This window comes from Methylobacillus draconifructus (assembly GCF_045984355.1).
Lineage (GTDB): Bacteria > Pseudomonadota > Gammaproteobacteria > Burkholderiales > Methylophilaceae > Methylobacillus > Methylobacillus flagellatus_A.
In genome coordinates this window covers 57672-114401 of record NZ_JBJQII010000006.1, presented here as the reverse complement: position 1 = coordinate 114401, position 56730 = coordinate 57672, and the positions used below count along the sequence as shown (strand labels likewise).

Sequence of the window (56730 nt, the reverse complement as noted above, 5' to 3'; positions counted from 1 at the left end):
TCGTGAAAACGCAAGGCATGCACGAGCTGCAGCCAGACGTCATCCGGCACCGCAGCCACCCACGTCTCGTCTCCGCCCTTCGGGAATATCTGCCCGAACAAGTCCTTGAGATAGGCCGGGTTGATGGCGTCCGGGAGTATCTTGTGCCCGATGCGCCGCGACAATTCGGTAAAGAAACCGCTGTTAGGCTGGATGCCGGAATCCACGTACAGCGATATGGGCTTCCGTCCCACCAGCAGGCTCACGATGGCATCCCTCAGCACCTGCGCCTTCCCAGGGTCGCTGTTCAATACATGGCAAAGCGCCTGCACTGCGTGGGCCGCATGGCCGGTATCGCTGTTCTGCCGCGGTCGGATTTCCGCCACCAGGTCGGCAAGCAAGCGGGCGGCATTGGTATTGTGTCGTGCGTAATCGCGCAGGATATGTTCCATCAGCATATTTCTATCGGTAATGTTTTTATGGTCTGGTTGAAGATGCTTTTCTTATCGTAAAGCGTTCTGCTAGAGATATTGTCTACTATAACGCCGCGCCCAGCGTCACGCGCAGTCGCTTCTCGGCGTTGACCCGGCGCAATACCAACTCCACCTCCTGCCCGGCATGACGGTGCGTCGCTTGCTGCAGCACCTGGGCGGAAGAAAGCGCTTCTCCCCCCAGGCTGAGCAATACGTCGCCGACCGCCACCCCCGCCTGCGCTGCGGGAGAGCCGGTAATCACCGCCAGGACGGTCACGCCAGGCCCGGGATCATCCTTGCTGCGCTGCATCACGTGCACGCCCAGCGCAGGCGGCGCCAGCTTGGCCCAGTAGGTTGCAAAATAACTGTAGAACTCCCCGCTGCCGCCTGCGCTTGCCTGCGTCTTCGCCTGCTCCTTGATTTTCTGCATCCTCATGGCGGCCGTCGGCGCCGCAATCAGTTTCGTATACACCACCACGGCATCCGCCTGCACCTTGGAGGCATGGGCCACCGCGCGCGAAGGCGGCACGTCGCCGGCCTCGAAGCTCGAGTAGCCGAGCATTTCATAACCGTCATTCAGCATGCGCTGGTAATCGTCGGTCTCCCTCACGCCCTTGTAGATAGTGGGTTCGGCCGCGCCGGGGCTGAGCTTGACGCCGTGCAGCTGACGCGCCACATAGTGCTGGGCATAAAGGTTTTCCTCTTGCGGCACCTCCACCACAGGCTCAGGCGCCACCGGCTTTTCCGGCACGGTCTCCTTGACCACCGGCTTGCTACAGGCCGCCAGCACGGCAAGCAACAGCACGATCAAATATGGTCGTAAATATGGGCGCATATTCCCTCCACTCGTTTTTCCTGGTGACAATGGTATGATGAAACCACGTTTTTTTCATTCCCGGCGCGCAATTGTGCCGGGATCATTATGACTTAAATCCCCAGAAGCATAACCATGGCAACAGACACTATCCGTATCGGGCTGGTTTCCATCAGCGACCGTGCCTTCACCGGCGTATACGAAGACAAGGGCATCCCTTCCCTGCAGGAATGGCTTGGCCGCGCGCTCACCACCCCTTGGGAAAGCGCGTTGCGCGTGATTCCTGACGAGCAGGAGGAAATTGAATCCACCCTGTGCGACCTGGTCGACTTCGAAGGCTGTAACCTGGTGCTGACCACGGGCGGCACCGGCCCTGCCGTACGCGACGTGACGCCGGAAGCCACACTGGCGGTGGCGGACAAGGTCATGCCTGGCTTTGGCGAGCAAATGCGCCAGATCAGCCTGCAATTCGTGCCGACCGCGATCCTTTCGCGCCAGGTCGCCGTGATCCGCAAGCGCTGCCTGATCATCAACCTTCCGGGCCAGCCCAAGGCCATCGCCCAGACGCTGGAAGGGTTGAAGGACGAAAGCGGCAACACCGTGGTGCACGGTATTTTCGCCGCCGTGCCCTACTGCCTGGACCTGATCGAAGCGCCCTATATCGAAACCAATCCCGATATTGTGCAAGCCTTCCGTCCAAAGTCGGCCCAAAAGCCGGCCTGAGCCATGGCATCGGAATTCGACCTGATACGGCGCTATTTCCAGCGCCCCCATCCGTCGGCCGTGCTTGGGGTAGGCGACGATGCTGCATTGATCAAGGTATCCCCCGGCATGGAACTCGCCATATCGACCGACATGCTGGTAGCAAACACTCACTTTTACCCCGATATAAATCCATGGCTAATCGGTTGGAAGTCGTTGGCCGTAAATGTGTCCGACATGGCTGCCATGGGTGCGCAGCCGCGCTGGGCCACGCTGGCGATTGCATTGCCCAAAGCCGATGAAGAATGGGTCGCCAAGTTTGCCGAAGGCCTCTTTGCCTGTGCCGGGCAGTTCGACATCGCCCTGATAGGCGGCGACACCACGCGCGGGCCGTTGACCATCAATGTGCAAATCATGGGCGAAGCGCCGCCGGGAACTGCCTTGTTGCGCAGCCAGGCACGACCTGGCGACGACATCTGGGTCTCGGGCCACTTGGGCGACGCCGCCCTGGCCTTGGCCGCCATCCAGGGCCGTTATCCGCTCAGCGATGCAGAACTCGGTGCCTGCAGCAAAGCCCTGTACCAGCCCGAGCCCAGGGTTGCATTGGGATTGGCATTGAGAGGGCTGGCACATAGCGCGCTGGATATTTCCGATGGGCTGCTGGCAGACCTCGGGCATATCCTGGAGAACTCGCATGTGGGAGCGGAGGTGTGGCTAAAGACGATTCCCACATCAGAAATTGTAAGCGCATACTCTCACGAAGAAGCAATACAGAAAATGATATTGGCCGGCGGCGATGATTATGAGTTATGTTTTACCGCCCCGACGGAGAACAGGCAGAAGATTGCCGGCATCGGCCGGCAATTGGGCCTGGACATGGCCGTGATTGGCCGCATCACCGATACGCGGCAACTCGTCGTCCAAGGCCTGGACGATACGCCTCTCGCCATCAAGGAGCACGGTTTTGACCATTTTGCCTGACCGACATTTCCTGCTGCGCCACCCCGCGCACTTTCTCGCCCTGGGTTTTGGCAGCGGCCTGGCGCGCAAAGGTCCGGGCACCTGCGGCACATTGGCCGCCCTGCCCTTGTTCGGCTTGCTGATGCTATTGCCCGAGGCGAGCCACCTTCCCATCCTGGCGCTGCTGTTCCTGGTCGGCATCCCGCTCTGCGGCATCACCGGGCGCAACCTGGGCGTCGACGACCATGGCGGCATCGTCTGGGACGAGATCGTGGCCTTCATGCTGGTCCTGGAATTCACGCCCAAGGCATGGGAGTGGTGGCTGTACGCCTTCTTGTTGTTCCGCCTGTTCGACATCTGGAAACCATTCCCGATCCGCGCCCTGGACCGCCAAGTGCACGGCGGTTTCGGCGTCATGCTGGACGACCTGCTGGCTGCGATCTATGCAATTGCCGTATTGAAAGGAACACAATGGTGGATGATGCAGAGCTTTTAAGCCTTTCGCATACGCTGGGCGAAACCCTGATCAAGCAGGGCTTCAGACTCGCCCTGGCCGAATCCTGCACCGGCGGCTGGGCCGCGCAATGCGTGACGGCCGTCCCGGGCAGTTCTTCCTGCTTCGACCGCGGCTTCGTCACCTACAGCAATGAAGCCAAGCAGCAAATGCTCGGGGTGGGCGGCGAAACCTTGAGGCAGCACGGGGCGGTCAGCGAGGAAACCGCCAAGGAGATGGCCCTGGGCGCGCTCGCCTACAGCACGGCCGACATCAGCGCGTCGATTACCGGGATCGCCGGGCCGGACGGCGGAAGCGAGCAAAAGCCGGTCGGCACCGTATGCTTCGGCTGGGCCCACCGCGACGGCCGCATCGTCACCCGCACCCACCACTTTTCCGGCGACAGGGAAGCCGTGCGCAGGCAGTCTGTCAAAACCGCATTAACAGGCTTGTTGCAACTTACCTTAGCCACTGATTTATGAAATAATTGCAGGCTTTAGCAGGCAACTCGAAAAGGTATTCACTGATGGATGAAAATAGAAGCAAAGCGCTGGCCGCCGCCCTCTCGCAAATCGAGAAACAATTTGGCAAAGGCTCCATCATGCGCATGGGCGACACCGACGTCGCCGCTGACATCCAGGCAGTCTCTACCGGCTCCCTGGGCCTAGACATCGCCCTGGGCATCGGCGGCTTGCCGCGCGGCCGTATCGTCGAAATCTACGGGCCTGAATCCTCCGGCAAGACCACGCTCACCCTTTCCGTGATCGCGCAAATGCAGAAGCTGGGCGGCACGGCGGCCTTCATCGACGCGGAACATGCGCTCGACCCGCAATATGCGCAAAAGCTCGGCGTGAATGTCTCTGAATTGCTGATCTCCCAGCCCGACACCGGCGAACAGGCGCTCGAAATCGCCGACATGCTGGTGCGCTCAGGCTCCGTCGACATCGTCGTGGTCGACTCCGTTGCCGCGCTGACCCCAAAAGCCGAAATCGAAGGCGAAATGGGCGACTCGCACATGGGCCTGCAAGCCCGCCTGATGTCCCAGGCGCTGCGCAAGCTCACCGCCAACATCAAACGCACCAACACATTGGTCATCTTCATCAACCAGATCCGCATGAAGATCGGCGTGATGTTCGGCAACCCCGAAACCACCACCGGCGGCAACGCGCTCAAGTTCTACGCTTCCGTGCGCCTGGATATCCGCCGCACCGGCGCGATCAAGAAGGGCGACGAGATCACCGGCTCCGAAACCCGCGTCAAGGTGGTGAAGAACAAGGTTTCCCCGCCGTTCAAGCAGGCCGAATTCGACATCCTTTACGGCGAAGGCATCTCGCGCGAAGGCGAAATCATCGAGCTCGGCGTCAACCTCAAGCTGGTCGAGAAGGCCGGCGCATGGTACAGCTACAAGGGCGAGAAGATCGGTCAGGGCAAGGACAATGCGCGCGAATTCCTCCGGGAACACCCGGAAATCGCCAACGAGATCGACGCCAAGATTCGCGAGCATTCCAATCTGGCCAATGCCGCGATGACCACGGCGCCGGATGAAGAAGACGACGAATAAACCTGCCACCAGCCTGCGAGAGCGGGCTTTGGCATATCTGGCACGGCGAGAATATTCCTATCAGGAGTTGCTGCACAAGCTGAGTTCCCATGCGGGAGAGGAAGACGACCTCCCCGCCCTGCTGGAGGACTTCAAGAAACGCGGCTGGCTATCCGATACACGTTATACCGAGCAGATCGTGCATGCCCGCAAGGGCCGTTACGGCAGCCTGCGCGTGGCGCATGAGCTCAGGCAGCACGGCGTCAGCGACGAACTGATCGGCAAGGCCGTGGCCGAGATGGCCCCGGACGAACTGGAAGCCGCTACGGCGGTTTACCGCAAGAAGTTTTCCCAGCCGCCGCAATCGCGGGAGGAATGGGCGAAGCAAGCGCGCTTCCTGCAAGGGCGCGGCTTCGGTTTTGAAGTGATACGCAAGGTGCTGCGCGGCAGCCCGGAAGATATCGAGTGATGCGGCGGCGGCATGCCGCGCAATTGGATTTTGACATTAACGTTTTGAGCAAGAACACACATCAATGAAGAGCAACCAGATTCGCCAGGCCTTCCTGGACTATTTCGCCTCCAAGGGCCACCAGATCGTCAGTTCCAGCTCGCTGGTCCCGGCAGGTGACCCCACCCTGCTCTTCACCAACGCCGGGATGAACCAGTTCAAGGACGTGTTCCTCGGCTTCGACAAGCGCCCCTATACCCGCGCCACCTCGTCGCAGAAGTGTGTGCGGGCGGGCGGCAAGCACAACGACCTCGAGAACGTCGGCTACACCGCGCGCCACCACACCTTCTTCGAGATGCTCGGCAATTTCAGCTTCGGCGACTACTTCAAGCGCGACGCCATCAGCTATGCCTGGGAACTGCTCACCGAAGTATTCAAGCTGCCCAAGGACAAGCTCACCGTCACCGTCTATGCCGAGGATGACGAAGCCTACGACATCTGGACCAAGGAAATCGGCGTGCCCGCCGAGCGCGTGATCCGCATCGGCGACAACAAGGGCGCACGCTACGCCTCCGACAATTTCTGGATGATGGGCGACACCGGCCCCTGCGGCCCCTGTACCGAGATTTTCTACGACCACGGCGAGCACATCTGGGGCGGCCCTCCCGGCAGCCCGGAGGAAGACGGCGACCGCTTCATCGAAATCTGGAACAACGTCTTCATGCAGTTCAATCGCGACGAGCAAGGCGTGATGCACCCTCTGCCCAAGCCCTCCGTCGATACCGGCATGGGCCTGGAGCGCATTGCCGCCGTGTTGCAGGGCGTGCACAGCAATTACGAGATCGACCTGTTCCAGCACCTGATCCAGGCCGCCGCGCGCGTCACCAGCACCGCGGACCTCGACAGCCCGTCGCTCAAGGTGCTGGCCGACCACATCCGCGCCTGCAGCTTCCTGATCGCCGACGGCGTCATCCCCGGCAACGAGGGCCGCGGTTACGTGCTGCGCCGCATCATTCGCCGCGCGATCCGCCACGGCTACAAGCTGGGCGCGCGTGCCGCGTTCTTCTACAAGCTGGTGGTAGACCTCGTAGCCGAGATGGGCGATGCCTATCCCGAGCTCAAGAGCGGCGAGCAGCGCATCACCGACATCCTGCGCCTGGAGGAAGACCGCTTCTTCGAGACCATCGAGCACGGCATGGCGATCCTCGAAGCCGAGCTTGAGGAAATGGCCAAGACCGGCAACAAGGTATTCAACGGCGAAACCGCCTTTAAGCTGCACGACACCTTCGGCTTCCCGCTCGACTTGACTGCAGACGTCTGTCGCGAGCGCGAGGTCAGCGTGGATTCCGCCGCATTCGACGCCGCCATGGCGCGGCAGAAGGAACAGGCCCGCGCCGCAGGCAAATTCAAGATGGCGACCAACCTGGAATACACGGGCGCCTCGACCACTTTCCATGGCTACGACACGCTCGAAGCCCAAGGCAAGGTATTGGCACTGTACAAGGACGGCAGCGCGGTCGACGCCCTCAACGAAGGCGAACTGGGCGTGGTCGTGCTCGACAACACCCCTTTCTATGCCGAATCCGGCGGCCAGGTCGGCGACCAGGGCATCTTGAAGGGCGCGGAAGGCATCTTCCAAGTGGAAGACACCCTGAAAATCCAGGCCAGCGTATTCGGCCACCACGGCGTATTGAGCACCGGCACCCTGCGCGTGGGCGACGAAGTCAGCGCGCGCGTCGACCTCGCCTCGCGCCACCGCACCATGCGCCACCACTCCGCCACCCACCTCATGCACAAGGCATTGCGCGAAGTGCTGGGCGGCCACGTGCAGCAAAAGGGCTCCCTAGTAGATTCTGATAAAACCCGTTTCGACTTCTCGCACAACGCCCCGGTCACCGCCGAGGAAATCCGCCGCATCGAGGAGATCGTCAACGCCGAGATCCTCGCCAACGCGCCGACCCAGGCCCGCGTGATGCCGATTGACGAAGCGCAGAAGACCGGCGCCATGATGCTGTTCGGCGAGAAGTACGGCGACGAAGTGCGCGTGATCGACATCGGCAGCTCGCGCGAACTCTGCGGCGGCACCCATGTGAGCCGCACCGGCGACATCGGCCTGTTCAAGGTCGTCTCCGAATCCGGCGTCGCCGCGGGCGTGCGCCGTATCGAGGCCGCGACTGGCGATGTGGCGTTGCACCACATCCAACAGCAGCAGCAACTGCTTGCGGACGCTGCCGCCTCCTTCAAGGCGCCTGCCGCCGAGCTGGCTGGCAAGATCAGCCAGACCCTGGACCAGGTCAAGGCGCTGGAAAAGGAACTCGCCCGCCTCAAATCCAAGCTGGCCTCCTCGCAAGGCGACGAGCTCGCCAGCCAGGCCGTGGACGTCAACGGCGTCAAAGTGCTGGCCGCCACGCTGGAAGGCGCTGACGCAAACACCCTGCGCGAAACCATGGACAAGCTCAAGGACAAGCTCAAGACCGCCGCCATCGTGCTCGCCAGCGTCAACGGCGACAAGGTCAGCGTCGCCGCGGGCGTGACCGCAGACACCCTCGCCAAGGTCAAGGCCGGCGAGCTGGTCAACTTCGTCGCCGCGCAAGTCGGCGGCAAGGGGGGCGGCAAGCCGGACATGGCTATGGCAGGCGGCACCGATGCCGGCAAGCTGCCGCAGGCGCTCGCCAGCGTTGCCGGCTGGGTGGGAGAAAAACTGAACTAACAGCCGCCGGCGCCTGCACCGCAAGCGCCGGTGTTTTATTGATGCACCTTTGATACCGACATAGATATGGCACTTATCGTACAGAAATACGGCGGCACCTCGGTCGCCAATCCAGAACGCATCGGCAACGTCGCCCGCCGCGTGGCCCGCCACAAGGCGCTGGGGCAGCAGGTCGTGGTCGTGGTCTCCGCCATGTCAGGCGAGACCAACCGCCTGATCGGGCTTGCCAAGGAAGTGATGCCCAACCCGCACCCGCGCGAGCTGGACGTGCTGGTTTCCACCGGCGAGCAAGTCACCATCGCCCTGCTCTCCATGGCGCTCATGGAGCTCGGCGTCAAAGCCAAGAGCTACACCGGCAGCCAGGTGAGCATCGTCACCGACAATGCGCACACCAAGGCGCGCATCCTCAAGATCGACGAAGAACGCATCCGCAAGGATCTCGATGACGGCTACGTCGTCGTCGTGGCCGGCTTCCAGGGCGTGGACGAGCACGGCAACATCACCACGCTGGGCCGCGGCGGCTCCGACACCACCGGCGTCGCACTCGCCGCCGCGCTCAAGGCCGACGAATGCCAGATCTACACCGATGTGGACGGCGTCTACACCACCGACCCGCGGGTCGTGCCCGAAGCGCGCCGCCTCAAGTCGGTCACCTTCGAGGAAATGCTGGAAATGGCCAGCCTGGGCTCCAAGGTGCTGCAAATCCGCTCGGTCGAGTTTGCAGGCAAATACAAGGTCAAACTGCGCGTGCTTTCCAGCTTCGAGGAAGAAGGCGAAGGCACGCTGATTACATTCGAGGACGACAACAACATGGAACAACCGATCATCTCCGGCATCGCCTTCAACCGCGACGAAGCCAAAATCACCGTCCTGGGCGTGCCCGACCGCCCAGGCATCGCCTACCAGATCCTGGGCCCCGTGGCGGACGCCAACATCGACGTCGACATCATCATCCAGAACGTCGCCGCCGACGGCACCACCGACTTCACCTTCACCGTGCACAAGAACGACCTGCAGAAGGCCCTGGACATCCTGCGCGACAAGGTGCAAGGCCATATCGGCGCGCGCGAGATCATCGGCGACGACAAGACCGCCAAGGTCTCCGTGGTCGGCGTCGGCATGCGCTCGCACGTCGGCATCGCCAGCCAGATGTTCCGCACCCTGGCGGAAGAAGGCATCAACATCCAGATGATCTCCACCTCCGAGATCAAGATTTCCGTCGTCATCGACGAGAAATACATGGAATTGGCGGTACGCGTCCTGCATAAGGCTTTCGGACTAGAAGAAGTTTAAGCATTACGCCGTTTTGGCGTTGATTTTTGCGGCGTAATCAAGTATTGTTACGCCCTCGTGCGGAGAGCTGGCCGAGTGGTCGAAGGCACTTCCCTGCTAAGGAAGCATACGGGCTTAAACCTGTATCGAGGGTTCGAATCCCTCGCTCTCCGCCACACAACAACGGCGTGTAGCAAAGAATGAAATTATGCTGGTATTAATCTCATCTTCGCGTATAATGCACGCCTCACACACGCGCCCGTAGCTCAGCTGGATAGAGTACTTGGCTACGAACCAAGGGGTCAGGAGTTCGAATCTCTTCGGGCGCGCCAAATAATTAAAGAAGTGGGCACTTGTAATAAGTGACCCACTTTTTTATTGTCCACCATTTCCGAAAACACTCATTTACTACATCGATGATTACAGCATCTTGTGGTCGATAGCAGCTATTGCTCAACGGCCTCAGCATCGATTAGCAAGTTATAAGTCCTAACTTATAAAGTCCCCATACTCAAACTCATCAATTAATTACCACTTTTTTCAAATTCAAGGCTATTATTACTTTATATTGTTGCATATACAAAAACTTGGTTATTAAGGATATATGATGAACCAACCAATACAAACAAAGAATTTTTACGAAAGTATTGGATTTTCAGGTAATCCATTTGAAGGTAATACCGCTGAAAGAGAACCTCATATTGACCAATATGCTGTACGTCCTCCATATTTAGATCCAGTAGAAGAAGCATCAAAATCATTTGGAACTTATACTTTATCAGGATCAAGAGGTTCAGGAAAAAGTGCAACAAGAATTACCATTTATAGAAATGTATGGAACTCACAAAATAAACACCTCTTACCTATTGCGCTCACAAATTTTTCAAACTTTCGTGGAAAGTTCAAACCAGATGAATTATTAGAAAAATTTGTTTCTCAAATTTTCTTTTTAACTATTGAGGCAAGCTTAGTTTACTTATCATCTGAAGATAAAGTTGAATTAAGCCTCTCAAAACTAGATAAAGATTCAAAAGATTTTATAGATTGGTCACTAACTAACTTTTATTTGAATAGATCTGAAGAAGCAAGATTATCTTCAGTAACAGAATGCTACGACCTTCTTGCACTTTCTTTTTCTAGAAAAAGCAAAATATGGGCTGATAAAAAATGGGATGCAGTTACGAGTTCTATAATTAGCATTGTTGATGCAATCGCCAAAAAATTTGATATCGATATCGGAAATCATGATTCTTACGTAAAAGCAGCATCAAAAACTTTTTTAAAAGAAAATATTGATCCTTTGTATATACTAAGAAAATCTGTAGAATTTTCACGCCTTATGGGCTTTTCTGGCTTATTAATTCAAGTTGACAAAATTGATGAAACTGATTGGACAACAAACAACTCAGGCGCTGCTGCAGCACTTATCTGGCCACTTTACTCTAATGTTCATTTACATGAAATTGAAGGATTATCTTGGTCGTTCTTTTTATGGGATCAAGTTAGAAATTTATTAGTTCAAGAAAATGGCATGCCTGTTCGCTGGGATAAAATACCAAATAACAGTATCAAATGGGATAAGAAACATCTGGAAAACCTTGTAAATAAAAGGATAGAATATTTTTCCAATAAATCGCTTTCCAATTTAAGTGAAATATTTGAGGAAAATATCGATATAAACTTTGTTTACTCAAGGTTATTTTCTGTTGCAGGTGTTGCTCCTAGAACATTAATAACTGTATTAGATACTGTTTTGACGAACCATATACAAGAAGTAGAAGGGGCAGCAAAGTTATTGTCTATTGACTCATTAGAAAGAGGATTAGATGTTTATGCAACAACCAGCATCCTTAATGATTACAGTCCAGATACAATTTCCCAATGTAAAAAAGTAGAAAAATGTGATTTTGTAACAACAGAAATCGCAAAGGTTTTTAGTATTGGCCAACAGGGAGCAAGGCAAAAGATTGAAAAATGGATACAACTTGGCATTGCTAAACGTGATGGTCAGGTTTTTTCAGGTGAAGGTAGAAAGCCCGTTGATAAATTCACTTTTTCAGAACCTCGAATCAGTAGAATTGTTACCAGAAATTTGCAACTCCCTTAAATTAATATAAGCTATATAACATATTCTTAAATATTAACGACTAGAGCATAATCATAACCTTAGTTCCAACTACGGATCTGAATTAGTCGGACACAGTAAGATGGATGAATGTACTCAAAATTACATTGGACAGTACACCTCATGATGACAATCCAACTCAGCCAAGCCGGATTCCAGATCAAGTCGTCTCAAGAGCTTACGTGCATCGAAAGGCGCTTTGACCTTGATATCGTTATCAAAATAGCAATAGACATCGCGGGATTTTCGCCGCGGAGGCGCGTTGTCTGAAATCAGGCGGGCATCTTTTGACTGTGCGCCTTTGCTCCATGCTTCAATCCGCGACGCCCAGTTATCCAGCTCCTTGTCCGTATAGCCGCTGGCGTAGAGTTCTTCAGCGCCATGCAAGCGCAAATAGGTGAAGTCGGCGGTGATGTCTTCCTTGTCAGGCCATTTGCCGGCCGTATCGGCTATTACTAGCGCCACTTTGTATTTGCGCAGCAGCGCAATGAATTCCGGGGTTTCAAAGCTTTTATTGCGGATTTCGACGGCATGGCGCAAGGGGCGTTTCTCTTCCGCTTTTATGTATTCTCGTCCATGCATGGACGCATCGCGGCGTTCAGCCAACTTGGCCGCGGCATGGGTATCGTGCGGCAACAGTTTCAGGAAGTGTTCAAACAGGGTGGCGTCGAACCGGAAGCTAGGCGGGAACTGCCATAGGATGGGGCCCAGTTTTTCCTTCAGCAGCAATAAGCCGGAAGCAAAGAAATTCGCCATGGGCCGCTCAATATCCTTCAGCCGCAGGACATGGGTAATGTACCGCGTTGCCTTGATGCTAAAGATGAAGCCAGGCGGCGTTTGCTCGTACCAGCGCAGATAACTGCTCGGGCGCTGCAAGGCATAAAAGGAGCTGTTCAGTTCTATCGTCGGCAAGGCGCGCGAGGCGAATTCAAGCTCGCGCTTTTGCACCAGCCCTTTGGGATAGAAGACGTTGCGCCATGGCGCATAACGCCAGCCTGATATGCCGATACGGATATGAGCAGCCATGGTGTTTTGGCTGCGGCAAAAACGGGAAGTTCAGAATATGATTGCCCTACCCTGACGCGCTAAACCGCAAAGATTACGCTCCGCATAAGACCATTTGAAAACCCACCAAACAAAAAGGGCTAGCAATGCCAGCCCCGTGCTTTACGGTGTCGCTAAAGGCATCAAGCTGCCTGCCGTTCCTCCAGCAGTTTAGGATTGCCCTCTACCCGGATATCGATCTTGCGGGGCTTGAGCGCTTCGGGCACCTCCCGTACCAGTTCGATCGTCAACAGGCCTTTGTCCAGCGAGGCATTGGTCACCTTGACATGGTCAGCCAGCTGGAAGGTATGCTCGAAATCGCGCGCGGCGATTCCCTGGTGCAGGTAGTTGCGTGATTTGGCTTCAGCATCCCTGGCATGGCGGCCTTGGACCTTGAGCTTTTGCTGTTCGGTCTCGATATGCAGCTCAGATTCGTCAAACCCTGCCACGGCCATGACGATTTTGTATTGGTCGTCGCTGAGCAATTCGATGTTGTAAGGCGGATAGCTGATGTCGTTCTCGCTGCGCTGGGCCTCGGCGATTAATTGGGCCAACCGGTCAAAACCAATGGCAGAACGATACAGTGGCGAAAAATCAAATGTACGCATGATGTCATCCTTTCTGATTTAAGCGATTGAACATGGCAGACCCCATGATGGGCACCTGCTTGTTTCAGAAAATAGGGATGGCCATTTATTTTTCAAGAGGGCCTCCGAGGCGCAACTCAATGCGGCGCGGTTCCAGGCATTGGCTCATTGCCGCATTTACTCGGTTGAAGCCCCATGCTTGCGTGGCGTGGAGTGCACTGCACGGCACTTTTTCATATCTCGAACGGTCTTTATCTCTGCCCACCACACTGCGGAGTTGCGCTATGCCGGACACGAAGATGGACGAATGTACTGCCCAACTCAATGAGACGCTGGGTAGCGAACTGCATGGAGACATGGAGCTGTCGGCGCAAGCCGCGCGCCTGCGCTACGTCCAGGACGACAAGCCCGGCTTCGGCCGCAAGCGGACCGCCAAGGGATTTCGCTATGTGGATACGCAGGGCCGCCCGCTGCGGGACGAAAAGCAGTTGGCACGCATCCGCTCGCTCGCCATCCCGCCGGCTTGGGAGAAGGTATGGATCTGCCCCTATGCCAACGGCCACCTGCAAGCCACCGGCTACGATGCCAGGCAGCGCAAGCAGTACCGCTACCACAAGGAGTGGCGCGCGATCCGCGACGAGGCCAAGTTCGAGCACATCATCGATTTCGCCCTGCACCTGCCCTTGATCCGCGAACGCATAGATGCCGAGCTAGCACAGCCCGGCCTGAGCCGGGACAAGGTGCTGGCCCTGGTGGTCGCGCTGCTGGAAACCACGATGATCCGCGTCGGCAACGACGAATATGCGCGCAGCAACCGTTCCTTCGGCCTGACCACCCTGCGCAACCGCCACGTCGAAGTCAGCGGCGGGCGGATCGCCTTTCACTTCAAGGGCAAGAGCCGGGTGGAGCATGCGATCGAGATTCAGAACGCCAGGCTGGCGCGGCTGGTGCGCAAGATGAAGGAGCTGCCCGGCCAGGAGTTGTTCCAGTACCTCGACGACGACGGCAAGCGCCACGCCATCGACTCCAGCGACGTCAACGACTACCTCAAGCGCATTACCGGGCGCGACTACACCGCCAAGGATTTCCGCACCTGGTCGGGTACGGTGCAGACCTTCCACACGCTATCGGCCGCCGAGCCGTTCGAGAATCAGTCGCAGGCCAAGAAGAATGTGCTGGCCGCGATTACCGAAGCCGCGCGCAAGCTCGGCAACACGCCCAGCATCTGCCGCAAGTGCTATGTGCATCCGCTCATCATCGATATCTACATGACCGGGAAGTTATTCGCAACCCTGCGCAAACACAGCCAGCCGCAGCAGCTCGATGCCTGGCAAGCGGCCGAGCAGGATGTGCTGGCGTTGCTGCAGCGGCATGCTGGGGTGAAGCAACCAGCCTGATGCCGGCGGTTGCAGGCATTTGCAAGACGGCAGCCTGCGCATCGCTGCGGTCAAGTTAAAGAGAAAAGCGCGTCAATGCTTGCCGGGATCAAGCGCGTTCCTTCTGGTCACCACCCAGCACAGGAACGACCCGGCCGTGACCATTGCCACGCCGTATACCAGGCCCGTGCTTGGGCTGGTTCCCAGCCATAGGTTGGCTATCAGCGCCGAGAGTACTGGAGTGAAGCACGAGATGGTGGCCAATATCGTGATGTTGCCGTGCTGTATGCCATGGTTCCAGCACGAATAGGCAGCCGCCATCAATGCGCCCATTACCGCCACCTGCAATAAGCCGCCGATATGCAGGGACAATGCAGGCTCGTTGCCCAATGCATACTTTCCCCATAGCACGATTGCCGTCACCACCAAGAACAGCGGCACGCCGTTCACGCCGTTGCCGAAGCGCCGGGTGAATACCGAATACACCGCCCAGGTCCCGGCGGCAAAGAACGCCAGCCCATAGCCGGTCGGGTTGCCCGCCATGTTCTGCCATAGCATTTGCACGCTCCAGGCGCTGCCCCCTTTCACCACCAACACAATCCCGCAGAAGCTCATGAGCAAGGCGGGTAGCAACAGCCACGACCCGCGCTGCTGCCCGGCCAGCACGGCGAACAGGATGGTCAGGCTAGGCCAGAGGTAATTGATCATGCCCAGCTCGATTGCCTGCTCCCGGTTGAGGGCGAAGCCGATGGACAACGCCAGTGCCACTTCATAGGCGACAAACAGCGCCCCGCCTATCCATAGGTAGGGACGAGGAAATATCTTGAGCTTGGGGAAGCCCAGTACCAGGCAGGCCAATAGGCCGCCCACCGTGAAAATAAGCGCGGCCCCGCCGGTGGCGCCGAATATCTCGGACACGCTCCTGAACAGGCCGACCGTGGCGCTCCACATGACGACGGCGGACAGGCCCACCAGGGTGGGCAAGTTGTTGTTGGGTTTGGATGGGTTCATGAGGCGGTGTTCAGTTTCTATTTATATGTATTCAAGCTTTGTTCGTTAATTCCCAGCAATCGCTTGCTGCAAAAAGCGTTGAGGAAGGTATTTTTCCAAGGCCTTATTCAGCCAACGGTTCGATACGAAATCGATATACAAATCAAGGCGAAACCCTGCGGCCACCAATTCGTCGCATGCCCTCAATGTCTTGCCAATTCTTACCATAAAAAGCCAAGCCGGACACTTAGAATTGTCTCCCCATTACATTCACAATTCGGATCGTTTATGCGTAATCAACTTCTTTTTGCCCTGGCATTCATTCCCACCATTGCAGCCGCTGCAAGCAACTGCGAAGTCAATGTCAGCGCCGGCGACAGCATGGCGTTCAATACACGCTCCATCGACATCCCCAAAAGCTGCAAGGAATTTACTGTCAACTTCGCCCACACAGGCACGGCATCCAAGGCCGGCATGGGCCACAACTGGGTGCTGGCCCGCACCGCCGACGTAAACGACCTGGCAAAAGCCGGCGTGGAAGCCGGCATAGACAAGAACTTCATTCCGCCTAACGACCCGCGCGTATTGGCATACACCCCGCTGGTAGGCGGCGGTGAGAAAACATCTGTCACCTTCAAGCCCAGCATCCTGAAGGATGGCGAGTCCTACTCATTCTACTGCTCCTTCGCGTTTCATTCCTTCATGATGCGCGGTACGGTGAAGCTGGTCGATTAATGTCGTTGTAACCCAGCAAATTGGTTTGTTCACTCCTTGTCCCTTGGTCCGGTGGCGTAATCCACCGGATTTTTTTTGATTATTGTTGGTATTCGCCGGAAACGGCAGGAAAACGGCAAGAAGAACCGGCGATTACTTTCTGACGATGGGGATGCCGCGGAAGGATTTGCCCAGGTCCAGCTTCATGGCAAGGGCGCCAGTCGCGCACTGGTCCAGGCAAGCGCCGCAACGGGTGCAATCGCCGTGGGTGACGGTATTGGCCTTGAGGGAGACCACGGGCGCCAGCACGTGGGGCTCGGGACAGACGCGGATGCAGGAACCGCAGCCCGCGCATGAGCCTGATTGCTCGGCGGTGACGCGCAGGCGGCCATAGCGCCCCAGCACGGCATAAAAAGCGCCGACCGGGCACAGGTGGCCGCACCAGCCGCGGCGCGTGATCAATAAATCAAACAGAAACAGGCTGAGCAGGACCATGCTGCCCGCAACGGAAGTCCACATGAGTTCGCGCTGGAACAGCGTGATGGGGTTGAAGTTCTCCCAGGCCAATGTGCCGCTGAGCACGGTGAGTATCAGCGACATGCCCAGCACCGCCATGCGCAACTCGCGCGACATGGTCATATTACCTTTGAGATTGAGCTTCTGCCGCAGCCAGTAGGCCAGGTCGGTCACCATGTTGATCGGGCAGACCCAGCTGCAATAGATGCGCCCGCCGAACAGAAAATAGAAACCGGCGACGATGACGGTGCCAACCAATGCGGTTTTCGCCAGCATCGTGCCGGAAAACAGCGATTGCAGTGCAATGAAGGGGTCCGTCAGCGGCAGAACGCCGAGCCAGAGGCTGGAAGACAGGTTGCCATGCGCGATACGCCCGACTTCAGGCCAATCCACCAGGAACGCCAGGACGATGAACATCTGCACGACACGCCGGCTCAACAGCCAGCGGCGCCGATACAGCGCAGCGCGGATTGCGCCCATGTTTGTCATCGCCGCTATTTCCATACCGGCGTCCGTCCGGCGGAGTTCGCGCCGGAGACCCCGAGGCCAAGCTCGCGGGGCAGGACACGGATGGCGGCCTCCGACAGCACGCAATGTTTCTCGCAGGTGCCGCAACCGGTGCATTTAGTGCTGTCCACGGTCGGAATCTGCAACAGGCCGCGTTCGTTCTGGATCGGCTTGAGCGAGATCGCCTCGCCGCGGATCGGGCAGACGCGGACGCAGATGCTGCAGTTCAGGCCCTTGTAGTTGAGGCAGGTTTCATGGTCCACCAGCACCGCGACGCCCATGTCCGCCTTGCGTATGTCCGTCAGCAGCGGGTTGAGCGCGCCGGTCGGGCAGGCGCGTACGCAGGGAATGTCCTGGCACATGCGGCACGGCTCGTCGCGCGCGGTGAAAAACGGCGTACCCATGGGCGCCGGATCAGCCCAACTCGCCAGCTTGAGGATGTCGAACGGGCAATCCTCCACGCACAGGCCGCAACGCACGCAGGCCGACTGGAAATCCTTTTCCGCCAATGCGCCGGGCGGCCGCAATACGGCAGCTGCAGGCGCGGGGCGCGACCTGAGCAATGCGCCTCCGATGATGGAGCCCACGACGGCCGCCCCCAGGCGGCGCGTCACCTTCTTGAACATCAGCCTGCGTTCAGGCTGTTCTATCGTTGACGCCGGTTTATTGCTGTTTCCGTCTTCTGCCATCATGGACCTCCATCATGGTTGTGGTGACTGCGACAGAGGTGCCTTCACTTTCAGATCCGCCCGGATGATGGTGTGTATCCAGCATCGCAATACATACTCGTCACCATCTTCCGCGTCTTCCGGCACGGTCCACGACACGGTCATGCCGGGTAGCTGCGCGGCGGTCTCCTTCAAGTTGACGACCGTGCCGTCAGGGTATGTCACGTAAATCGCATGCACGATGTCCGAATGGTTGTGGATATCGATGCGGTCGCCGGGTTTCGGCACGAAAGTCCACGGCTCGAACTCATGGTGCGTCAGCTCCATCTGGTGCACGTCCGCGCTCCATGCGATGGAGGAGGCGCTGAAGATGAAAGCGGCGATCAATACCAGCAGCCACGCCTGCCAGCGCAGCATCCATGGCGTATTGTTCCGGGCACGCATGGCACGCGCACCGGCACGGGCCGGTACTCGGTAATGCGCAGCGTCGGTTTTATTTCTCAACATCAATCATTACTCCGGGAGTTGGGGAGGCGTTACATCCAACGGGCCGCCATCCAATGTTCTTATGAAGTCGATCAGGTATCCCCTCTCCGCCTCGGAAAGCTCGAACTGCTTCATTTCCGCGGAGCGGCTCGCGCGCTGGATGCCGCCTTGCTCATAGTGCTTGACGACCTCTTCCAGGCTATTCATCGAGCCGTCGTGCATAAAGGGGCCGTTGCCGGGCAAGTCCCTCAGCGAAGGCGTCTTGAAAGCGTGCTGCATGATGACGACCTGCGGCACTTTCGCCCCCCGGCCGGGATCGAGGCTAGGCAGCCCGATATCGTGGAAACTGTCGTCCGTGAAACGCCAGGACGAATGGCAGGCCACGCACCGCGCCTTGCCTTCGAACAAGGCAAAGCCGCGCTTGGCGTGTTCGCTGATCGCATTCTCTTCGCCCGCCACCCAGCGATCGAACGGGGCAGGCTTGGAAACCAGCGTACGCTGGAAGCTGGCAAGCGCCTGGGTGACCCGCTTATGGGTCATCCCGGCATCGCCGAACGCCTGTGTGAACAAGGTGCGGTAGCCGGCGATATCCTTCAGCCGGTCCAGCAACAAAGGCATTTCAAAATTCATTTCATGCGCCGTGGTGATCGGCAGCACTGCCTGCGCCTCCAACGATGCGGCGCGGCCGTCCCACATCAGGGCATTGAGCCAGGCGCTGTTGAGCACGGTAGGCGTGCGTCGCGCATGTTCCACGCCATCCGCCCGCAGCGGCAATATCCGGCCGTCGCTCCAGCGCATGCCCGGGTTGTGGCAGGTGGCGCAAGACATGGACCCGTCCCGCGAGAGACGGGGGTCGAAAAACAGGGTTTTGCCCAGGGCGGCCTTTTCGATGGTCAATGGATTGTCCGGCGGCGATGGAATGTCAGCCGGACGCTGATAGGATTCCCGCGGAGGAAGATCAGCGGCGTGGCTGACACCCATCGCCGCCGCCAGACCAAACACCAGAAACACACTGCAAAAACGCATACCTGGCACAGCCCTTCACATTGCCTGCTTAGCTGGCCTTACCGACGATCGGGGAGACCGTGCAATGGTAGGTCATGGCATCGTTGTCGGCGCCGAAGCACCAGACGATGTCGTTGTTGAACTCCGGACGGTAGATCGGCAGCTCGCCTTGCACGTTCATGCAGTTGCAACGGCCGCAGGTCTGCTTGCCGCAACAATCGCGATAAGCGATCAGGTAGGTCTGGCCGTCGCCGGGGTTGAAGCAGCTCGCCACCCATGAGCTCGGGGACAGTTCCGACCCTGGAGGGCAGGAAGTCAGCGAGCCGCCGCAGCAATCGCACAAATTACCGTCGATGGAGCAATGGCGCCAGTAATCGCAGGACTTGGGGTCCTTGTCCTGAGGCTTGAAGCCTGCGCGGCCCAGCACGCCCTTGGTTTCCGCGTGCGCCTCGTTCATACGGCCGCGGCGGTCCACCGGCAGCAACGGCAGCAATGCGGAGCCGGCGAGAAAGCCGCCCAGTTTGCCGATGAAGCTGCGACGTCCTGTTTTGCTGGCGGTTTTACGGGCCAGTTTTTCGATGCCCGAATCAAATCCTGTATTTTTTTTCATATTTTGTTTCCCTTCTCCGTCAATTAATGCACATGTTTCGACGCATCTTCTACGCCGTGCTTAAGGAAGTTTTGCAAGGTCGAGTGGCCGACGCGCGTTGTCTCGAACAAGCTTTCGACATGCTCGCGGGTATTGCAAAGGCCCTTGGCCTGGATGACGCCGTCTTTGTCCAAGAGCACGCCGTACGGCACCTTGGAGACCTGGTAGCGCATGCCGATCTCGGCGGAAACGACGTAGTGTTCGCCGTCCAGTGGATGGTTGCGCAGGAACTCGCGGTGCTCGGCCTGCGTGCCGTCGCTGATCAGGATCACGTCGGCGCCTTCGGTAGCGGCGACAGAGCGGATGATGGGCAGCAGTTTCTGGCAGATCGGGCAGGAAGGGCCGGTGAACATCAGCAGGCTTGGACGGCCTGGCGACACTGCGCGGCCCACGGTCACGGGCACGCCGTCGATGGTCGTCATGCTGAACACCGGCGAACGCTCGCCGATATCCGGGCCGTGATCGATCATCATGGCGCCGAGCGGAGCCGAGCGCTCGTGCAGCAGGCCGATTTGCCTGATGACGCCGAGCATGAGCGCCGCCAGGGCGAGGAAAGCCCCCCATAGCAGCACGTTGGATGCAATCATAATTCCACTAGTCATTTGTATTTCCTTTGAGTAAGTCGTTCTTTGAATTCGGGAAGCCCACCAGCATGTCCGCCCCCATGTACAGCAAGGCAAGCATCGCCGCGGCAGCTAGGCCCATCATCCCGGACTCGATCGAGATCCTGGAAAACTCCACGGGAATCGCAGCCGCATACAGGCTTACCCCGGCCAGCGCGATCGCCCGCATGACATGGAACATGCCGATGCGGCTCATGCTGGTGGGGCGGCGTACGCAGCCGCAATCGATATGGGTGCGACCCCGGCCGACGTTGATGGCCAGTGCCAGCGCGAACACGATGAACAGCCCGGCCGCAACGCATGCCGCAATTTCGCGGGCGGGCGGAATCATCAAGGCGACTGCGCAGAGCAACTCGACCAGCGGCAGAAGCTTGGCAACCGGCGCGACCAGGAACGATGGCAATAACTTGTAATTTGCCACCACCCCCTGGAACTCATCCGGGTGGCGAAACTTCGGGATGGCCGCCGCCGCCAGGACAATGCCGATGAACAGCGAGGCCAGCACCGCGGCAGTTGGATCGTTAATAAGCCAGCTCATGGTTGCGCTCTCTTAATCCACTGTCAGAGAAATGGTCGGGGCACGGCCGAGCTCGTCCACCTTGCCGGTTTGCTTGCCGGTCACCGCATTGAAGGTGAACAAGGTCTTGGCTTCGGCAGAAACCGCGTACAGGTTCGGATCGGAATCCTGGGTGACGCTGATGCCGTCAATCTCGTGGCCGAGGTCGATGCGGCGCAGGCGCTTGCCGGTGGTGCCGTCGACAACGAACACATAGCGGCTGGCCGTCACGTGGGTCCACTTGGCGCGCTGGTCGGCCAGCACGTAGATCTCGTTCCGAGGATTGTTGTAAGCCACCACCTGCCAGCCGCCCGGACGCCAGTTGGCCTTCCGTTCCGCCTCGGTGAACAATTCGAATGGCTTCAGGAAGTCGACATTCTTCTCGGTCAGCTTGGCCTGGAATATGCGGCCTTCGTAGCTAGGCCATACCAGGCGGCCGGTGGTGTTGGAATAGTAAGGATTCACGAACAGGTGGTCCTCCTCGGCATGGAACACCTTGGTGGGCTTCTGCGGCTTGAGACTACCCTTACTGTCATAGTTGAACTGCTGCAAGGAGCCGTCGCGACAGTGCATGTAGAAGCTCTGATTCGGCACGGGGAAAATCTGGTAGCAATCGGGAATGTCCATCATCTTCACGAAGGACTTCTTCTCCAGGTCGACCAGGCCGACGGCGGGAGACGGAGCAAACTGCTGGAACAGCATGTGCTTGTTGTCGGTGGAAATGGAAGCCAGGCGGTTCATCACGCCGGTGAGGAAGCGGCCTTCAGGGATGTCGATGTCAGCCAGCACCTTGTGGCTTTGCGCATCGATCACTTCCACGTAGTCGTCGCGCTTGCCGCGGGCAATGCGGCTGTAGGTGGTGTTCGAGGTCACGAAGAACTTGCCGTCGCTGCTCAGCATCACGTTGGCCAGCTTGCCGGTATCGGTCATGCCGAGCAGGTTGTTCTTCTTGCCGTCGACGGTGTAGACCGTCGTGGTCACATTGAAGTGGCCTGGGTCCAGCACGTAAACGCGCTTGGAATCGGACGGCAGCCCTTTTTCAATCGTGATGTTGTCCAGCGTTTGGGCTGTGCCGATCGCGCCCAGCGAACTCGGCACGTTCGTCGGCGCATCAGCAGCAAATGCCGAGTACGTGGTTGCCAACAAGGCTGCGACAGCTAGCTGCCCGATCAGGCGACTAGGTTGGAATGTTGTCATATTTCCTCCAGACATTATTTAAGTTTTATCAACGCACTTCTACTTCACTAAACTTCTGCCCTCACAGCACCAGCAGCAGCAATGCAGCGGAGCCGACAGACAGCAGAAGGAAACCATCCACCTCGACAGCGCGTTCCTGCCAGCGGGCCAGCCATGCCTGCACCGTCACGTTCTTGACAGGCAGGAAGTTCACGGCGACAGGCAAGCAGCGACCGATGTTGAAGATGCCGATAATCAAGATCGCGGTCTTCACGTCGCCGCAGAACAACGCGACGCCAGTGACGATGTAGAGGATCGGGGTCTGCACATAGGTCAGGTAATTCATGCCCAGCGCATAGCCGTACAACAGGCCGATCACGGAAGAACGGAAGCGGAAGCGGGCATCATGCGGCACCTGCGCGCGACGCTGCGGATAAGGCATCTTCATGAAGCCGAACTGGTGCGCGCCATATCCCAGCGCCAGCACCGCCATGCCTGCGACCATGTAGCTGAAAGGCAGGGACGAGAACAGCAGCCAGCCCGCCATGCCCAATGCCCCGCCCAGTACCACCGCGCCAATCGCATAACCCAGCGCATGCGTGAAGAAGGTCGGCGACCAACGCAGCACGGAAGCAAACGAATAGCGCCCGGCAGGACGCAACAGGCTCAGGCTGGAATAGCCGCATGGCGACCAGGTGGACAAAAAGCCGCCTGCCAGGGCCAGCACGATGAACAACCCGGTCAAAGCATTCACCACTGGCACCTTTGAATGCAGTAAACTTCCACCAACAGCACCCACTACAATAGCGACTATCATTAATATAAGTCGCGCCTTGGGCGATCGCGACTCAGAAAAACTATAAGCATCAGGTATGCACGCTACGCCTGCAGTACTTTGAGACGATTGGCGGAAAACTCCCCTGTCTATGCTCACATTACCCTCCTCCAGCCTTTTCAAGGCCTCCAGTTATAAATTCAGAAAAAGTGTTAATACAATGTAAATATAGCCAGGATGCGCATGAAACCTTGGTAAGAATCGGCATATCTTTATGAATGCCATTAGAGTTCTTGTTCAACTTATGCCGATTTTTACTATTTATCTCTTTTTGACACGCTCTAGAATGATGCTTACTGGTCTGTATAGTTGATGTTTTGAGATTTTTCTTTTTTCAGCCTAGGACTTGTATGTAACAAAATGCCTTGGGCTTCAAAAAAATGACGAATCTTTTGATTTTTTGAGAATTCAAAAAATACTGGCGACCAGCCTAGTCTGTAGAAGGTTAAATACTAAGGAGCAAATATCGTGGGTTTTCGAGAAACTGCTTTAGCTAGAAATAGTGCGACTCTGAATAGCCGCGAATTGCATGTCGTTCAGCAGGAGACAACAGATGTTCTGGAACAGGCCGATGTTATGCCTCTTTGGTCACAGGATTACACACAGCTAGGGAAAGGTGCATTTTCCGGATCTATTGCCAGTATGAGTTACTCGGGAATGCAAGTATTTCGCGAAACCATGAATCGAGCTGTTGATGCAATTGCCAATGCACCGGCAAATGCTTACGTCGTTGGTTTATCGACAGTAATTGATGGAGAGTCATCCTGGGGATTGTTACCAGTCAAGTCCAATTCTCTGATCACATTGGATAAAAATGCCGAACTGTTTTTTCGTACTTCCAAATTTTCGGAAATTGCCGCCGTTGTTATTTCAGATCAACGCCTTGAGGAGTATGCTGCTCAGGTCGAATGGGTAGACCTGCGTAAGATTATGGAAGATGTGAGGCCAGTAGATTTGATATCCCCATCTATTTCCAGTCGTTTGCTCACTTTGTTGGTTGATGGTCCGCGCCAGATTTTGGAATATAGTGACACAGATAGCCTAGATATTATGTGGAACCATTATGAAAACGACCTGTTAACTACTTGTCTGCAAGCTTTAATATCCTCCAAAGAAAATCCTAAATCTCATCATGACTACCGTATTCACCGCTATATTGTGAATCGTGTCCGTGAATTGACCCTGTCAAATGTCGATGCTCCACTGACCATCAGCGAACTCTGTGCCCACTTAAAAGTCAGCCGTCGAACCTTAAACCACGCATTTGTCAGAGTATTGGGAATCACCCCTGTGGCATACATGCGTAACATTCGGCTCAATCGGGTCCGCAGAGAGTTGAAATCAAAACCGCATCAGATCACAAGTATTGCTAGCGTCGCCATTAAATGGGGATTCTGGCACATGAGTCTGTTCTCCCGTTACTACCGTGAACTATTTGGAGAATGTCCAATGGATACACTGATACGATGCCGCGCTGAAAAATATAACTGTAGCTCGCTGAAGAAGCCTTTGAGGTCATAATCCCAGTCCGATTCTGCCTTCTGTCTTTTTTATTGTGCTTATTCTTATCAACATCCAAGAATTTTTTACCCTAATATTGCATTAAATGCATCTTAAAAATTCTTGGAAGATACTCATGAATCCTATTAACTCCGCAGCTAAAAATCCTGTCAGTAGCAATATAATTTTGCAAAAGAAAGGATCACTTTACAATCGGATCGGTGGTGAAGAAGGCCTGCGAAAACTAGTCGAGACATTCTACGATATTATTGAATTCGAGCCACAAGGGCGGGGACTACATATCCTGCACTTGCGCGGACATGGAGTTGCACACTCTCGTATTGAGCAATTCAACTTCTTGTCAGGATTTCTTGGCGGTCCTCAGCTTTATATAGAGAAGTACAAGCATTCCAACGTACGCGAAATGCATGCCCATGTAGAGATTGACGCAACGACCCGAGACTTATGGCTCGTCTGCATGTCAGTAGCTATTGATCGTGTCGGTTTGCCAACAGATGTGAAAGACGATCTGATGACCAACTTCACGCGAGTCGCCTTCCAGTTGAAAAACAAGGATTGAAACTGCTGAGTATTCCCTCAGCAAAAACCTGCTCATGCCATCATTGAGCAAACGTAACACTAGCAAAATGATGGAAGAGGACATCAAGCACTGAACTTGCAGGATCAGTCCTCTTCCCAGTCGAGACAGCTACAATTGCTGCAGGAATACCACCAAGGCCACAGCCAGGGCGATGGTGAGGAACGGCAAGATGCCTGCCCTATTCTTCAAATGTGCCGCCGGCCCCTCATTCAGGTCATCCAGCATGGATTTTGGGAAAACCCCTTTATCCTGAATGTAATGCCGGAACAGGAATACGGGCAAGATGCAGGAAGCCACGATCACACCGGACAACAAGGTTCCCTCTCCCCAGATATTCGCGCCCAAGCCCATCAATGACACATTCACAAAGCTCAATATCGCCCCCATGATGATCAGGATCAAAGGCGCTTTGTACGGTCGTTCCCAATTTGGCCGGTCCAGGCGATGCAGCCAGCCTGCATTAAGGTTAAAGAAATTAAATATGACATAGCAGGTATTGGATACCGCCAACACAAACACATAATCCGACATTAGCAGCAAAACCAGGTTCAGGCTAAAGTCAGTCCACATAGCACGCGTTGGAGCGCCATGCTTATTCACATAAGAAAGATAGCGAGGAAACCAGCCGTCAACCGACCCCTGGTACAAGGTGCGTGAAGACCCTGCCATTGCAGTCATAATCGAAAGCAGCAAAGCCAGAATCAGCATAATCAGAATCACGTTAGCGATCTGCTGGCCCCCCCCCACCATCGAAGTCAGTACAGTTGAAACACCCATGCCGCTATAAATATCAGCAGCCAGCATGCCGTCATACACTGCGGGACTCAGCTCGTTGCCCAATGCGTCATATTGCGCAGGTGAAATGAGATTACCCAGGCCGAGATGGGATTGGAACGCCATGGGAACCAACGTAAATACCGCGAAGCAAAGCAAGCCTGAATAAATAATGGCTTTGAAGGTGTCAGATTTAGGATTCCTGAATTCACGTGTGTAGCAAATGGAAGTCTCGAAAGCATAAGTCGACCAGGCTGCAATGAACATCCCGCCCGCCATCAGCTTCCAGCCTTCGATATTCCATAATCCATCAACGACATTGCCGGCATCATCATAGGCAAGGGGCGCTATTGGGAAAAAATTCGCCGCACTGACATCGCCTGTAATCAATGGAATCGTGCCGATCAATAACAGTGGAATTAATGCGGCAATCCCGAGAATCATAGTAAACCGAGAAGAACGCAGGATACCGCCATGCTGGATGCAGAATGCGCATAAGAGCACCGCAGCGCCAACCAGAAATGTTGCATTGATTCTCAACGACAAACCGGACTTTATGAAACCTAAATCCAGTAAGGTGATTTGCCATGTGTTCACTATGGAATCGGCAGGAAAAATAGCAAGCAATATATAACCCGCAGCCAATCCCGAGCCGATTGAAAGCACTGGCATCCAGGCCAACCAATTGCACCATACCAATACTGGGGCAATAAATTTGCTGTACCGCACCCAGGCAATGGCGCCGTAAACCGAAGCGCCACCGGATTTATTGGGGAACATACCTGCAATTTCAGCATAGGTAAACGCCTGGATAAAACCGAATGTAATGGAAAGCATCCAGGCTAGCCAAGCAGGTTTCCCGACTGTAGAAGCAATAGCGCCTATTGAAAATAAAACCAATGCTGGCACACCGCTAGCAACCCAGAAAGCCCCTTGCCATCCGATTTTTCTTTGCAGGCTACCCTGCGGCTCTGATGTAGACTGACCTTGATCAGTAGCCCCATCAATTGAAGTTATAGTGCTCAACTTAATTCTCCTGAAATAATTAAATCAAAAATATCCTGACCAAATAAATAAAAAGATATTTTTAGATTTTCTCTAATTGATTTTTTAGTAATCAAAAGGTATGTCTCAAAAAAGCAAATATCTTACTATTACCCATCTTGTAACCATCAGCATCAACATACCAATCACTATTTCCATCTGTGGTTATATAACTTACACCTGCGCTCCATTGATGCTTATTGTTGATTAAGAAATCTTTACTAAGACCAATAGCTATATCCGTGTAGTCACCGATTGAATAGTTCTTTACCTTCGTCCTACCTATATGAAAGTTAAAATTTAAATCGTAATATGGAAGTATCTTGTTGTAATCCAACGAGATATAATCAGTTCCCTTGGTATCCCCCTCCCCTGTTACTCTGTTCCCAAATTGCTGATTTCCATGAGATTTAGTATTAATTCCAAACCAGTCCGTGAATGAATAAGCATATTTCAAAGTGAAAGGCTTATACTCAAGAACTGCATGGAGTTCCGTTACAAAAGCACTATTGCCAGCAACTTTTTTATTTTGTGGAAAAATCCACTGAAACAAGCCAATAGATCCTCTTAAATCTTCCGTGATCTGCCCTGCAATGCCGCCATATACATCAATCTCTATGGTATTTCCATAGACGGACCCCTTATCCAGATTGATGATGCCAGTGCCAAGATACAGGCCATTGTCATGGTTGTAATCTACATAAAATGAAGCGGCACCTCTTCTTCTAGCATATGACATACCTCGAAATATATAATCAGTCTGAAAACTCAACGTCTTTACTACATGATGAGGAGAATATTGTTGAGAATCTTTACTCTCCAACTGTGAATTTTCATTTGCATAAACTAAAGAAATTCCCGAACATGAAATGCATAATGGAAGGATAAAACCGAAACTATACTTCATGCCAAATCCTCTCTTATCTATGTGTTTTATTTATAATTTTTAAAAATATTATTTACCAATAAACTGTAAAACTAATATTTCAAAAACAATCATCTCCACAACAGAAAATAATTGGGCTCTGTAACATTTAGATAACTCAGCATGAACATTGCAAATTTGCATCTTTTGGTTGCTATAGCAAAACTTCTCTAAGTTTAAAGAAGCGTGAAAATGCCAAAGGTTACAAATTGTTACAACGATAAATTAGCAGATTAATAAATTAATCCGTTAGTAATAATTGGCAAAGGTTTGATTTAGATTTTATAAACGAAAATTAAGAATAGACTTGAGAGAAATAAGCATTTAAAACGTTTGTTTTAAATACCTATCCATTTGAGAAGAAAAGATATATTAGGAGTATTTTAAAAAGAAAGAGAGCGGCCATTAGAATTGACTAGTCTTATGTAGCCGCTCTTAAATAGAAACATATATTTTTGAAAAAATTAACTTACTATTCCGGCTGTGTCCCCAACGTTAGCTCCGCGCCATCATCATATTTTGAAAGCCATTCAACCACGGCCTCTCGGTAGCCACTAATACCTTTATATTCCGCCAAGTCAGGATGCAAGTCTCGCAATACTCGATGAAAACGTTTTACCCATTTTGGATGAGCAGCTAACTCATCAAGCCTAATCAGGTAAGCTCGGATACTAAAACATATGCCATTACTGCGTGGTAGTCGGAACATAGATTGCAACTCTACTCGCAGATGCGCTAGCTCTCCCGCGCTCTGTGCATTTACTTTACTTTTTTCTGGACCCCATTCTGGATAATTCTCAGGTGATGTATCCAGTCGTGGTCTAATAGTCATAGTCCAATTGAATCTTCTAACAGGTGTGCCTTGTTGTAAACTCAGAATAAATTTCAATCCTCTTTCAAGCACTCCTAATTTCTCCATCTGTGGTACAGGTGCATGCCACTCATGCCAGGACATACCGATATCAAAAGCCAATGACCAGTCAGCTTGACTCGTAATAAAGCCAGCATCAGCAAAGAGGTTGCCATCGCGTTGGTCCAGCAATACAAAATCCCCCTGTGTCTGCCTACCCATATAGTCCAGGGGCTCAAGAGGCAAAGTGGATGTGTTCCCGAAAGTAAAGGTATCTTTTATATTCAAAGGCCGATTAGTCCAGGTCCAGCGATCACCATCCTTTTCCAGCGTAAACAAGTCAGGATAATCCTGCGATAAACATTCCATAGTAAGCTCAAGAAAATCCCATTGCGCATCCATCATATGAGGCAAAGCAGCATAACGTCCCTTGTCCCCTGCAAGGGTCAGGAGCTTATCTTTACACTCGGACACATAATGCTCATCTATATCGAACAGATGCTCATGCACAGTGCCCTGGGCACCTGGCCGGTGTGGTTCGATATTTACCGAATACATATATTCGTCTTTATCGAAAGGGTAAGGAAAGCGGCGAATCGCTGCAGGAGAGTTGCTGTAAGTGTAATCGTCTCTAAAAGACTCGTGTTTGAAAGCAATATTATTCATGATCTACCTCAGATATTAAGTTCTATAACGGAACACCTGGCTCTTGAAACGCATGGCATGATTTTTTTGCCGGAACGTTTTTCAGCATCAGAAAGATAATGGTCGTGATGTTCAATGACTCCATCACAGTCAACCACTTCAAGCTCGCATCGCCCGCAAGCTCCGCCTCTGCAGAGATATGGTGCATCGACCCCTGCTGCTTCCATGGCTTCCAGAATGCTGACCTCAGGCCCAACATCAATTGTTAGTTCGGATTGCTTCAATTTAAGCGTGAACTGCTCGCCAACCGGCGGCGCAAGAAACTCTTCATAATGCACATGCGCTTCTGGCCATCCCAATTCCTTTGCAGTTTCAATCACGCCCTCGACCATCCCTGCGGGCCCACAAACATATACATGTGTACCCAATGGCTGATTACTGAATAGGTCCTGCAAGTTGAGGTTTTGTCCTTTACTGGCATCATGGCAAACCAGTTTGTCTTTAAGCAGACTCCTGAGGTGCTCGATAAACCCGGCTGTTTTAGGACTGCGATAGGCATAATGAAGCTCGAATGCAGCATTCATCCTTAACAAGTCATGCACTTGGGACATGAATGGCGTAATGCCTATACCGCCTGCAATTAAGATATGACGATGCCCCAAACGGGAAAGGGAGAATAAATTTACAGGCCAGGAAATCCTGAGTTTGCTTCCCACCTCAACGTTCTCATGCATATATCTTGACCCACCACGCGATGGACTCTGCAATCTCACGGCAATCTGATAATTTCTGCGATCTGCAGGCGAACTCAGCAAAGAATACGCATTACGATACGTTCGATTTCCTGCCGGCATGGAAACCACGATGTGACTACCTCCAGAGAAGCCAGGTAGCTCTTTTCCATCTGCGGAAACAAAAGTGAAATGACGTATACCTTCGGCCACCATATCAATTCGAGAAACAACAACCTCTAATGAATTGTTCATGGGTAGATTTCCTCCGCTGCCGGTACGTTTCCTGGCTCCTCCGCATCCACCATTAATCCCATATAGGCATTCAACCTGCGTGAGAAGTGATCTCTGACGAACAAATGTCGATGGCATCCTGCACATGAGGCAATATTGGTCGTGACATTGTGCGTTGTTGTCTTGCAATGAACACAATAGACAGAACGAGCCAAGGTACCCGTCTGCTCGCGCATGACGTCGGCATTCATGACGCCATGCTTGGCAGCCATCGTTGTCGCTTCCCATAGGAACTTTTCACTTCCAGCAGCATAAATCTTGGTGCCCATGGTTGAGTATTTCAGCAGTTGATCAAAGAAATACCATAACGCTTCATTGCCATCTAGGACATGGAGCTGACTCCCCATTAGTGCTTGCAGTGGGGAGGTATAATCAGTGCCATTCTGCGGAACATACAAGATTTTGATAGCGCCCTCAGGCAACCTTAGCTGGCAAAGCCTCAGGATAGAAAGCCCAGCTGGCCCCTCTCCCAGCACGATATGGGACCTTGCCCGGTGCTCCCATTCCAATGCCTTGTAGACAGGCTTACTATTAATCCAATATCCAGGCAGCATTCTTAGACTCCAGCGCGTGGATGGGTACGCAATCGTAGAGGATCATAAAATGGAAGGGGTGCTACATAGGCTTCGATATTGCCATGTGCATTTTGCACTACAACATTAGTACCTTTGGCTGCAAACTCAGGTTTTATATGCGCCAATGCCAGCGACTGCATCAGGTAATGACTGTATGAAGCACTCGTGACGACACCAACCCTTTGACCATCAATAATAATGGCGTCCCCAGCACTTAGTGCCTTAGCTGATTTAGCAATCAGGCCGATCTGGACTACCCGTTGCTTTCCTTGACTTGCGATTACTGCAGCCTTTCCGCAATACTCACCCGGCTTATTTAAATCAACGCCCCACCCCATATTGACTTCCCAAGGCGTAGTATCACCTTCAGGCATTTCAAATGGATAGAACAAAAGCCCAGCCTCAATTCGGGTCAACTCCAATGAATTCCATGATGCAGCAACAATTCCCCAGGGAGCACCAGCTTTCAGCAGCTCATCCCAGATCAGGACAGTATCTGCAGCCTTGGCATAGATTTCATAGCCCAGCTCCCCTGAGTAGCCACCGCGAGCAATGTAGGCCTGCTTGCCGAAAAGCGTAGCTTTTACATGCTGGAAATATTCTAATGCGGACAAATCAAAATCCACTAACGGACCAAGCACAGCCAATGACTTAGGGCCCTGCAGCGACAGGATATGTACATCATTATCCGGCTCTACCCTGACGTTTAGCCCGCCCGAAAGTTTAGCCAGCTGTTGTTTGGTGTCGCCGCCTCCATGTGAAAGGCGGAATTCAGTTTGGCTATCCCTGATGACCATAATGTCATCACAGATTCCGCCTTTTTCCGTGAGAATTGCAGCTAGCAATGAGTGTCCAGGCTTAAGACGCGTAATATCCCTGGCTACCAGTAGATCAATAAGCTTCTCTGCATCCTGACCACTCACGTTTACGATATTCAAGGCTGAAACATCATACAGGCCAACCTTGGTACGCACTGCGACAACCTCATCATTCACATCTGTGCTGTAGCTTGATGGAATAGGCATTCCCCAGGCTTTCTCATCAAGCTTAGATCCAAGAGCGCGATGACGTTCATTTAGAACTGAGTTTCTTGACATTAACTTTTCCTCCAATAAATTTGACTTAGAATTTGACTTATGGCCCGAATACTCAGGTAGCCTCTTAGCTATCTAATGAAGGTCAGCATTCCTGGTGACGCATAAAAAGGGCCAACCCTCACTTCGTTACAAATTGTTACAACAAAAGATATCACCGAAAATTCGATTGATTAGCAAGAACTGGCATGTCCCTCTCTAAATTTGAAATTTTTATTATTCAGTGCTTATTTTTACTATTCTTCTCATTCCATACCGGCCATAAGATAAGAGATATCTAAGAGCAATCCTCATAGCGTGATCTCATGCACATGCACTTAATTGGATCAATAAACTACGTTAGTAACCCGTCAGCGCCCCATGAAGCTATTCATTGATCACTAGAAATAATTGATGAGTTAAATTCGCTCGCCACAACTAGAAAATCAAATTTAACAAATTTTTTCGGCCAGATATTGAGTATGGAAGATTGAATTTCATACATTAGAAAATTAATAAAAAAGCCTCTGTCTTTTCATTCAGAGGCTTTTGTAATTTAGATGTTATATGTGAGATATTTGCATTAACCACCAAATGGTGCAGTGACACCTTCCGGTAAGTCGATAGTGAATATTTTACGAATAGTTTTTATTGTTTTCCATGTCCCGCTAAAACCGGCCTTCACAACAAAACTATCGCCAGACTTATAACTAATAGATTGTCCTTCTTTATCAGTCAATATAGCTTCACCCTCAAATATATGTACTACTTCATCAGCATTATATGTTACCTCGTAGGTACCGGGATGGGCTTCCCAGAAGCCTGATAGCAACTTACCATTATCAGACACATACTCAATCCAAGTTTTCATGCTCGGGGAACCCTCAACCGGATGCCAGCCATCAAGATCGGTTGTTATGGGCGTTACATTCTTGGTGTCAAACTTCCCGTAGGAAACAGTTATCATTGGTTTCTCCTATTAAAATTAGAATTTTTTGATGCCTCAACTCATTAAACCTATCCCTATTTAACGAGATCATAAGCAGATTTATTTCTGCTTAAAATCACTGCTGAAATGATGACCCCCAGCTCATAAAGCAGGCAAAGCGGGACAGCGAGCATGACCTGGGAAATAATATCTGGTGGCGTAAAAATCGCACCTATTACAAAAGCGCCAACGATGACATAACCTCTTATCTCTTTCAGGGTCTTGACTTCAACCACACCCAAGACGGCAATCACTACCACAATGATTGGCATTTGGAACGAAATTCCAAATGCTAGCAAAATAGAAATTAGAAAGTTTAAGTAGCTTTCGATTTCAGTCATTACCGCAACGCCATCCGGGGTTGTGCCTACTATGAATTTCAATACAGTCGGAATAACGAAACTAAATGCAAAAGCCGCGCCAATGATGAAAAGAAGAACACTGGAAACTACTGCCACCCCACCAATCAACTTCTCTTGAGGATAGAGCCCCGGCTGGAAAAATTTCCATATCTGATACAGCGTATGTGGTAAGCTGATGGCAATTGCCACATAAAATGCAACTTTAAGAGGGATAAAAAATGGCGATGTCACTGAGGTGGCAATCATTTGTCCACCTATAGGAAGTTCTTTAAGCAATGGACTCACGAAGAAAGAGTGCAAGGAGTTCGCGAAAGGCAATATGATCAATAAAGGAATCAGTATCCCGGCAATGATAAAAAGAAACCTGGTTCGCATCTCATAGAAATGGCTGAGCATACTTTCCTGCTTCATTGCAATTCGCTTTCTTTTTTGGATTCCTCATCAAGCTTCGGCATATCTGATGTTCCAGATATTTCATTGCTTACTTCTTTGAGCTGGGCTTGTAAAGCAACTAATTTCATTTGTGCTTCCGCAGTGGCTTTTTTCATATTTTCCAGCGCCACTTCTCTCTCAATATCCGCTTTGAAGCCTGATACATATCTCTGCAGTCGTCCATAGAGCAATCCACAAGCACGAGCCGCTTTAGGTAATCGATCTGGCCCTAACACGATCAGAGCGACTATCGCAATCACAACCATTTCTGAAAACCCGACATCAAACATCTCAATATTTACCCTTTATGGGAACTTCTATCTTGTGATGCTTCTTTAAAGCTCTTCAGTGCCGCCCCCAGATCCCCACCTAAAGTACGCAATCTCTTAGTTCCAAAAACTAATACAACTACGGCAAGTACTATCAACCAATGCCAAACACTGAAACTGCCCATAGCAATATTCCTTTTTCACAGAACCAAGATAATCCCTGATTTACATGCAGCTGGTTATCAATAATCAGCAACATCATCTATCCCGCTAGCCAACAAAATAGATATTAAAACTGTATCAAAACTCCCATTTGTTAAATTATGTAAGCATTTTATCCAATTTTTCCAAAAATGCATTAGAGTCAATTGCTAAAACAACAAAATTTTATTTAAAAATCAATTGGTTAAATTAAAACATTCGTTTTTATTTTCAATCTATGCCAATTTTTGCTATCCGTTTTATGGGGTTTGGCATTAGATTTGCCTTTACTGAACTGTATGTAAATGTAAAACTTAGTTTTCACAAAGAAGGTGGCAAAGTTATTCGGCTCAACTCTAAGATTTTCCGAGCTAAATAGACTTACGATGGATTTTGAGAATATGTAACGTGGATCAAATATTTGGAAAACAGAAAAAAATTAGTTACTGATCTGTCTAGCAAACTTGAATTGCACTTGGTGTATCAGTCCACATCTGATGTTTTGGAGCAAGCAGGGGCTTTACCTTTTTGGACACAAGACTATACTCAATTGGGTAAAGGAACGTTTTCTGGAACCGTCAAAAGCGTCACCTGCCAAAATCTGCAGATTTTCACTGAGTCCATGACCAAGGCTGTGGATCAAATCACCAGCGCCCCTCAGGACTGCTACGTTATCGGTATTCCTACAATCGTAACTGGTGAGTCAACATGGGGTCTTCTTCCTGTTACCACCAATTCACTCATTACACTTGATAAAAATGCCGAGTTATTTTTTCGTACTTCCGCAATATCCGAAATAACTGCAGCTGTCATTCCCGCGCAGCGTCTTGAAGCATATGCAGAAGAAATTGAATGGGTAGATCTTGGGAAAATTCTTCACGGCATCAAACCTGTCGAAGCGTTAAGTCCAAATATCGCAGCGCAGTTATTGTCTGCTCTCAAGGAAGGCATGGACTTTCATCTGGAAAATAAGGAAGCAATCAATTTTCCCTCGATGTGGAAAAATTTCGAAGATGACTTGATATCTACTTGCCTACATGCACTCCTAAGCACTAAGGGCAATGTTCATACTTGTTATGATCATCGTATTCCCCGCTACTTAGTGAATCGTGTAAGGGATGCCACCCTATTGAATTCTGAAATGCCGCTTACAATTGGAGAGCTATGCTCCATGCTCCACGTCAGCCGAAGAACGCTTAACCACGCGTTCATCCGAGGAGTCGGGATTACTCCAGTTACTTACATGCGCAACGTCAGGCTGCACCGGGTACGCGCAGAACTGCAATCGGCGCCTGACTCCGTGACCAGCATCGCCAATGTGGCGACCAAATGGGGGTTCTGGCACATGAGCCTGTTCTCCCGTTACTACCGCGAGCTGTTCGGGGAATGTCCCAATAAAACCCTGGAACGCACGCGCCTGCACAAAGCATAACTTCATTGCTGACGCAGCAGGCATCTCCATGGTGGATAAAGCATTGCCAGCCAGTGCCTTGAAGCAGACGTCCCGAGGGATGTCTGCTTTTTTATGGAGGGGATTTATCTAGCTCTAGCGGGCATAACGCTTGGCCGGCTTGAACGGGCGCGAGGAATTTGCTTCTATATGCCGGAAGATGATCCTACCCTTGGCAAGGTCGTAAGGCGACATCTCGACCGTGACCTTGTCGCCAGCCAGGATGCGGATATGGTTCTTGCGCATCTTGCCGCCGGTATAGGCGACCAATATATGCCCATTGTCCAAGGTGACGCGGAAACGGGAATCCGGCAGGATTTCATCTACTTTGCCCTGCATCTCGATGAGTTCTTCTTTTGCCATGGTCTTTCCTTTCAATAGTATCAGGCAAAAGCCTGTGGGTTTTTCAGCCAGACTTGTCCTTGAGTGGCGGCATGGTTCAGGGCTTTTTCGCGCGAAATGAATTCGCGGGCGAAGCTGACGATACGGCAATGCGTACTCGTTCCCTGACCGCTGCGGATGGACAGCGAGGCGGTATAGCGCCCGTTCCCGTTGCTATGCGAGATCGGGGTGATTAAATAACGTCCGGCCGTGAAAGGCTGGATGTTGAGTGATTTCATATGCAGTTACTCAGGCAGCGCAATGCTGCGGAAAACGGTGCCATGCAACCGGTTGGAGGGCTGGAGGTCACCTGCGGACTGGAAAAATCGTCCGGTATGGGGCTTGCCGTTAAGGAAGTTTGACCACTGTAAAAACTCTTTTGGGAGCCTGTGGCTTTAAGTGGCGGTGATATTGGGGGAACCGCAGCACGTCTCAGACTTGCTGTAGGAAAGGTAAGCAATTAGCTACAACACCGAACAGTATAGCGCATTAAGCGCAACTCACAAAATGCTAGTATCAAGGCAGCACGGCCTGTGCGTGCCTGACAAGCATGAAGGTTGCCGCCGGCTGCGACAATTTGTCACATTATCCCAAGCCGGCGATATTGCTATATTTCACCCTCTCATAACAAAAAACTGCCGATACGCCCCGTGTCGTGGCAGCCATGCCTGCCACGATCGCGACACGTTCGCGCATTGCCTCTCGACCCAATATGACGACACCATACCCATTCCTGATCAGGGCCTTGATTGCCGGGATGTTTTCCTCGGCCATGGGCATTTCATATGCCTATGCCGAGGAATCCGCCCAGGCAAAGGACCAGCCGGACGGCACCCAGACCCTGGACACCGTGCACGTCAAGGCAGCCCCCATCAAGCACCAGCAGGGCTTGAACATCGACAAGCCGTCCGAGGCAGGCTCCCGGCTCGGATTGACCATCCGCGAGAACCCCGCCTCGGTCGCGGTGGCAAGCCGCCAGCAAATGGAGGAAACGGGCGCACGCAATTTCCAGGATGCGGCCAACAGCCTGCCCGGCGTGAATGCCTCTGCACCTCCCGGGCACGGCGGATTCGTTGCCTACAGGGGATTCAGCGGTGCACAGGTCAACCAGTTGTTCAACGGCATCAGCTTGCAGTACAACAGCGCCAACCGCCCGGTGGACGCCTGGGTCTATGACCGCGTGGAACTGGTGGGCGGCCCTTCCTCCTTCCTTTACGGCAGCGGCTCCATCGGCGGCAGCCTGAACTACGTCACCAAGCTCGCGACCCGCGACGAGGAAATCCGCGAAGCCCGCCTAAGCTATGCACGCTACGACACGATGGAAACCGCTCTCGGCCTGAACCATGCGCTGAACGGCAACAACTGGGTGCGCCTGGATTTCAGCCGCAACACCAGCAACGGCTATATCGACCGGCAGCAACGCGAGGCGGATAGCCTGGCGTTGTCATGGCTGGCCGACATCACGCCAGAGTTGTCGCATACGCTGGCATTGGAACATCACGTCGAGCAGGAAGACAGCCCCTACTGGGGCACGCCGACGCTGAACCCGCAGGCCGGCAGGTTGAAAATCGACACGTCCAACCGCTTTGCCAATTACAACGTCGCGGATGGCCGCTATGAACAGCGCGTCACCTGGGCGCGGTCCATCACCGAATACCGGTTCAACGCGCAGACTTCGCTGCGCAACACCTTCTACCACTACACGGGCCAGCGGGATTTCCGCAACCTCGAGGTATACCGCTACAACGCCGACAACAGCGCCGTCTTGCGTTCGGGCGCCTACATGCAGCGCCATGACCAGGAGCTTAACGGCAACCGGGTCGAAATGCTGCACAAGGGCGCGCTGTTCGGCTTGCAAAGCGACTGGTCTTTCGGCGCGGACTACAATGTGAACCGGCAAACCGTGTTCCCGACTTCGGTCAGTACTATTCCGGCAACTTTTCCCGAACCTGGCAATTTTTATGACATCCCCGGCATGGGCAACGGCCTGCAGAAAGGCCGCAGCACCAAGACCAGGACCTTGTCCGCGTTCATCGAAAACCGCCAGTTCCTGGCCCAGCGCCTGTCATTGGTGACCGGGTTACGTTACGACCATATCGACCTGCACCTGGACAACAATCCCGGCGCCAGCCCGGCAACGGTCGACCGGCGCTGGGATGCGTTTACTGGGCGCGCAGGCATCGTATTCGACGTGACTGAGGACGCCAACCTCTATGCCCAATACAGCACCTCGGCGGAACCGCCTGGCGGCACGCTCACCAGCGCCAGCGCGGCCCAGGTGGACAACAATTTCAAGCTTTCCATCGGTTACCAGGCCGAGGTCGGCAGCAAGTTGAATTACCTCGACGGACGGGGCACCGCGACCATCGCGGCTTACCGCATCGTGCGCAGGGATTTCCCGGTGACCGACCCGCAGGACCGCAACAACACCATCCAGGTTGGCCAGCAGACCTCCACCGGCATCGAGCTTGCCTCCTCCCTACAAATCACGCCCAAGCTGCGCGCGGAAGGCAATATCGCCTGGGTCAACGCGGAATACGACGACTTCAATGAAGCCGTCGGCACCGCCGTCGTTTCCCGCAAGGGCAGGCACCCGATCAATGTGCCCGACCAGGTCGCCAACCTGCGCCTGCACTATGAGATCACGCCAGGCTGGCAAGCCGGCATCGGCGCGCGCTACGTGGCTTCCGTTTACGCCAACAACGCCAATACCATGTGGGTACCCTCCTACACCTTGTTCGACGTACATACGAAATACCGCGTCAGCAAGAACGCCGACCTGGTCGCCCGTATCCGCAACCTCACGGACGAAACATACGCGCGCTTCATCCACCAGACCAATACTCAATACTATGTCGGCGAGCCGCGCAGCCTTGAAGTTGCGCTGCATATACGTTTTTGAATTACCAAAAGGCCTGAGAAAGGCAGCCGATTAGTCTGCCTTCATTACCTCAAATTGTCGCCATATCGTATTCAATTGGACATGTTGATTTGTCAGTATCGTCCTACAGCAACATCAGCCCAGCCTGATAAGCGGGACTGAATTTTCACTCTACAATCGAGCCCACTTATTTACTTTGCTATCAGGAGCCGCAATGTTTGGCCAGAATCTCGAGCAATCTATTTATGACGCGCAACAAAGCATTCAAGTCCTGCAACCCCTCAAGGACAATATCGAGGCCTACAAGGACGTGCTCACCGTAGAAGACGTATTGAGCCTGATCGAGCAGCAAATCCGGGATGCCAACAAGCGGCGGCAAGCCTTCCTGCTGGCAAAGAAACTGGACCGGCATTTGCCGGATACCGCAAAAGCGGCCTTGATCAATACTTAAATATCATCAATAAAGAAGCCGGCATGAGCCGGCTTCTTTATTGATGGAAACCACTCGATTACTTGATAGGCAAAGGCACCAACTCGCCGCCCTTCATGTCAGGAATCAAGAGGAAGCGCCCATCGGCAGATACTGCGATGTCTGCAGCGGATTGGTGGCCCTCGCTGATCAACTGCGGCGTGGCGCGCGGTTCGGTCAATTGCCAGACCTTGCCGCCGGCCCAGTCGCTGACGTAGAGCAAACCGTCCGTATCCCGCACCAGGCCGTCAGCGCCGCCAAAGCCCTGGTTGAGCAGCGTGACGCTCGCCTTCTTGCTGGCGAAATTCACCTGGAACAGTTTGCCGCTGCCGAAATCGGCCACCAGCAGCTTGCCGGGACCGTCGAGCAGCAGCCCGTTCGGGCGCTTGATGCCGGACTTGTCGTTGATCAACTGGGCGATCTTGCCTTCGGGAGATATCTGGTAGATCGCGCCGTGCTTGCCATTGTCATCGCCGCTGTCCGAAACATAGACGTTGCCCAGGCCGTCGATCTCGATGTCGTTGAGGAACACCGGTTTTTCCTGGAAGTCCCCCGGCTTGGCAATCACGGTCTTGCTACCGTCCAGCCCGACCCTCACCACCTGGTCCACGTCCGCGACATAAAGCTGGTTGTTGAAGAGGTCGAGACCCTTGGGGTCATTCAAGCCGTCGGCCAGGGTCTGGCGACTGCCGTCCTTGTTGATCACGGTGATCTTGCCGTCGCCGTTCTTGCCGAATTCGCCGATCTCGCTGACGAAGATGCGGCCGTCCGGATGTGCAATGGCGGACTCCGGCATTTTCAGGCCGGTGACTTTTGCCTGGTGGCCACTCTTGCCGCGGGCAGGCGCCGCCGCGGCGGATTCGCCGTAGCTGACACGGTAGATGACGCCGCTATAGTCGTCGGACACCAGCAAGGAGCCGTCGTTGAGTTGCAACACGTCGACAGGGCGGCCCCACGCCTCGCCGTCATTGAGCCAGCCGTCGATGAAGACTTCGTTCGATTTCACCTTGTGGTTTTCGTCGAACACCACGCGCATCAACTGGTAGCCGACAGGCTTGCTGCGGTTCCACGAACCGTGCTGGGCGACGATGGCGTTGCCCTGGTATGCGCTCGGGAACTGCTTGCCGGTGTAGAACTTGAAGCCCAGGTTCGCACTATGCGCCTGGAAGCCGAGCACGGGCGGCGTCACGGCTTGTGGCGGCTTCTTGTTCTGCCAATCCTTGGGGCGCGCATCTTGGCCGCCGACGTAAGGGAAGCCGAAATGCAGTCCGGCCTGCGGTGCGGCGTTGAACTCGTCAGGCGGGATATCGTCGCCCATCATGTCCATGCCGTTGTCGGTGAAGTGCAATACATTGGTGCCCGGCTGGAAATCCAGGCCGACGGAGTTGCGCACGCCCTTGGCGAACACCTCGGTATTCTTGCCGTCTGGGTCCATGCGGATGATGGAGGCCTCAATGCCTTGCGGGTCGCACACGTTGCACGGCGCGCCAATCGTCACATAGAGCTTCTTGTCCGGGCCAAACGCGATGTAGCGCCAGCCGTGGTGTGCCTTGTCCGGCAGTTGGTCGTAGATCACTTCGCGCATCTGCTTGAACGGCAGGTTGAGGTCGAAATCGGGCGCGGCATAACGCGTGATGCGGTGCTGCTCAGCCACGTACAGGTGCCCGTCCCACATGGCGACGCCATTGCCCACCTTCAGGTCGTCGAGAATGGTGATCACCTCGTCGGCCTTGTGGTCCTTGTTCTTGTCGACCACGGCGTAGACCTTGTTGCCCCGGGTGCCGACGTAGACGGTGCCGGAAGTCCCCAATGCCATTTGCCGTGCGCCAGGCACTTCGGCATAGACTTCCACCTTGAACCCTTCCGGCACCTTGAGACGGCCCAGGTTCGCTTCCACGTCCGCCAGATCGGCGTTGGCGGCCCCCGCCCAACCCATGGCTAATATCAGGCCGAGCACTTTGCTTGTTGTTTTCATTACGTGTTGGCTCCTTATTAAATAATCATAAACAGTATGACAAAAGCCCAGATTTCGATATATAAAAATATCCCAATTACACAATTCCATATTCAGGAACAATGGACCCTGTTAGGAAAATTCCTACATCAGTTTAAGAAAACTCAGTCTTACATCATTTAATCAATTCTTAATATGATGTCCCTAGAATAGATTTCATTGTATTGAGGACTAGAACCATGTGCAGAGGCATCAAATTAACCGACCATTCCGGTGTCGAGAAACGGATCGAGTTCCCCCATCCCAAGGCGGCGTTGCCGATCCAGAGCGCTGAAGGCCATATCAAGTGGCTGCGCTGGGGCAACGACCTCGAGGAAAAAGAAGGCGGCTTCTTCATTGGCGGCTGGGCTCGCCAAACATCTCTGGAACAAGGCAAATGGGACAAGCTCAAGCCGGAACCTGTAGATCTGCTTGCCGAGGAATTCTTGAGCCGAGACCCGGAACGCAACGCGCACTGGATCGACATCCCGCCAGGCCATGCCATCAAGGGCGTTATTGCCACCCACCACGACGAGCGCCGGATTTATGTCATCACCACCGAGCCTCCCGAGGAATATGCCTGGATGGATGACCGCTGGCCGCTGATTGCGCCTTCGGCCAGCAATTAAAACAAACAAAGAAACCTGCGATTGCAGGCTTCTTTGTTATTTCTTGCCGTGAATCAATGCCTGCTTGGCAGGTTGCAGTATTGGGCGATGTCCTCGTCCAATTCGCTGAACCGCGACTCTTCGCCTTCATGCACCTCGACGACAAATTTGCGTGCTTCGCCGTAATCACCGTTTTCAATCTTCACGCGATACTCTCCGCAGACAACGCTGGTATCGCCGTGACGGACTTCCTCCAAATTCTCCAGTTTGGCAGTTTCAGGATTCTCAATATGCTTCAATGCGGTCGCCTTGGCGGTATCCACAGCCTTGCCATCGAGCATGCGTATTTGGGTAAAAGCTACCCACACCAATATCAATGCGATGATGGCAGCAAACAGTTTGGACTTGGATAATCTCATTTCTTCTCCTTTTTATCATGCAAAACGGGCGGCACGCGAGCCGTCATGACCGAAGGCCGTTACATCTTGACGGTGCTTTTATTGAATGCGCCGGACTTCTGGTGACAAATCCCCTTGTCAACCAGCACAGGCCGTTGATAACGCTCGAAGCCGCGCGGCTTGCCAAGGGCTTGCTTATCCTGCAAGGCGTTCTGCTGAGAGGACAGCGACCGGTCGCTGACGCTCAGCATCGCTCCCTTGTTCATTTGTACCGGCACGGCATGCTGCAGTTCGCTACTGCACATTTCGGCTGCCGGTGCGGCATTGCCTGCGAGGCTGGTCATTGCTAAAAAGGATGACAGAACGAGCACTCGAAAGGTTGTCTTCATCTTATTCTCCTTAACAGTCATGCTGGTGATGATGTTCGATAATGGATCCATGCAAATTATTTGGCATACCGATGAAACTTAACTTGCATTGATGTTGCCCAATTGACTATGGCTCCATCATAGCCAAGCCAGTTGCGCCTCCCCATAGGACGGCGATGATAGTTTTTGTCAGAAGGCGCTGACATCGCGATCCCAAAACACAAACGAAAAAGCCCCGCTTAGCGGGGCTTTCTCTTGCTTGTCACCGGCGTTTAGAACAACAGCCAGATCAACACCAGGACCGTAATAGGGACACCCAGCAACCATGCGATGATATAAGGCATATATCTCTCCTTTGGCTAATTAATATGTATTTCTGGCGGCGGCATGCACCAGGTTGCGCGCAGTGACGGAACCCGCCACCACAGCGGCGACAAGGCTGAGCAGGAACCCTAGGGTAGCCCACAACGCGAACTTGGCGGCTGCTTCAGCTGCCTGGTCGGCTGCTTCCTTGGCTTTTTCCTTGCCGGCGGCATAGGCGTCCTCAAGCTTTTTCACTTCCTCGTCGGCCTGCTCCTTGGAAACGCCTGTCGCATCCGCCAGTGTGGAAACAACGCGGTCACGATCGATGGCTCGGCTCGCTTCATCAGGATTAGTCAGGTAGCGGCTCAAGGCGTGCCAGTAAGCACCGCCACCACCACGATGGCCCTTGCCCTGGTTTTCCTCGGTCACCTGCTGATCCACGCTGTTCTTGGCATTACGGAAGAATTCTTCCACTTCCTGCCTCAGTTCGCCGCCGGGCCCATTGGTCGCAAGCAAGGTGCCGCCGGCGACGGCGCCGCTGCCAGCTACGCCGAGCGCGCCTGCGGTGGTCTTGAATGCGCCGCCAGCGAGGTTGGTGAATACGCAAGCGCCCGCGATTGTGGCCAATGCCCAGATGACGATGCCCAGCAATGCGCCGCGGCAACGCGTGATTTCACCGGAGGACAAGACGGCAACAATGGTTCCCGCTGTCAGCGAGAATATCCATGACACGATCCACCACAATGCCGCTCCAATGCCAAATGCCTCGGCTGTAGGCGTGCTGCCTGGATCGGTCGGCTCTACAAAACTGAAGCCCACGCCTGTGCCCAACAGGCTCAAGATCAGCTGTATCGCCACCGCCACGGCCAACCCGGCCAGGATTGCCCGCCATGAAATGGGTAAGACCAGCCAGTCATCCCTCCTTGCTGCTTCGCTATGCAACGTTGCCATATTTGCCTCCTAAACATATTTGAGTGGTTGTTTTATTTCTAGCCTCGAATGCGGCTGAGAAGCAGATTAGGAGAAGCAGAGCAGCAACGTCATCGGTAAACTGCTCGAATAGTTGTCAGAACGATCCTACGCGGACAAGCGGACAAACAAACTTCATTTTTTCCTACAAAGAAGCGCTATATTGTCCTACATCGCAGACACCGCGTTCTGGGTAGCATATGGAATCTCTTCATTGCCCTATGCTTAGCGCGCCATGAAAAAAATCGCATTGGTCAGCCAGGACAGCCTGGTCAATTACTCCCTTACCCACCTGCTTTCCCAACACAAGGAATTGCAGATCAAGCACGTGTTGGCAAGCATCGATGAGGAAAAGATCAGGAAACTGCGGGTCAAGCGCCAGCTTGACCTGGTCATCGTCTGCGTGTCGTCCTGCAAGCGGGACGGTCTGGAACTGCTGTCGCACTTGCGCGGCATTGCGCCCCATATTCCTGTGCTGTTGCTCAGCAATACCGAAGACGAGCATTTCCTGCTCAATTTCATCCGTTGCGGTTGCAAGGGGTACCTGGACAAATACGCGAGCGAAGAGGACCTAGTCCATGCCATTGAAGTGGTGTGCGGAGGAAAATATTACCTACCGGAAAAGCTCAGGCTGGCACTGCAGGCAGAGCAAGCCCCGCTGCCGCATGAGCAGCTTTCCAAGCGCGAATTCCAGGTGTTCTTGAAATTCATCCAACGCAAGACGATTGCGACCGTCGCCCGCGAATTGAATGTGACGGCAGGCGCCGTCAGCGTGTTCCGCAGCAGAGTGCTGAAGAAGCTCAACTTCAAGAGCAATGCCGACTTCATCTTCTACGCATTGCAACACCATTTGCTGACACTGCCTGACATACAGCCGCAGCATTCGCCTGGGTGATATGAAGCCTATTGATATGAACCTTATACAGTCAGGCTGCATAACAGCCTGACTGCCAATAACCTATTTTTCCATCCAGAGGAACTGGTCGTTATCGGTTTTGATGAAGAAATGACCGTGCTTGTCTATCTTCAATGCGCGGATGCGGTATTCGTTCAATACCGGTTCGGCATATATCAGGCGCTCGCCTTCCTTGCGCATGTATAGCAGGGAATTGGCAGCCATCCCCGCGACGAAGAAGCCGCCTTCCCAATACTCGTTCTTGCCGGTCTTGGGATATTTGGCGATCGCGCCCACGCCTATGGAGGGATTGAAGACGAAGGCTGGCTTCTCGAACTTCTCGTGCGAGTTGTACTTGTTGCCGTAGTAGTTGCCCATGCCCTCGCGCTCGTACAAGGTGCCGTAGCTCACCACCGGCCAGCCGTAGTTGCGGCCATGCTTGATGAGGTTGATTTCGTCCCCGCCCCTCGGGCCGTGCTCGGTTTCCCATAACTCGTTGCTTTCACGGTCGAAATACAAGCCGCCGGAAGGCGAGCGCAAGCCCGAGGCATAGATCTCGGCGCTGGCATCTCGCAGGTTGATCTTGATCATCTTGCCGAGCGCGGTGGTTGGATCCTGCACCCCGTCGGGCTTGGAAAAATCCCCCACGCTCAGGAACATGGTGTCGTCATCCGCGCCCAATACCAGCTTGCCGCCCACTTGGTGGCCGAGGAAAGGCTCCTTGATCGCCGGGTAGGTGACGAAGATGTCCTTACGGAAAGTCAGCTCGGCATTATCCTGATCAAGCTCGAAGGCGGATACCGCCAGCCTGGCGCCGTTCGCCTCGTGGTCCCAGGTGGTATAGGCCACATAGAGGGTATTGCCGACCAGCAATGAATCCTTGACCCCGGCTAGCTCCTTGCAATACACCAGGTTGTCATAATCATCGCCCTTGCTTTCCTCGCGCTCTTCCAGCCCGGGCTTGGTCAATGCGTCGGCATTCTTGGTTATCTCGATCTCGTTGGATTCGTTGATCTTGGTGAAATAGACCTCGCCACACTTGGTAATGAAGAGGAATTGCTTGTTGCCCAGCATTTCGAAGGGGCCGGTGGGATATTGATCGCTGAACGGCAGTTCGCGGACTTCGAGTTCTTCCGTGCCGAAGATCGAGGATATTTTTGCCTGGCGAGGCTCAGGTACTATTTCATCCACGTCGACACTGGCAAAATAGCCTTGGCCGAAAGGCCACCATTGCATGTGATACTGGCCGGCTCCGGCAAAAAATAAAGCAATGCCAACAATCAGGAATAACAGGGAAAGAAAAAACTTTTTGTACTTTTTAATAATATGCATACGCTGCCTTATTAATGTTGATTTGTATAGGAAGTTTCTGCAGCAGAACTCCCATTCAAAATGACAAGCGCATTGCTCAAAAGTTGCTGAGCCATTAGTTCATGCTGTCATATTCTGCTTCGGCAGCCACATGCCAACGGTTGCGCCCCGCCAGTTTTGCCTTATACATCGCCTTGTCGGCCTGCCTCAACAAGACATCATCCGTCATCTGCCGCCCGGAACTCAATGCGATACCGATACTGGCAGAAATGTGCAAACCGCCCTCCACCGGGCGCGCCAACTCCACCACCAGTTTTTCCGCAATCCGTATGGCATCTTCGGCCCCATGGATATCCTCCAGCACCACGACGAACTCGTCGCCTCCCAGCCGGGCGGTCACATCGCTCACCCGCGTCACCTTGCGCAGACGCGCAGCCACGACTTGCAGCACCAGGTCGCCGGCGGCATGCCCGTAAGTGTCATTGATTTCTTTGAATCCGTCCAAATCGATCAACAGCACGGCCACGACGCTATTGTCCCGCTCTGCCCGGGCGAGCGCGCGCTTGAGGCTGTCGTTCATGAGGGTCCGGTTTGCCAGCCCGGTCAGGGCGTCGTGCAATGCCATATAGCGCAGTTCGCGCTCCTTGTGGCGCAGCTGGGTGTTGACTGCCTCGATCTCCTTGGTGCGCAAGGCGACCCGCTCTTCCAAGTCGTGCTCCGTCTTGATCAGGGCATCCACCAGCTCCTGTTTGGCATTCAGGGTGTCGCGCTGGGCCTGTTCCTTTTCCTTGCGCATGATGGTGATGCGGTCGGCCAGGGCGAAAGACAGCATGAGCATCTCGATGGCAGAACCGATCTGCATGGAATAAATGGTGAAGGCATTGGTCGGCACCCAGCCCAGATTGCGCAGCCCGAGGATCACGACCCCGGCCAGTACAGCGCCCCATGCCAACAGGAAATAGAACGCGCCTGGGTTTTTGCGCATATAGGAAACGACCGCCACCGAGGTGACGAACAATGCAAAAACGACGCCCGACAATGACACCAGCAGCGCCGAAAACCGGTATGACAATGCCAGCGGGGATAGCATGATCAAGGCAAACAATCCGGCAAATGCAAGCATCAGCCGGTCCAACCTAGGAAAGTTGCCGCGCGTATTCAAGAATATCCGGCTGAAAAACACGCCGAAGAAACCAGTCGCCGCCATGCCGCACGGCAGGGCGACATTGCCCCACTCGGGCCAGGCAGGCCAGAGGAACTGGTTCCCCAGGCCGTTCAACGACGCCTGTGCCACCACCATGCTGCCGACGAAAGCCACGTAAAACAGGAATACGGTTTCGCGCGTAGAGAGGTAGATCAGGAAATTGTAGAAAAACAGGGCAAGCAGGGCGCCGTAATACAAGCTCAACAAAGAATAGGCATACTGGTCATGCTCATGCATCGCCTTGACCTGCCAGAGGTTGAGCGGCACTGTCAACGTCCCCTGCGAAACGACCTTGATGTAAATGGCATGCTCCCCCGCCGGCAGCTTGAGCGGGAAGACCAGGTTTCGGTGCGGGTAGGGCCGCTGGTTGAAAGGATAAATATCGCCAGCCACCTGCCGCTGATAGATGCCATCACTGTCCGGACTATACACCTCGACATGGTCCAGGGAGGCAAAAGCAACTTCCAGCAAGCGGTGCTGGACGCTATCGGCCGCCACGGATACCGGCAGCGCAAACCAAAACGCGGAACGGGAATACCCCAGGTTGACGTTGCCGCGCTCATTCAGCGCAGGCTTCCATGCGCCGCCCTGCTCCAAAGCCGGCAAGTCTTTCAACGCAAGCTGATGGCCCGGATCCTCCAGGTATTGCAGGAACGGGCCGGCGTGCGCCAACGCATGGCTGGCATCGAGGCGCAACGCGGCAGGTTGCGCCCAGGCCCAGGCATGGCAGATCAGCAGCAGAATCAATATGACTAGCCTACGCAACCACTCCCCTTCTCCGCGTTATGATGTTATTGCATCATGACGACAATATCTCCTGCTGATGGCGGGAAACAAACTCCATAATGTTGTTTGCCGGCAGGGGCTTGCTGAAATAATATCCCTGGGCGCTATCACAGCCCTGGGCGCGCAAATATTCCAATTGTGCTTCAGTTTCGACGCCCTCCGCCACCAGGCCTAACCCCAGAATGCGTGCAAGCGCGATGGTGGCGGCGCAAATAGCCGCGTCATTCGGGTCGGTCTCGATATCCTTGACGAAGGAGCGGTCTATCTTCAGACGCGTCAAGGGCAACAGCTTGAGATAACTCAGGGAGGAATATCCCGTACCAAAGTCATCGATCGCCAACGCGACCCCCTTGTTCTTCAGTTTCTTCATGCGCGGAATGGTCTGCTCGGGATCATCCATGGCCGCGCTTTCGGTGATCTCGAGCTCAAGCATCCCCGGCTTGATATTATGCGCCGAAATCAAGCTGTCAATCAGGGTAAACAGATGCCTGGATTTTAATTGACGCGCGGAAATATTGACAGAAATACACACCTCCTCCAAGCCTTGCTGGCTCCATTGGCTGATTTGCCGGCATGCCTCGCGCAACACCCACTCGCCCAGCGGAATCACCAGGTTGCATTCCTCCGCAATCCTGATGAACTTGTCCGGGTACACCATGCCCCACTCCGGATGATTCCACCGTACGAGCGCTTCCATGCCGATGATGCGCCCGGTGGCGATCTCCACCTGCGGTTGGTAGTGCAGCTCGAACTCGTCCCGCAGCAATGCCTGGCGCAAATGGTTCTCCATATGCATGCGCTCATTGATTTCCTCGCGCATCTTTTCGGTGAAGAACTTGAAATTGTTTTTGCCGGAGGACTTGGCCTCATACATCGCGGTATCGACATTCTTGAGCAGGCTATGGGCGTCGCTGCCGTCGCGCGGGGAAATCCCGATGCCGATGCTGGAAGACGAATGCAGCTCATAGCCTTCGATCAGATAAGGCTGCGCCAGACGCTGCAACACCTGCTCCGCCACGCGGCCCACCATCTGCGGCGCCTGCTGGCTGCCGAGTACGATCACGAACTCGTCCCCGCCAAGCCGGGCCACCAGCCCTTGGTCGGCAACACAGGAAACCAGGCGCCTCGCCACTTCCACCAATAGCTGGTCCCCGACATGGTGCCCCAGGGTATCATTGATAATCTTGAAATTATCAAGATCGAGGATCATCACGCCGATGGGCTGCGCGTTTGCCAGCCGCTCCTCCAGCCCGTTATAGAGGCTCATGCGGTTCGGCAGGCCGGTGAGCGTGTCGGTATGCGCCAGGTCATGGATCCTGGCCTCGTTGGCCTTGCGTTCGCTGATATCGCTGAAAGTGTTGATGTAGCACTCGGCCCTGCCGTCTTGGCCGGTGACCGTGGTAATGGTCAGCGCGACGGGGAAAACGTGCCCCTGTTTATGCCGCATCAAGGTCTCGCCCTGCCAGACGCCTTTCTCGCTGACGGAAAAATAAGCCTGCTGCCTGTTTTCCGCCATCATCTGCTCGGCCGCAAGGAAACTGACCGGCATGCCCAATAACTCCTGTGCCGAATATCCCGTCAATTCGGTGACTGCAGGATTGATGCCGATCACTTCATCGCCGGGGCTTGCAATCAGCATGCCTTCGCTCGAAGAGGTAAATACGCTGGTGGCCAGGCGCGTCCTGGCGTCACGCTGGCGCAATTGCTGGATGGTGCGCAGCCAGACATAGGCGAGCGTCGCCAAGGCCAGGGCCAGCGATACGCCAATCCAGAAAATCCAGTCGTCCGGCTGCGCCAGGTGCCCCCAGCCCTTGGTCGGCATGCTGGCAAGCTGCCAATAAACATGTCCGTCCAGGGTAATGTCCAGTAACACCGGGTTATGGCTGAACAAGGCGCTGTCCCCGCTGATCATTTCAGCATGGCCGCGGTCATCCATGCGCCGCAGGGCATAACTCAGGACCGCGCCATGCACCTGCAAACCCGCAGCCTGCAACAGGCTGTCAATATCCAACGCGACCGAAGCCGCTCCCCAATAAGACTCCTTACCAGCCTGATCAAACACGAACAGCGGCAAGCGGTGCACCAGGCCGCGCCCGCCCTGCACCAGGTCAATCGGCCCAACCAATTCGGGATGTCGCGATTCCTCCAGAGAGGCCTCCTGGCCGGTAGCCTGGGCCTGGTAGCGCAACCCGAGCAGCTTTTCATTCCCTGCCAGGGGATATACGTAGCGCACCACATTGCCCGGCGCCATCGTGATGGTCTTGAGGTGGCGCCCGTAATGCACCAGGCTGGCCACGACGCGGTTGAAACTGTCGGCATTGAAATTGGGATTGGCTGCAACATAGGTGGTCAAGCCCAGCCCGAGATGGATGGAGCTGTTCAACTCTCCCTCGATACGCGCACGCACGCCTGCTGCCAGCGTCGTCACGTAATGGCGCTCTTCCTTGATCTTGGCTTGACGGTCAATCTCGTGGATATAGAAAGCGAGGCCAAGCAGGGAAATACCGATCAGGACTGCCACGATCAAGGGGGAGTAAAACCTCCATCCTCCTGATGCAATGCTGAATTGGCCGCCCTGGTCAGAAAACATGTTTTTTTAGGTTCTTCGATTTTGAAAATGATGCGCTAATTGTAGCTTGGGTTGCCGGCCCATCGACCGGCAAAAGAGAATGGGAAGCCGCCCCTTAATCAATTAACGGCTGGATCCAGGAAAGATTGAATTTTTTAGGCCGCCTGGGCCGGTAGTGGATGGTGTGATTCGTGCTTGCAATACCGTACATGATTCAGCACGGAGGACACGGCGATGCTCCTGATCCTGCTTGTCGCCCTGATTGTACTATCGCCCCTGGCAATGACGAATGCGTTTTCACATATCCTGCTGGTCAGCATTTACGCAGGGCTCGCCCACCTAGCAAGTTTTATTGCGATCGCCGCCCTGCTGCGCCATGTCATGCGCCGGCAACAGCTTGCCAACTGGCGCGCAAGGCGGCTGCGCTCGTGATGTCAGTTACTGCCAGACATACCCAAGGTTGAAGATCAGCGCACTATCCGTGCTCTTGCGTCCTTCAGCCGGCTGTCCGGCCCAATCCAGGTTGTACTGGATCGAGGCATTGAAGTTGTTGATGATGGGGAAGCGCAAGCCGGTCTTGGTGAAAGCCAGCGCATTGCTTGCGCTGTCCAGGCCCAGCAGGACTTCGTGCTCATGGAAGAACTGGGTGCTGCCGCCGAAGACGCGCTGATCGTACTTCAACGCCCAACGTGCGCCCGGGTAGCTCTCATTCTCGGCCTCGTAATAATTGACCGTCACATAGTTCAAACCGCCTTCGACGAAGAGGTTGAGGTCAGGCCGTTCATATACCTGGTAACCGCTACCGACGCCGGTTGTCGTCCGCAGCTTGATGTCACGGAAGCGGTCGTTTTCCAGCGTGTTGTTGGCATAGACGTACCACTTATTGCTGATGAAGCGGTCCAGCTTGATGGAGGAGCGGTTGTTGAACTGCGTATTCTCGCCGTTGTTGGTCGCGCGGTTGACCACGGCGGCCACTGTCAGGCGGTGATTGAGCGTACGCGCGATCGATTCGCCGTCAAGACGGATCGTGGTGGTGTCGGTATTACCCTGCGTGACGGAACCGCCCAGGTTGATACGACCGCTCCAGTTGACCCCGACGCCCGACAATTCTGGCGTCGGGTTGATGTAGAGCAGGTCGGCCAGCGGAATCTCTTTCTCCTCGTACTGCTTCTTGCCGTCCTCCTCGTCATCCAGCTGCACCAGCTTGATCGTGGCCTTGCCGTTATCGTAGCTTTCCAGCGTCGTCTTCAGGTTGGAGCGGTCCGTCAGCGTGACGGCCAGCGGCTCATCGGTCTTGATGGTCTCGATCTCGGACCAGGTGACCTGGATGTCGCCCGCATACGAGGTATTGAACACTACCTTCTCATTGAATTTTCGCACCACTTTACCCGTGATCACGTCGCCATTCTTCAGGCGGATCTCATCTGCCCCGGCCGATAACGGCAATACTCCCAAGCCGACTATCACGGCACTGGCAACAGTGAAACCTTTCCACACAACACGATACAAAATTGATCCTTTCTGGTCCCATCCCTTACGGAACTCCAACCGGTAACTCGACATAGGGCGGTTCATTACAAACTCTCAGCTACGAGAGACTTGGTCACGCACGTCTACCCATGGGCTATCAATTGCAATACGGCTTTAGCTAATGCTGACTTACTGGTTCACAGGTTTGCCCTGGACCACTTCCCCGACAGACTCGCCTATCAACAAACCACAAGACGGCGGATGAAATGCATCTTGATTAAAGCTTGATATCCGTAATGGCTATCATTCTATTATCCAATAATCCATGAGATCAAACCTCTGGCAAAGAGTTCAGCTTCATTCGGCTCAGCCTTACGATCCCGGTATCGATTATGAGAAAATAGCCGTAGACAACATTGTATCCAAGGAAGAGTCCGCATGAACAAGCCCACTATCATCCTGCTCGCCGCCCTGTCGCTGCACGGCACCGCCGCATTGGCCGTATGCAAGGACTATGGCAACTTCAAGCCAGAAGAAGGCAGCCAGGTTGTCGGCGGCGTCGCGTTTGCGGACTACAAGGAAGACAAGATAGACGCCTACTTTTACGGCGAAATGTGCTGGACCGCCTCCGAAATCGCCGAGGAAGGCAACCGCCGTATTTTCTACAAGCTGATCGCCGGCCATGATGCCAACGGCCGCATTGCAGGCTACGTGCCGCTTGCAGAATCGGCGCCTGCCATGTTCACCTGCCCGCAAGGCAGCGTACAAGCCCCCTCCGATGGCTACTTCGACAAGGTAGAAGGCCCCAGGCCCGGCTTCCGCACCCTGGTTTGCAAAACCACGCAAACTGCGCCATAAGCCTGACATCTTCCCGCAGTATCATGCCCGGAACGACACAAACACAGGCATGAAGGCCTGCATAAAGCTATAATAATCAACTTTTTTACAATACCAATGCCGTGCCATGCCTGGTTACCCTCCGGGCGGCGGTGAAAAAAGAATGAGCCCATATCAAAAAATTGCGACTGACGATGTTCGCATCAAGGAAATCAAGGAGCTGAGATTACCGTCCGAGCTGCTTGAGGAGCTGCCCGCCAGTACCGCCATCACCGACAACATCGTGGCTACCCGCAGCGCCATTCATAAGATCCTGCACAGCGCCGACGACAGGCTGCTCGTCGTCATCGGCCCCTGCTCCATCCACGACTACGATGCCGGGCTGGAATACGCCCGCCGCCTGGTCGCCCTGCGCGCGCGCTTCGAGCACGAGCTGCTGCTCGTAATGCGGGTCTATTTCGAAAAGCCGCGCACCACAGTGGGCTGGAAGGGCCTGATCAACGACCCCTTCCTCGACGGCAGCTACCGCATCAACGAGGGCCTGGAACTGGCACGCCGCTTCCTGCTGGACGTCAACGCCCTCGGCATGCCTGCCGGCACCGAATTCCTCGACGTCATCACCCCGCAATACACCGCAGACCTGGTCAGCTGGGGAGCGATCGGCGCTCGTACGACCGAATCGCAAATCCACCGCGAACTGGCCTCGGGCCTTTCCTGCCCGGTGGGCTTCAAGAACGGCACGGACGGCAATATCCGCATCGCCGTCGACGCCATCAAGGCAGCGGCCAGCCCGCACCATTTCCTGTCCGTGACCAAGGAAGGCCGCTCCGCCATCATCTCGACCAGCGGCAACGAGGATTGCCACGTCATCCTGCGCGGCGGCAAAACACCGAACTACGATGCCGCCAGCGTGGAAGATGCCGCGCGCGAACTCGCCAATGCAGGGCTGGCCGCCAAGGTCATGATCGACTGCTCGCACGCCAACAGCCTCAAGCAGTATAAGCGCCAGATCGACGTCGTCGCCGACGTCACCAGCCAGATTGCCGGAGGGGACGACCGCATCGTCGGCCTGATGATAGAGTCGCACCTCAACGAGGGCCGGCAGGACTTGATCCCTGGTTGCCAGCTAGAATACGGCAAGTCGATCACCGACGGTTGCCTGGGCTGGGATGACTCCATCACTTTGCTCGATACCCTGGCCGAAAGCGTGCGCCAGCGCCGCAAGCGCCAGGAAGAAACCGAATAAGGCCGCGAACCGGGAACCGACATGCAGCGCGCAGCCTCATGGAGGCCGATGCATGCAAGCGACCTGCCAGCCGTCATGCGGATAGCCGCGCAGGTGCATCCCGGCTATCCAGAAGACCTGGCAATTTTCACTGAGCGCCAGCAGCTGTATCCTCAAGGTTGCTGGGTGCGGCAACAGACAGACCATATCTGCGGCTACCTGCTCAGCCATCCGTGGCAGCTCGGCATGCCTCCCGCCCTCAACAGCATGCTGCATGCGCTGCCCAGCCAGGCCACCACCTACTACCTGCACGATATTGCCCTGCTGCCGTCCTCACGCGGCTCGAATGCCGCTGGCGAGACTCTCGCGCAACTATATGCACAGGCCGCGCACGAACGCCTGGACAACCTCTCGCTCATTGCCGTCAACAGCTCCTCCCGCTTCTGGCAACGGCAATGCTTCCAGGCTGCCAATCATCTTGTCCCGGCAGCAAAACTGCAAAGTTACGATGACACCGCTAGCTACATGGTGCGTGCATTGGCTTGATTCAAACCTGCCCCAGCGGCAGGCATGAAAAAGCCCGGCTAGGCCGGGCCGTTTGCACGCGATATCCTATTTTTAATGAACTGGAGCCGATGCCGCCGATTGCGTGGATTTGGGCTCATGCATGAGCAGCAAGGCCAACCCTGCCCCGATTCCCGCAGCAGCCGCGCCCAGCAGGAAAGCAAGCTGGTAGCCGGCCAGTAACGCCGACGGCAAGGCATTACCCTGCGCCAGCCACTTTTGGCTCACCAAGGCGGCCAGGCTTGCCAATACAGCCAATCCCACCGCGCCGCCCATCATGAAGGCCGTATTCACCACGCCGGACGCTAGGCCGGAATCTTCGGGCGCCACATCATTCATCGCAGCCAGCAGCAACGGGTTGAAGGCGATGCCGCCGCCCAACCCCAGCAGCACCATGGAAGGGAATATATCCAGCCAGAACATGCCATCCAGCGGCGCACGGGCGAACCATCCCAGGCCGAGTGCAGCCAGCACCAATCCCAGCGTCAACGAAGCGCGAATCCCGATGCGCATCACCAGCCACGCGGACAAGCCGAGGGAAAACAAGGCCATCACCACATTGGCCGGCAGGAACGCCAACCCCACCTGCAAGGCGTCGTAGCCCAGCACGAACTGCATATACAGCGCCGACATGAAGAACCAGGCGAACAAGGCAGCCGCCCAGAGCACGGCTACCACGTTGGCAACCGACACATTGCGCTGCCGGAACAGGCTCAAGGGCATCAATGGCGCGGCCACGCGCAATTGCAAGCGGATAAACCATGCAAACAATAACCCGGCCAGGGCAAACAAGCCCAGGGTCTCGCCGGAAAGCCAGCCCGTCTCGTTGCCATTCACAATCGCATACACCGCCAGCATCATCGACGCCGTAATGCTCAACGCCCCGGCGACATCGAGCTTCTGCGGCCTCAACACGGCGCCATGCGCAGGCAGCAGCCGCAAACACAAGCCGTAGACCACGATCCCGATCGGCAGGTTGACGAGAAAAATCCAATGCCAGCTCAAGGTGCTCGTAAGCAATCCGCCCAACAACACCCCCAGGCTGCCGCCGCCCGCGCAGACAAAGCCGTAGACCCCCATCGCCTTGGCGCGCTCGCCCTGCTCGGTGAACAGATTCATGATCAACGACAACGCCCCCGCCGACACCACCGCCCCGCCGAGCCCCTGCACGGCGCGCGCCCAGACCAATTGCTGCTGCGTCGCGGCCATCCCACAAATCAGCGAAGCCAGCGTAAACGATGCAATCCCGATCAGGAACAAACGCCGCTGCCCAAAAAAATCCCCCAGCCGGCCGCCGAGCAGCAGAAAACCGCCAAAGGTGAGCATATAGGCGTTCACCACCCACACCAGCGAAGTTTCGCTGAACCCAAGGTCGGCCCGGATCGAAGGCAGCGCCACATTCACGATCGTGGTATCGAGCACGATCATGAGCACGCCGAAACACAAGACGATCAACGCCAGCCAGCGGTTATGGGTTTGTGCATGATGGCCTGTTTGCATAGCGCTAACCTCACAATTAAAAATACCAGGCCAAGCC

58 protein-coding genes and 2 tRNA genes (1 of these 60 cut by a window edge) are annotated in these 56730 nt (G+C 54.4%); 25 read left to right on the top strand and 35 right to left on the bottom strand.

What is annotated here, in order from left to right; all coding sequences use genetic code 11:
- Together ACJSDX_RS13255 and ACJSDX_RS13250 are read right to left on the bottom strand one after the other, a co-directional pair.
- Positions 1-437 carry the 5' portion of a site-specific recombinase gene (locus ACJSDX_RS13255; protein WP_407995097.1) on the bottom strand. It extends 1609 nt beyond the left edge of the window, so 437 of the gene's 2046 nt are visible here — the first part of the coding sequence; its start codon is at positions 435-437; its stop codon lies off the left edge, out of view.
- A gap of 79 nt (positions 438-516) precedes the next feature.
- Positions 517-1287, bottom strand: a complete 771-nt coding sequence (locus tag ACJSDX_RS13250; protein ID WP_407995096.1) for a PDZ domain-containing protein — start codon at positions 1285-1287, stop codon at positions 517-519.
- 114 nt (positions 1288-1401) lie between these two features.
- Between ACJSDX_RS13250 and mog the strand changes: the two genes are divergently transcribed.
- From mog to ACJSDX_RS13195, 11 genes are all read left to right on the top strand, one after another.
- Positions 1402-1989, top strand: coding sequence for a molybdopterin adenylyltransferase (gene mog / locus ACJSDX_RS13245; protein WP_407995095.1), 588 nt, complete (start codon positions 1402-1404; stop codon positions 1987-1989).
- 3 nt (positions 1990-1992) lie between these two features.
- Positions 1993-2949, top strand: a complete 957-nt coding sequence (gene thiL / locus ACJSDX_RS13240; RefSeq protein WP_407995094.1) for a thiamine-phosphate kinase — start codon at positions 1993-1995, stop codon at positions 2947-2949.
- Positions 2933-3424, top strand: a complete 492-nt coding sequence (locus tag ACJSDX_RS13235) for a phosphatidylglycerophosphatase A family protein (protein ID WP_407995093.1) — start codon at positions 2933-2935, stop codon at positions 3422-3424. Before thiL ends, ACJSDX_RS13235 begins: the two co-directional genes overlap by 17 nt.
- Positions 3400-3903: a nicotinamide-nucleotide amidase gene (gene pncC, locus ACJSDX_RS13230; RefSeq protein ID WP_407995092.1), complete on the top strand. Its 504-nt coding sequence runs from the start codon at positions 3400-3402 to the stop codon at positions 3901-3903. The genes ACJSDX_RS13235 and pncC overlap by 25 nt, the downstream gene beginning before the upstream one ends.
- A 44-nt stretch (positions 3904-3947) precedes the next feature.
- Positions 3948-4982, top strand: a complete 1035-nt coding sequence (gene recA / locus ACJSDX_RS13225) for a recombinase RecA (protein WP_309564458.1) — start codon at positions 3948-3950, stop codon at positions 4980-4982.
- Positions 4963-5430, top strand: a complete 468-nt coding sequence (recX, locus tag ACJSDX_RS13220; protein ID WP_309564457.1) for a recombination regulator RecX — start codon at positions 4963-4965, stop codon at positions 5428-5430. The genes recA and recX overlap by 20 nt, the downstream gene beginning before the upstream one ends.
- A 64-nt stretch (positions 5431-5494) precedes the next feature.
- Entirely contained in the window at positions 5495-8119 is a 2625-nt protein-coding gene (alaS, locus tag ACJSDX_RS13215; RefSeq protein ID WP_407995091.1) for an alanine--tRNA ligase, read from the top strand.
- 66 nt (positions 8120-8185) lie between these two features.
- On the top strand, positions 8186-9412 hold the full coding sequence (locus ACJSDX_RS13210) for an aspartate kinase (RefSeq protein ID WP_407995090.1): 1227 nt from the start codon (positions 8186-8188) through the stop codon (positions 9410-9412).
- 61 nt (positions 9413-9473) lie between these two features.
- Positions 9474-9567, top strand: a tRNA-Ser gene (locus ACJSDX_RS13205).
- Between the two features lie 79 nt (positions 9568-9646).
- A tRNA-Arg gene (locus ACJSDX_RS13200) sits at positions 9647-9723 on the top strand.
- A gap of 272 nt (positions 9724-9995) precedes the next feature.
- Positions 9996-11498 carry a hypothetical protein gene (locus ACJSDX_RS13195; protein WP_407995089.1) on the top strand — a complete coding sequence of 501 codons (1503 nt, stop codon included), beginning with the start codon at positions 9996-9998 and terminating at the stop codon, positions 11496-11498.
- Positions 11499-11618: 120 nt separating this feature from the next.
- On the opposite strand, the gene ACJSDX_RS13190 is transcribed toward ACJSDX_RS13195, so the two are convergent.
- Together ACJSDX_RS13190 and ACJSDX_RS13185 are read right to left on the bottom strand one after the other, a co-directional pair.
- Complete coding sequence (locus tag ACJSDX_RS13190; RefSeq protein ID WP_407995088.1) at positions 11619-12542, bottom strand: DUF72 domain-containing protein; 924 nt, start codon at positions 12540-12542, stop codon at positions 11619-11621.
- Positions 12543-12703: 161 nt separating this feature from the next.
- Positions 12704-13168: an Hsp20 family protein gene (locus ACJSDX_RS13185; RefSeq protein WP_309564451.1), complete on the bottom strand. Its 465-nt coding sequence runs from the start codon at positions 13166-13168 to the stop codon at positions 12704-12706.
- A 263-nt stretch (positions 13169-13431) separates the two neighbouring features.
- On the opposite strand from ACJSDX_RS13185, the gene ACJSDX_RS13180 reads away from it, so the two are divergent.
- Complete coding sequence (locus ACJSDX_RS13180) at positions 13432-14544, top strand: DNA topoisomerase IB (RefSeq protein ID WP_407995087.1); 1113 nt, start codon at positions 13432-13434, stop codon at positions 14542-14544.
- Positions 14545-14616: 72 nt separating this feature from the next.
- Here ACJSDX_RS13180 and yddG read toward each other — a convergent pair whose 3' ends face one another.
- Complete coding sequence (gene yddG, locus ACJSDX_RS13175; protein ID WP_407995086.1) at positions 14617-15534, bottom strand: aromatic amino acid DMT transporter YddG; 918 nt, start codon at positions 15532-15534, stop codon at positions 14617-14619.
- Between the two features lie 267 nt (positions 15535-15801).
- On the opposite strand from yddG, the gene azu reads away from it, so the two are divergent.
- Positions 15802-16248 (top strand): azurin, encoded by a 447-nt coding sequence (gene azu, locus ACJSDX_RS13170; protein WP_407995085.1) that lies wholly within the window; start codon positions 15802-15804, stop codon positions 16246-16248.
- Positions 16249-16380: 132 nt separating this feature from the next.
- Here the strand turns inward: azu and napH are convergent, their stop codons facing one another.
- The 9 genes from napH to ACJSDX_RS13125 form a co-directional block, all read right to left on the bottom strand.
- The gene (napH, locus tag ACJSDX_RS13165) at positions 16381-17223 is read right to left on the bottom strand and encodes a quinol dehydrogenase ferredoxin subunit NapH (protein WP_407995084.1); all 843 of its coding nucleotides are present in this window, start codon (positions 17221-17223) and stop codon (positions 16381-16383) included.
- A 14-nt stretch (positions 17224-17237) separates the two neighbouring features.
- A complete protein-coding gene (gene napG / locus ACJSDX_RS13160; RefSeq protein WP_407995083.1) occupies positions 17238-17942 on the bottom strand; it encodes a ferredoxin-type protein NapG in 705 nt (234 codons plus the stop codon).
- Positions 17943-17951: 9 nt separating this feature from the next.
- The gene (locus ACJSDX_RS13155) at positions 17952-18425 is read right to left on the bottom strand and encodes a methylamine utilization protein (protein WP_407995082.1); all 474 of its coding nucleotides are present in this window, start codon (positions 18423-18425) and stop codon (positions 17952-17954) included.
- Positions 18426-18431: 6 nt separating this feature from the next.
- Positions 18432-19430 carry a tryptophan tryptophylquinone biosynthesis enzyme MauG gene (gene mauG, locus ACJSDX_RS13150; RefSeq protein WP_407995081.1) on the bottom strand — a complete coding sequence of 333 codons (999 nt, stop codon included), beginning with the start codon at positions 19428-19430 and terminating at the stop codon, positions 18432-18434.
- A 28-nt stretch (positions 19431-19458) separates the two neighbouring features.
- Positions 19459-20019, bottom strand: a complete 561-nt coding sequence (mauA, locus tag ACJSDX_RS13145) for a methylamine dehydrogenase (amicyanin) small subunit (protein ID WP_407995080.1) — start codon at positions 20017-20019, stop codon at positions 19459-19461.
- 23 nt (positions 20020-20042) lie between these two features.
- Positions 20043-20660, bottom strand: coding sequence for a methylamine dehydrogenase accessory protein MauD (gene mauD, locus ACJSDX_RS13140; protein WP_011478917.1), 618 nt, complete (start codon positions 20658-20660; stop codon positions 20043-20045).
- Positions 20653-21219, bottom strand: a complete 567-nt coding sequence (locus ACJSDX_RS13135; RefSeq protein ID WP_407995079.1) for a MauE/DoxX family redox-associated membrane protein — start codon at positions 21217-21219, stop codon at positions 20653-20655. The genes mauD and ACJSDX_RS13135 overlap by 8 nt, the downstream gene beginning before the upstream one ends.
- 12 nt (positions 21220-21231) lie before the next feature.
- The gene (gene mauB, locus ACJSDX_RS13130; protein WP_407995078.1) at positions 21232-22434 is read right to left on the bottom strand and encodes a methylamine dehydrogenase (amicyanin) large subunit; all 1203 of its coding nucleotides are present in this window, start codon (positions 22432-22434) and stop codon (positions 21232-21234) included.
- Positions 22435-22495: 61 nt separating this feature from the next.
- Positions 22496-23167 carry a methylamine utilization protein MauF gene (locus ACJSDX_RS13125; RefSeq protein WP_407995077.1) on the bottom strand — a complete coding sequence of 224 codons (672 nt, stop codon included), beginning with the start codon at positions 23165-23167 and terminating at the stop codon, positions 22496-22498.
- Between the two features lie 549 nt (positions 23168-23716).
- On the opposite strand from ACJSDX_RS13125, the gene ACJSDX_RS13120 reads away from it, so the two are divergent.
- Positions 23717-24769, top strand: coding sequence for a helix-turn-helix domain-containing protein (locus ACJSDX_RS13120; protein ID WP_407995076.1), 1053 nt, complete (start codon positions 23717-23719; stop codon positions 24767-24769).
- A gap of 115 nt (positions 24770-24884) precedes the next feature.
- Complete coding sequence (locus ACJSDX_RS13115) at positions 24885-25328, top strand: group II truncated hemoglobin (RefSeq protein ID WP_407995075.1); 444 nt, start codon at positions 24885-24887, stop codon at positions 25326-25328.
- A 129-nt stretch (positions 25329-25457) separates the two neighbouring features.
- Here the strand turns inward: ACJSDX_RS13115 and ACJSDX_RS13110 are convergent, their stop codons facing one another.
- The 10 genes from ACJSDX_RS13110 to tatA form a co-directional block, all read right to left on the bottom strand.
- Positions 25458-27149 carry a trimethylamine N-oxide permease gene (locus ACJSDX_RS13110; RefSeq protein WP_407995074.1) on the bottom strand — a complete coding sequence of 564 codons (1692 nt, stop codon included), beginning with the start codon at positions 27147-27149 and terminating at the stop codon, positions 25458-25460.
- A gap of 91 nt (positions 27150-27240) precedes the next feature.
- Complete coding sequence (locus tag ACJSDX_RS13105) at positions 27241-28074, bottom strand: TorF family putative porin (protein WP_407995073.1); 834 nt, start codon at positions 28072-28074, stop codon at positions 27241-27243.
- 490 nt (positions 28075-28564) lie between these two features.
- Positions 28565-29608 (bottom strand): heme-dependent oxidative N-demethylase family protein, encoded by a 1044-nt coding sequence (locus tag ACJSDX_RS13100; RefSeq protein ID WP_407995072.1) that lies wholly within the window; start codon positions 29606-29608, stop codon positions 28565-28567.
- Positions 29609-29616: 8 nt separating this feature from the next.
- Complete coding sequence (locus ACJSDX_RS13095) at positions 29617-30573, bottom strand: PDR/VanB family oxidoreductase (RefSeq protein WP_407995071.1); 957 nt, start codon at positions 30571-30573, stop codon at positions 29617-29619.
- Complete coding sequence (locus tag ACJSDX_RS13090) at positions 30570-31166, bottom strand: dimethylamine monooxygenase subunit DmmA family protein (RefSeq protein WP_407995070.1); 597 nt, start codon at positions 31164-31166, stop codon at positions 30570-30572. Before ACJSDX_RS13090 ends, ACJSDX_RS13095 begins: the two co-directional genes overlap by 4 nt.
- A 2-nt stretch (positions 31167-31168) precedes the next feature.
- The gene (locus ACJSDX_RS13085) at positions 31169-32284 is read right to left on the bottom strand and encodes an aminomethyl transferase family protein (RefSeq protein WP_407995069.1); all 1116 of its coding nucleotides are present in this window, start codon (positions 32282-32284) and stop codon (positions 31169-31171) included.
- Between the two features lie 559 nt (positions 32285-32843).
- Positions 32844-33227 carry a cupin domain-containing protein gene (locus ACJSDX_RS13080; protein ID WP_407995068.1) on the bottom strand — a complete coding sequence of 128 codons (384 nt, stop codon included), beginning with the start codon at positions 33225-33227 and terminating at the stop codon, positions 32844-32846.
- A gap of 56 nt (positions 33228-33283) precedes the next feature.
- Complete coding sequence (tatC, locus tag ACJSDX_RS13075; protein ID WP_407995067.1) at positions 33284-34021, bottom strand: twin-arginine translocase subunit TatC; 738 nt, start codon at positions 34019-34021, stop codon at positions 33284-33286.
- Positions 34018-34332 (bottom strand): Sec-independent protein translocase protein TatB, encoded by a 315-nt coding sequence (gene tatB / locus ACJSDX_RS13070; RefSeq protein WP_407995066.1) that lies wholly within the window; start codon positions 34330-34332, stop codon positions 34018-34020. The genes tatC and tatB overlap by 4 nt, the downstream gene beginning before the upstream one ends.
- An 8-nt stretch (positions 34333-34340) precedes the next feature.
- The gene (gene tatA / locus ACJSDX_RS13065; RefSeq protein ID WP_407995065.1) at positions 34341-34496 is read right to left on the bottom strand and encodes a Sec-independent protein translocase subunit TatA; all 156 of its coding nucleotides are present in this window, start codon (positions 34494-34496) and stop codon (positions 34341-34343) included.
- Positions 34497-34933: 437 nt separating this feature from the next.
- Here tatA and ACJSDX_RS13060 point away from each other — a divergent pair, with 437 nt between their 5' ends.
- Positions 34934-35944 carry a helix-turn-helix domain-containing protein gene (locus ACJSDX_RS13060; RefSeq protein ID WP_407995064.1) on the top strand — a complete coding sequence of 337 codons (1011 nt, stop codon included), beginning with the start codon at positions 34934-34936 and terminating at the stop codon, positions 35942-35944.
- Between the two features lie 114 nt (positions 35945-36058).
- Here ACJSDX_RS13060 and infA read toward each other — a convergent pair whose 3' ends face one another.
- A complete protein-coding gene (gene infA, locus ACJSDX_RS13055; protein ID WP_407995063.1) occupies positions 36059-36325 on the bottom strand; it encodes a translation initiation factor IF-1 in 267 nt (88 codons plus the stop codon).
- Between the two features lie 20 nt (positions 36326-36345).
- A complete protein-coding gene (locus ACJSDX_RS13050) occupies positions 36346-36582 on the bottom strand; it encodes a hypothetical protein (protein ID WP_011478905.1) in 237 nt (78 codons plus the stop codon).
- Between ACJSDX_RS13050 and ACJSDX_RS13045 the strand changes: the two genes are divergently transcribed.
- The 3 genes from ACJSDX_RS13045 (at position 36583) to ACJSDX_RS13035 (ending at position 39675) form a co-directional block, all read left to right on the top strand.
- On the top strand, positions 36583-36705 hold the full coding sequence (locus ACJSDX_RS13045) for a hypothetical protein (RefSeq protein WP_267864441.1): 123 nt from the start codon (positions 36583-36585) through the stop codon (positions 36703-36705).
- A 350-nt stretch (positions 36706-37055) separates the two neighbouring features.
- Positions 37056-39245 (top strand): TonB-dependent receptor, encoded by a 2190-nt coding sequence (locus tag ACJSDX_RS13040; RefSeq protein ID WP_407995062.1) that lies wholly within the window; start codon positions 37056-37058, stop codon positions 39243-39245.
- Between the two features lie 193 nt (positions 39246-39438).
- The gene (locus ACJSDX_RS13035) at positions 39439-39675 is read left to right on the top strand and encodes a hypothetical protein (protein WP_309564447.1); all 237 of its coding nucleotides are present in this window, start codon (positions 39439-39441) and stop codon (positions 39673-39675) included.
- A gap of 58 nt (positions 39676-39733) precedes the next feature.
- Here the strand turns inward: ACJSDX_RS13035 and ACJSDX_RS13030 are convergent, their stop codons facing one another.
- A complete protein-coding gene (locus ACJSDX_RS13030; protein ID WP_407995061.1) occupies positions 39734-41668 on the bottom strand; it encodes a PQQ-dependent sugar dehydrogenase in 1935 nt (644 codons plus the stop codon).
- Positions 41669-41886: 218 nt separating this feature from the next.
- Here ACJSDX_RS13030 and ACJSDX_RS13025 point away from each other — a divergent pair, with 218 nt between their 5' ends.
- Positions 41887-42315, top strand: coding sequence for a hypothetical protein (locus ACJSDX_RS13025; protein WP_309564445.1), 429 nt, complete (start codon positions 41887-41889; stop codon positions 42313-42315).
- A 53-nt stretch (positions 42316-42368) separates the two neighbouring features.
- Here ACJSDX_RS13025 and ACJSDX_RS13020 read toward each other — a convergent pair whose 3' ends face one another.
- The 3 genes from ACJSDX_RS13020 to ACJSDX_RS13010 form a co-directional block, all read right to left on the bottom strand.
- Positions 42369-42713, bottom strand: a complete 345-nt coding sequence (locus ACJSDX_RS13020) for a hypothetical protein (protein ID WP_407995060.1) — start codon at positions 42711-42713, stop codon at positions 42369-42371.
- A gap of 59 nt (positions 42714-42772) precedes the next feature.
- Entirely contained in the window at positions 42773-43132 is a 360-nt protein-coding gene (locus ACJSDX_RS13015; protein ID WP_407995059.1) for a hypothetical protein, read from the bottom strand.
- Between the two features lie 291 nt (positions 43133-43423).
- Positions 43424-44314 (bottom strand): hypothetical protein, encoded by an 891-nt coding sequence (locus ACJSDX_RS13010; protein WP_407995058.1) that lies wholly within the window; start codon positions 44312-44314, stop codon positions 43424-43426.
- A 253-nt stretch (positions 44315-44567) separates the two neighbouring features.
- Between ACJSDX_RS13010 and ACJSDX_RS13005 the strand changes: the two genes are divergently transcribed.
- On the top strand, positions 44568-45227 hold the full coding sequence (locus tag ACJSDX_RS13005) for a response regulator (protein ID WP_407995057.1): 660 nt from the start codon (positions 44568-44570) through the stop codon (positions 45225-45227).
- Positions 45228-45290: 63 nt separating this feature from the next.
- Here ACJSDX_RS13005 and ACJSDX_RS13000 read toward each other — a convergent pair whose 3' ends face one another.
- The 3 genes from ACJSDX_RS13000 to ACJSDX_RS12990 form a co-directional block, all read right to left on the bottom strand.
- Positions 45291-46463 carry a PQQ-dependent sugar dehydrogenase gene (locus ACJSDX_RS13000; protein WP_407995056.1) on the bottom strand — a complete coding sequence of 391 codons (1173 nt, stop codon included), beginning with the start codon at positions 46461-46463 and terminating at the stop codon, positions 45291-45293.
- 190 nt (positions 46464-46653) lie between these two features.
- Positions 46654-48507 carry a 7TM diverse intracellular signaling domain-containing protein gene (locus ACJSDX_RS12995; RefSeq protein WP_407995055.1) on the bottom strand — a complete coding sequence of 618 codons (1854 nt, stop codon included), beginning with the start codon at positions 48505-48507 and terminating at the stop codon, positions 46654-46656.
- Positions 48508-48541: 34 nt separating this feature from the next.
- A complete protein-coding gene (locus ACJSDX_RS12990) occupies positions 48542-51118 on the bottom strand; it encodes a bifunctional diguanylate cyclase/phosphodiesterase (protein WP_407995054.1) in 2577 nt (858 codons plus the stop codon).
- A gap of 213 nt (positions 51119-51331) precedes the next feature.
- Between ACJSDX_RS12990 and ACJSDX_RS12985 the strand changes: the two genes are divergently transcribed.
- A complete protein-coding gene (locus ACJSDX_RS12985) occupies positions 51332-51529 on the top strand; it encodes a hypothetical protein (RefSeq protein ID WP_407995053.1) in 198 nt (65 codons plus the stop codon).
- Between the two features lie 6 nt (positions 51530-51535).
- Here ACJSDX_RS12985 and ACJSDX_RS12980 read toward each other — a convergent pair whose 3' ends face one another.
- On the bottom strand, positions 51536-52606 hold the full coding sequence (locus ACJSDX_RS12980) for a DUF481 domain-containing protein (RefSeq protein WP_407995052.1): 1071 nt from the start codon (positions 52604-52606) through the stop codon (positions 51536-51538).
- Positions 52607-53005: 399 nt separating this feature from the next.
- Between ACJSDX_RS12980 and ACJSDX_RS12975 the strand changes: the two genes are divergently transcribed.
- From ACJSDX_RS12975 to ACJSDX_RS12965, 3 genes are all read left to right on the top strand, one after another.
- On the top strand, positions 53006-53425 hold the full coding sequence (locus ACJSDX_RS12975; RefSeq protein WP_407995051.1) for a hypothetical protein: 420 nt from the start codon (positions 53006-53008) through the stop codon (positions 53423-53425).
- Positions 53426-53567: 142 nt separating this feature from the next.
- Positions 53568-54650: a 3-deoxy-7-phosphoheptulonate synthase AroG gene (gene aroG, locus ACJSDX_RS12970; protein ID WP_407995050.1), complete on the top strand. Its 1083-nt coding sequence runs from the start codon at positions 53568-53570 to the stop codon at positions 54648-54650.
- A gap of 48 nt (positions 54651-54698) precedes the next feature.
- Positions 54699-55175, top strand: a complete 477-nt coding sequence (locus ACJSDX_RS12965) for a GNAT family N-acetyltransferase (RefSeq protein WP_407995049.1) — start codon at positions 54699-54701, stop codon at positions 55173-55175.
- A gap of 72 nt (positions 55176-55247) precedes the next feature.
- Here the strand turns inward: ACJSDX_RS12965 and ACJSDX_RS12960 are convergent, their stop codons facing one another.
- The gene (locus ACJSDX_RS12960; protein ID WP_407995048.1) at positions 55248-56693 is read right to left on the bottom strand and encodes a DHA2 family efflux MFS transporter permease subunit; all 1446 of its coding nucleotides are present in this window, start codon (positions 56691-56693) and stop codon (positions 55248-55250) included.
- Positions 56694-56730: the final 37 nt, after the last annotated feature.

Bases quoted from the DNA above. Each gene is read 5' to 3' on its own strand.
- infA (WP_407995063.1), bottom strand. From the start codon at position 36,325: ATGGCAAAAGAAGAACTCATCGAGATGCAGGGCAAAGTAGATGAAATC.
- napG (WP_407995083.1), bottom strand. From the start codon at position 17,942: ATGATGGCAGAAGACGGAAACAGCAATAAACCGGCGTCAACGATAGAA.
- yddG (WP_407995086.1), bottom strand. From the start codon at position 15,534: ATGAACCCATCCAAACCCAACAACAACTTGCCCACCCTGGTGGGCCTG.
- napH (WP_407995084.1), bottom strand. From the start codon at position 17,223: ATGGGCGCAATCCGCGCTGCGCTGTATCGGCGCCGCTGGCTGTTGAGC.
- ACJSDX_RS13195 (WP_407995089.1), top strand. From the start codon at position 9,996: ATGATGAACCAACCAATACAAACAAAGAATTTTTACGAAAGTATTGGA.
- ACJSDX_RS12985 (WP_407995053.1), top strand. From the start codon at position 51,332: ATGCTCCTGATCCTGCTTGTCGCCCTGATTGTACTATCGCCCCTGGCA.
- mauD (WP_011478917.1), bottom strand. From the start codon at position 20,660: ATGACTAGTGGAATTATGATTGCATCCAACGTGCTGCTATGGGGGGCT.
- ACJSDX_RS13085 (WP_407995069.1), bottom strand. From the start codon at position 32,284: ATGTCAAGAAACTCAGTTCTAAATGAACGTCATCGCGCTCTTGGATCT.
- ACJSDX_RS13045 (WP_267864441.1), top strand. From the start codon at position 36,583: ATGCAGTTACTCAGGCAGCGCAATGCTGCGGAAAACGGTGCCATGCAA.
- mauA (WP_407995080.1), bottom strand. From the start codon at position 20,019: ATGAAAAAAAATACAGGATTTGATTCGGGCATCGAAAAACTGGCCCGT.
- ACJSDX_RS13015 (WP_407995059.1), bottom strand. From the start codon at position 43,132: ATGGATCCATTATCGAACATCATCACCAGCATGACTGTTAAGGAGAAT.
- ACJSDX_RS13180 (WP_407995087.1), top strand. From the start codon at position 13,432: ATGCCGGACACGAAGATGGACGAATGTACTGCCCAACTCAATGAGACG.
- pncC (WP_407995092.1), top strand. From the start codon at position 3,400: ATGGTGGATGATGCAGAGCTTTTAAGCCTTTCGCATACGCTGGGCGAA.
- ACJSDX_RS13190 (WP_407995088.1), bottom strand. From the start codon at position 12,542: ATGGCTGCTCATATCCGTATCGGCATATCAGGCTGGCGTTATGCGCCA.
- tatC (WP_407995067.1), bottom strand. From the start codon at position 34,021: ATGAAGCAGGAAAGTATGCTCAGCCATTTCTATGAGATGCGAACCAGG.
- ACJSDX_RS12975 (WP_407995051.1), top strand. From the start codon at position 53,006: ATGAACAAGCCCACTATCATCCTGCTCGCCGCCCTGTCGCTGCACGGC.
- ACJSDX_RS13020 (WP_407995060.1), bottom strand. From the start codon at position 42,713: ATGAGATTATCCAAGTCCAAACTGTTTGCTGCCATCATCGCATTGATA.
- ACJSDX_RS13005 (WP_407995057.1), top strand. From the start codon at position 44,568: ATGAAAAAAATCGCATTGGTCAGCCAGGACAGCCTGGTCAATTACTCC.
- ACJSDX_RS13030 (WP_407995061.1), bottom strand. From the start codon at position 41,668: ATGAAAACAACAAGCAAAGTGCTCGGCCTGATATTAGCCATGGGTTGG.
- mog (WP_407995095.1), top strand. From the start codon at position 1,402: ATGGCAACAGACACTATCCGTATCGGGCTGGTTTCCATCAGCGACCGT.
- ACJSDX_RS13210 (WP_407995090.1), top strand. From the start codon at position 8,186: ATGGCACTTATCGTACAGAAATACGGCGGCACCTCGGTCGCCAATCCA.
- mauB (WP_407995078.1), bottom strand. From the start codon at position 22,434: ATGACAACATTCCAACCTAGTCGCCTGATCGGGCAGCTAGCTGTCGCA.
- ACJSDX_RS13080 (WP_407995068.1), bottom strand. From the start codon at position 33,227: ATGATAACTGTTTCCTACGGGAAGTTTGACACCAAGAATGTAACGCCC.
- ACJSDX_RS13090 (WP_407995070.1), bottom strand. From the start codon at position 31,166: ATGCTGCCTGGATATTGGATTAATAGTAAGCCTGTCTACAAGGCATTG.
- alaS (WP_407995091.1), top strand. From the start codon at position 5,495: ATGAAGAGCAACCAGATTCGCCAGGCCTTCCTGGACTATTTCGCCTCC.
- tatB (WP_407995066.1), bottom strand. From the start codon at position 34,332: ATGTTTGATGTCGGGTTTTCAGAAATGGTTGTGATTGCGATAGTCGCT.
- ACJSDX_RS13035 (WP_309564447.1), top strand. From the start codon at position 39,439: ATGTTTGGCCAGAATCTCGAGCAATCTATTTATGACGCGCAACAAAGC.
- ACJSDX_RS13105 (WP_407995073.1), bottom strand. From the start codon at position 28,074: ATGAAGTATAGTTTCGGTTTTATCCTTCCATTATGCATTTCATGTTCG.
- ACJSDX_RS13185 (WP_309564451.1), bottom strand. From the start codon at position 13,168: ATGCGTACATTTGATTTTTCGCCACTGTATCGTTCTGCCATTGGTTTT.
- ACJSDX_RS13100 (WP_407995072.1), bottom strand. From the start codon at position 29,608: ATGAATAATATTGCTTTCAAACACGAGTCTTTTAGAGACGATTACACT.
- aroG (WP_407995050.1), top strand. From the start codon at position 53,568: ATGAGCCCATATCAAAAAATTGCGACTGACGATGTTCGCATCAAGGAA.
- azu (WP_407995085.1), top strand. From the start codon at position 15,802: ATGCGTAATCAACTTCTTTTTGCCCTGGCATTCATTCCCACCATTGCA.
- thiL (WP_407995094.1), top strand. From the start codon at position 1,993: ATGGCATCGGAATTCGACCTGATACGGCGCTATTTCCAGCGCCCCCAT.
- ACJSDX_RS13010 (WP_407995058.1), bottom strand. From the start codon at position 44,314: ATGGCAACGTTGCATAGCGAAGCAGCAAGGAGGGATGACTGGCTGGTC.
- ACJSDX_RS13135 (WP_407995079.1), bottom strand. From the start codon at position 21,219: ATGAGCTGGCTTATTAACGATCCAACTGCCGCGGTGCTGGCCTCGCTG.
- ACJSDX_RS12960 (WP_407995048.1), bottom strand. From the start codon at position 56,693: ATGCAAACAGGCCATCATGCACAAACCCATAACCGCTGGCTGGCGTTG.
- mauG (WP_407995081.1), bottom strand. From the start codon at position 19,430: ATGCGTTTTTGCAGTGTGTTTCTGGTGTTTGGTCTGGCGGCGGCGATG.
- ACJSDX_RS12965 (WP_407995049.1), top strand. From the start codon at position 54,699: ATGCATGCAAGCGACCTGCCAGCCGTCATGCGGATAGCCGCGCAGGTG.
- ACJSDX_RS12990 (WP_407995054.1), bottom strand. From the start codon at position 51,118: ATGTTTTCTGACCAGGGCGGCCAATTCAGCATTGCATCAGGAGGATGG.
- ACJSDX_RS13250 (WP_407995096.1), bottom strand. From the start codon at position 1,287: ATGCGCCCATATTTACGACCATATTTGATCGTGCTGTTGCTTGCCGTG.
- ACJSDX_RS13115 (WP_407995075.1), top strand. From the start codon at position 24,885: ATGAATCCTATTAACTCCGCAGCTAAAAATCCTGTCAGTAGCAATATA.
- tatA (WP_407995065.1), bottom strand. From the start codon at position 34,496: ATGGGCAGTTTCAGTGTTTGGCATTGGTTGATAGTACTTGCCGTAGTT.
- ACJSDX_RS13040 (WP_407995062.1), top strand. From the start codon at position 37,056: ATGACGACACCATACCCATTCCTGATCAGGGCCTTGATTGCCGGGATG.
- ACJSDX_RS13050 (WP_011478905.1), bottom strand. From the start codon at position 36,582: ATGAAATCACTCAACATCCAGCCTTTCACGGCCGGACGTTATTTAATC.
- recX (WP_309564457.1), top strand. From the start codon at position 4,963: ATGAAGAAGACGACGAATAAACCTGCCACCAGCCTGCGAGAGCGGGCT.
- ACJSDX_RS13025 (WP_309564445.1), top strand. From the start codon at position 41,887: ATGTGCAGAGGCATCAAATTAACCGACCATTCCGGTGTCGAGAAACGG.
- ACJSDX_RS13095 (WP_407995071.1), bottom strand. From the start codon at position 30,573: ATGAACAATTCATTAGAGGTTGTTGTTTCTCGAATTGATATGGTGGCC.
- ACJSDX_RS13155 (WP_407995082.1), bottom strand. From the start codon at position 18,425: ATGTTGAGAAATAAAACCGACGCTGCGCATTACCGAGTACCGGCCCGT.
- recA (WP_309564458.1), top strand. From the start codon at position 3,948: ATGGATGAAAATAGAAGCAAAGCGCTGGCCGCCGCCCTCTCGCAAATC.
- ACJSDX_RS13000 (WP_407995056.1), bottom strand. From the start codon at position 46,463: ATGCAATGGTGGCCTTTCGGCCAAGGCTATTTTGCCAGTGTCGACGTG.